This is a genomic window from Ructibacterium gallinarum, assembly GCF_014982785.1.
Classification (GTDB): domain Bacteria; phylum Bacillota; class Clostridia; order Monoglobales; family Monoglobaceae; genus Ructibacterium; species Ructibacterium gallinarum.
In genome coordinates this window covers 1-44,266 of record NZ_JADCKB010000024.1, presented here as the reverse complement: position 1 = coordinate 44,266, position 44,266 = coordinate 1, and the positions used below count along the sequence as shown (strand labels likewise).

45 protein-coding genes and 1 tRNA gene are annotated in these 44,266 nt (G+C 43.7%); 35 read left to right on the top strand and 11 right to left on the bottom strand.

Annotated elements, in window-relative coordinates:
* From INF28_RS10495 to INF28_RS10460, 8 genes are all read left to right on the top strand, one after another.
* On the top strand, positions 1 to 178 hold a 178-nt coding region (locus INF28_RS10495), incomplete at its 5' end, for an IS3 family transposase (protein WP_226393414.1).
* A gap of 145 nt (positions 179 to 323) precedes the next feature.
* Positions 324 to 2,639: a C40 family peptidase gene (locus INF28_RS10490; RefSeq protein WP_226393411.1), complete on the top strand. Its 2,316-nt coding sequence runs from the start codon at positions 324 to 326 to the stop codon at positions 2,637 to 2,639.
* Positions 2,640 to 2,663: 24 nt separating this feature from the next.
* On the top strand, positions 2,664 to 2,924 hold the full coding sequence (locus tag INF28_RS10485; protein ID WP_226393410.1) for a DUF4315 family protein: 261 nt from the start codon (positions 2,664 to 2,666) through the stop codon (positions 2,922 to 2,924).
* Positions 2,908 to 3,540 carry a DUF4366 domain-containing protein gene (locus INF28_RS10480; protein WP_226393409.1) on the top strand — a complete coding sequence of 211 codons (633 nt, stop codon included), beginning with the start codon at positions 2,908 to 2,910 and terminating at the stop codon, positions 3,538 to 3,540. The genes INF28_RS10485 and INF28_RS10480 overlap by 17 nt, the downstream gene beginning before the upstream one ends.
* Positions 3,537 to 5,342, top strand: a complete 1,806-nt coding sequence (locus INF28_RS10475) for a DNA topoisomerase 3 (RefSeq protein ID WP_226393408.1) — start codon at positions 3,537 to 3,539, stop codon at positions 5,340 to 5,342. The genes INF28_RS10480 and INF28_RS10475 overlap by 4 nt, the downstream gene beginning before the upstream one ends.
* Positions 5,339 to 6,268 carry an antirestriction protein ArdA gene (locus INF28_RS10470; RefSeq protein ID WP_226393407.1) on the top strand — a complete coding sequence of 310 codons (930 nt, stop codon included), beginning with the start codon at positions 5,339 to 5,341 and terminating at the stop codon, positions 6,266 to 6,268. Before INF28_RS10475 ends, INF28_RS10470 begins: the two co-directional genes overlap by 4 nt.
* A 3-nt stretch (positions 6,269 to 6,271) precedes the next feature.
* Positions 6,272 to 7,723, top strand: a complete 1,452-nt coding sequence (locus tag INF28_RS10465; protein ID WP_226393406.1) for a DUF3846 domain-containing protein — start codon at positions 6,272 to 6,274, stop codon at positions 7,721 to 7,723.
* Between the two features lie 76 nt (positions 7,724 to 7,799).
* Complete coding sequence (locus tag INF28_RS10460) at positions 7,800 to 8,159, top strand: cysteine-rich VLP domain-containing protein (RefSeq protein WP_226393405.1); 360 nt, start codon at positions 7,800 to 7,802, stop codon at positions 8,157 to 8,159.
* A gap of 172 nt (positions 8,160 to 8,331) precedes the next feature.
* Here the strand turns inward: INF28_RS10460 and INF28_RS10455 are convergent, their stop codons facing one another.
* The 6 genes from INF28_RS10455 to INF28_RS10430 form a co-directional block, all read right to left on the bottom strand.
* Complete coding sequence (locus tag INF28_RS10455) at positions 8,332 to 8,661, bottom strand: DUF6050 family protein (RefSeq protein ID WP_226393404.1); 330 nt, start codon at positions 8,659 to 8,661, stop codon at positions 8,332 to 8,334.
* On the bottom strand, positions 8,658 to 9,236 hold the full coding sequence (locus INF28_RS10450) for a hypothetical protein (RefSeq protein WP_226393403.1): 579 nt from the start codon (positions 9,234 to 9,236) through the stop codon (positions 8,658 to 8,660). The genes INF28_RS10455 and INF28_RS10450 overlap by 4 nt, the downstream gene beginning before the upstream one ends.
* 90 nt (positions 9,237 to 9,326) lie before the next feature.
* The gene (locus INF28_RS10445) at positions 9,327 to 10,643 is read right to left on the bottom strand and encodes a relaxase/mobilization nuclease domain-containing protein (RefSeq protein WP_226393402.1); all 1,317 of its coding nucleotides are present in this window, start codon (positions 10,641 to 10,643) and stop codon (positions 9,327 to 9,329) included.
* Positions 10,604 to 10,933, bottom strand: a complete 330-nt coding sequence (locus tag INF28_RS10440) for a plasmid mobilization protein (RefSeq protein ID WP_226393401.1) — start codon at positions 10,931 to 10,933, stop codon at positions 10,604 to 10,606. Before INF28_RS10440 ends, INF28_RS10445 begins: the two co-directional genes overlap by 40 nt.
* Before the next feature lie 351 nt (positions 10,934 to 11,284).
* Positions 11,285 to 12,907 (bottom strand): response regulator transcription factor, encoded by a 1,623-nt coding sequence (locus tag INF28_RS10435; RefSeq protein ID WP_226393400.1) that lies wholly within the window; start codon positions 12,905 to 12,907, stop codon positions 11,285 to 11,287.
* Between the two features lie 17 nt (positions 12,908 to 12,924).
* Positions 12,925 to 14,259 (bottom strand): ABC transporter substrate-binding protein, encoded by a 1,335-nt coding sequence (locus tag INF28_RS10430; protein WP_226393399.1) that lies wholly within the window; start codon positions 14,257 to 14,259, stop codon positions 12,925 to 12,927.
* 300 nt (positions 14,260 to 14,559) lie between these two features.
* Here INF28_RS10430 and INF28_RS10425 point away from each other — a divergent pair, with 300 nt between their 5' ends.
* The 17 genes from INF28_RS10425 (at position 14,560) to INF28_RS10345 (ending at position 29,709) form a co-directional block, all read left to right on the top strand.
* Complete coding sequence (locus INF28_RS10425; protein WP_154557438.1) at positions 14,560 to 14,955, top strand: hypothetical protein; 396 nt, start codon at positions 14,560 to 14,562, stop codon at positions 14,953 to 14,955.
* A gap of 186 nt (positions 14,956 to 15,141) precedes the next feature.
* Complete coding sequence (locus INF28_RS10420) at positions 15,142 to 16,221, top strand: hypothetical protein (RefSeq protein ID WP_154557439.1); 1,080 nt, start codon at positions 15,142 to 15,144, stop codon at positions 16,219 to 16,221.
* A 12-nt stretch (positions 16,222 to 16,233) separates the two neighbouring features.
* On the top strand, positions 16,234 to 17,013 hold the full coding sequence (locus INF28_RS10415; RefSeq protein WP_154557440.1) for a TPM domain-containing protein: 780 nt from the start codon (positions 16,234 to 16,236) through the stop codon (positions 17,011 to 17,013).
* Positions 17,014 to 17,043: 30 nt separating this feature from the next.
* Positions 17,044 to 17,745, top strand: a complete 702-nt coding sequence (locus INF28_RS10410; protein WP_154557441.1) for a hypothetical protein — start codon at positions 17,044 to 17,046, stop codon at positions 17,743 to 17,745.
* Positions 17,746 to 17,776: 31 nt separating this feature from the next.
* Positions 17,777 to 19,441: an S-layer homology domain-containing protein gene (locus INF28_RS10405; RefSeq protein ID WP_226393398.1), complete on the top strand. Its 1,665-nt coding sequence runs from the start codon at positions 17,777 to 17,779 to the stop codon at positions 19,439 to 19,441.
* Positions 19,442 to 19,498: 57 nt separating this feature from the next.
* A complete protein-coding gene (locus tag INF28_RS10400) occupies positions 19,499 to 20,341 on the top strand; it encodes a TMEM43 family protein (protein WP_226393397.1) in 843 nt (280 codons plus the stop codon).
* A gap of 2 nt (positions 20,342 to 20,343) precedes the next feature.
* Entirely contained in the window at positions 20,344 to 20,919 is a 576-nt protein-coding gene (locus INF28_RS10395; RefSeq protein ID WP_226393396.1) for a hypothetical protein, read from the top strand.
* 34 nt (positions 20,920 to 20,953) lie between these two features.
* Entirely contained in the window at positions 20,954 to 21,832 is an 879-nt protein-coding gene (locus tag INF28_RS10390) for a DUF4428 domain-containing protein (RefSeq protein ID WP_154557445.1), read from the top strand.
* Positions 21,833 to 21,857: 25 nt separating this feature from the next.
* Positions 21,858 to 22,874: a hypothetical protein gene (locus INF28_RS10385; RefSeq protein ID WP_226393395.1), complete on the top strand. Its 1,017-nt coding sequence runs from the start codon at positions 21,858 to 21,860 to the stop codon at positions 22,872 to 22,874.
* 17 nt (positions 22,875 to 22,891) lie between these two features.
* Positions 22,892 to 24,073, top strand: a complete 1,182-nt coding sequence (locus tag INF28_RS10380; protein ID WP_154557447.1) for a leucine-rich repeat protein — start codon at positions 22,892 to 22,894, stop codon at positions 24,071 to 24,073.
* A 4-nt stretch (positions 24,074 to 24,077) separates the two neighbouring features.
* Positions 24,078 to 24,602 (top strand): hypothetical protein, encoded by a 525-nt coding sequence (locus INF28_RS10375; protein WP_154557448.1) that lies wholly within the window; start codon positions 24,078 to 24,080, stop codon positions 24,600 to 24,602.
* A 21-nt stretch (positions 24,603 to 24,623) separates the two neighbouring features.
* On the top strand, positions 24,624 to 25,937 hold the full coding sequence (locus INF28_RS10370) for an SPFH domain-containing protein (RefSeq protein WP_154557449.1): 1,314 nt from the start codon (positions 24,624 to 24,626) through the stop codon (positions 25,935 to 25,937).
* A 382-nt stretch (positions 25,938 to 26,319) separates the two neighbouring features.
* On the top strand, positions 26,320 to 26,754 hold the full coding sequence (locus INF28_RS10365; protein WP_154557450.1) for an RNA polymerase sigma factor: 435 nt from the start codon (positions 26,320 to 26,322) through the stop codon (positions 26,752 to 26,754).
* A complete protein-coding gene (locus INF28_RS10360) occupies positions 26,739 to 26,984 on the top strand; it encodes a helix-turn-helix domain-containing protein (RefSeq protein WP_226393394.1) in 246 nt (81 codons plus the stop codon). The genes INF28_RS10365 and INF28_RS10360 overlap by 16 nt, the downstream gene beginning before the upstream one ends.
* 410 nt (positions 26,985 to 27,394) lie before the next feature.
* A complete protein-coding gene (locus INF28_RS10355; RefSeq protein ID WP_195840258.1) occupies positions 27,395 to 27,565 on the top strand; it encodes a hypothetical protein in 171 nt (56 codons plus the stop codon).
* 95 nt (positions 27,566 to 27,660) lie between these two features.
* Positions 27,661 to 29,364, top strand: coding sequence for a recombinase family protein (locus tag INF28_RS10350; RefSeq protein ID WP_154557452.1), 1,704 nt, complete (start codon positions 27,661 to 27,663; stop codon positions 29,362 to 29,364).
* 12 nt (positions 29,365 to 29,376) lie between these two features.
* Positions 29,377 to 29,709, top strand: coding sequence for a recombinase family protein (locus INF28_RS10345; protein WP_154557453.1), 333 nt, complete (start codon positions 29,377 to 29,379; stop codon positions 29,707 to 29,709).
* A 65-nt stretch (positions 29,710 to 29,774) separates the two neighbouring features.
* Here the strand turns inward: INF28_RS10345 and INF28_RS10340 are convergent.
* Positions 29,775 to 29,851, bottom strand: a tRNA-Pro gene (locus INF28_RS10340).
* Between the two features lie 115 nt (positions 29,852 to 29,966).
* Positions 29,967 to 30,227 carry a sporulation transcriptional regulator SpoIIID gene (gene spoIIID / locus INF28_RS10335; protein ID WP_226393393.1) on the bottom strand — a complete coding sequence of 87 codons (261 nt, stop codon included), beginning with the start codon at positions 30,225 to 30,227 and terminating at the stop codon, positions 29,967 to 29,969.
* Between the two features lie 223 nt (positions 30,228 to 30,450).
* On the opposite strand from spoIIID, the gene INF28_RS10330 reads away from it, so the two are divergent.
* The 9 genes from INF28_RS10330 to mscL all read left to right on the top strand — a co-directional run bounded on the left by INF28_RS10330 (position 30,451) and on the right by mscL (position 40,692).
* Positions 30,451 to 31,392, top strand: a complete 942-nt coding sequence (locus INF28_RS10330) for a DMT family transporter (protein ID WP_318961766.1) — start codon at positions 30,451 to 30,453, stop codon at positions 31,390 to 31,392.
* A gap of 167 nt (positions 31,393 to 31,559) precedes the next feature.
* Positions 31,560 to 33,641, top strand: a complete 2,082-nt coding sequence (gene feoB, locus INF28_RS10325) for a ferrous iron transport protein B (RefSeq protein ID WP_226393392.1) — start codon at positions 31,560 to 31,562, stop codon at positions 33,639 to 33,641.
* Positions 33,642 to 33,768: 127 nt separating this feature from the next.
* Complete coding sequence (gene rnhA, locus INF28_RS10320; RefSeq protein ID WP_226393391.1) at positions 33,769 to 34,221, top strand: ribonuclease HI; 453 nt, start codon at positions 33,769 to 33,771, stop codon at positions 34,219 to 34,221.
* A 60-nt stretch (positions 34,222 to 34,281) separates the two neighbouring features.
* Complete coding sequence (gene nifS / locus INF28_RS10315) at positions 34,282 to 35,469, top strand: cysteine desulfurase NifS (RefSeq protein ID WP_226393390.1); 1,188 nt, start codon at positions 34,282 to 34,284, stop codon at positions 35,467 to 35,469.
* Positions 35,470 to 35,546: 77 nt separating this feature from the next.
* Entirely contained in the window at positions 35,547 to 35,987 is a 441-nt protein-coding gene (gene nifU, locus INF28_RS10310; protein WP_226393389.1) for a Fe-S cluster assembly scaffold protein NifU, read from the top strand.
* A gap of 3 nt (positions 35,988 to 35,990) precedes the next feature.
* Entirely contained in the window at positions 35,991 to 37,064 is a 1,074-nt protein-coding gene (gene mnmA, locus INF28_RS10305; protein WP_226393388.1) for a tRNA 2-thiouridine(34) synthase MnmA, read from the top strand.
* On the top strand, positions 37,064 to 39,421 hold the full coding sequence (locus INF28_RS10300; protein WP_404815164.1) for an ATP-dependent helicase: 2,358 nt from the start codon (positions 37,064 to 37,066) through the stop codon (positions 39,419 to 39,421). The genes mnmA and INF28_RS10300 overlap by 1 nt, the downstream gene beginning before the upstream one ends.
* 7 nt (positions 39,422 to 39,428) lie before the next feature.
* On the top strand, positions 39,429 to 40,232 hold the full coding sequence (locus INF28_RS10295; RefSeq protein WP_226393386.1) for a class I SAM-dependent DNA methyltransferase: 804 nt from the start codon (positions 39,429 to 39,431) through the stop codon (positions 40,230 to 40,232).
* Positions 40,216 to 40,692, top strand: coding sequence for a large conductance mechanosensitive channel protein MscL (gene mscL / locus INF28_RS10290; protein WP_226393385.1), 477 nt, complete (start codon positions 40,216 to 40,218; stop codon positions 40,690 to 40,692). The genes INF28_RS10295 and mscL overlap by 17 nt, the downstream gene beginning before the upstream one ends.
* 55 nt (positions 40,693 to 40,747) lie before the next feature.
* Here mscL and argB read toward each other — a convergent pair whose 3' ends face one another.
* Positions 40,748 to 41,629, bottom strand: a complete 882-nt coding sequence (gene argB / locus INF28_RS10285) for an acetylglutamate kinase (protein ID WP_226393384.1) — start codon at positions 41,627 to 41,629, stop codon at positions 40,748 to 40,750.
* A gap of 26 nt (positions 41,630 to 41,655) precedes the next feature.
* Entirely contained in the window at positions 41,656 to 42,696 is a 1,041-nt protein-coding gene (gene argC / locus INF28_RS10280; protein WP_226393383.1) for an N-acetyl-gamma-glutamyl-phosphate reductase, read from the bottom strand.
* A gap of 271 nt (positions 42,697 to 42,967) precedes the next feature.
* On the opposite strand from argC, the gene INF28_RS10275 reads away from it, so the two are divergent.
* On the top strand, positions 42,968 to 44,014 hold the full coding sequence (locus tag INF28_RS10275) for a stalk domain-containing protein (protein WP_226393382.1): 1,047 nt from the start codon (positions 42,968 to 42,970) through the stop codon (positions 44,012 to 44,014).
* Between the two features lie 84 nt (positions 44,015 to 44,098).
* Here the strand turns inward: INF28_RS10275 and INF28_RS10270 are convergent, their stop codons facing one another.
* Positions 44,099 to 44,254, bottom strand: a complete 156-nt coding sequence (locus INF28_RS10270; RefSeq protein WP_404815163.1) for an IS3 family transposase — start codon at positions 44,252 to 44,254, stop codon at positions 44,099 to 44,101.
* Between the last annotated feature and the right edge of the window lie 12 nt (positions 44,255 to 44,266).

Genomic DNA, 44,266 nt, shown 5'->3' with positions numbered 1-44,266 from the left:
GGAAAATTTTTTTGGAAGATTAAAAGTCGAAATGTTTTATGGTGAAAAATTTGAAAGTGTTAACACTTTCATAGACGAATTAAAAAAGTATATTGATTACTATAACAACGAGAGAATTTCATTAAAATTAAAAGGAATGAGTCCTGTTCAGTTTAGAACTCAATCCTTAGCAAATTAATTTTAAAATTTGTCCAACTTTTGGGGTTCACTTCAAAAACCGTGATGAAAGCTATGTCAAGGACAAAAGGCCGGATATTCAGCTTGGCAGGCACGCGGAAAATCCGCAGGAAAAGCAGCCCCTTTCCCCGTCAAAGAAAAACCGGATGTATCAGGCGCGGCAGGAATACGCGGAACCTGTTACCGTAACAGCCGAAACGCCGGACAAGGCAGATTTGGGAATGGATTTTACCGAACAGAAATATTTACCGGAAAATCCGCAGGAGCAGCCGGATAATGACGCACAGCCGGAGCAAACACAAGAGGATTTTTCAGAGCTTGCAGACAGCGGCAAGCAGGATAGAAATGCGGATATTCCAAAGTCCGAACCACCAAAGCAAACAGCAACACAGAAAAACCGCTTGTATCAGAAACATACCAAAGCGGCGCAAAAGCCGGTTGATTTGGATATTTCACAAATTGAGACGGAACGGGAACCGGCTGGGACAAATGAGCCGCCGCAGACAAAAGCGGACGAGTATAATATCCGCGACGCGGTGCAGGACAACAAAACAGAGTTTGAAAGAAATACCGACGTTGATTTTTCCGAGATGTCAGCGGATAAGGACAGCAATATCCCCTTTGACCGGGTACAGACTTCCGGCAATGACAGCGCAGAACAAAAGTCTCAAGGCAAAGGAAAACGACAGCGGCTTGTCTATGATAAATCCGAAAAACAGCCGGACGGTTCCAGCGGTACAAAGGCAGAACAAGCCGGCACGGACGGCAACAATACCTTGTCCGGGCAACCGGAGGGAAAAGCGGAAAAATCCGAACAAGCCCCCTCCGGCGGCGTACCCTTTGACCGCGTTGCGAAGTTTGAACAGAAAGCCGAAAAAGCACGGGCGAAAGCGGATAAGGCGCAGCAGAATTTACCGAAAAAGATGAAAATCAAAAAACAGCGGCTTTATGACGAACAGAAGAAAAAAGCGAAAACGCGGCTGAAATTTGAAAAGGAAATCCGGCCGCAAAGCGATCTGTACCACCGTTCCCCGGCTGCGCCCATGAAAACAGCCGTTTCCTATGCCGGGCAGGACGCGAAAAGCAAGCTGCACAGCAAAATTGCGGAGGCCGAGCATGAAAACTCCGCTGTGGAAGCGGCACATAAGACCGAACAAAAGGCGGAAACGCTGGCGCGGTACAGCGTCCGAACAGCAAAATATATTGACGGGCAGCGAAAAGCCGCGCCGTATCAAAAGGCGGCAAAGCTCCGGCACCGCGCGGAAAAAGCGGAAGTAAAGGCAATCCATGAAAAGACGATTGCCGAAAACCCGCAGCTAAAAAAATCAGCGCTCAAAAAGTTTCAACAGAAACAGCGGATAAAAAAGCAGTATCAAAAGGCAAAACGGGCGGAGCAATCCGCAAAGGCGGCAAAGAAAACGGCGCAGAACACCGAACGTGCAACAAGGCGTTTTATTGCGTTTGTGTGGCGGCATAAAGCAATATTCGGTGTTATCCTTGCAATCGCGCTTTTGGTCGCGTGGCTTGGTACAATACTTTCTTCCTGCTCTGTTATGCTGACAACCGGGACAAATTCAATTATGGTGTCGTCCTACTTTGCCGAGGACGAGGACATCTATGCGGCGGAAGAATACTATACCGGGCTGGAACAGGATTTGCAGGATAAAATCAACCGCATTGAAAGCGACTATCCCGGCTATGACGAATACAAGTACAGCATGGCACAGGTCGGCCACAATCCATATGAGCTTGTCTCTTACCTGACGGCGGTGTATATGGATTTCAAATTCGATGATATTAAGGGCGCTCTTGACGAGCTTTTCAATTCGCAATACCATTTACGGATAACAGAAACCACCGAGCGGCGCACGGACGGGGACGGAAATACTTATGACTACAAAATACTGAACGTAACGCTTACCAACGACGGTTTTACACAGACGCTTACCGCAGATCAGCGGGAGTTGTATTACATTTACCTTGAAAGCAAGGGAAACCGGGACTATCTATTTGCCGATGATATTTACGCAAACGAGAGTGACGGGCCGGTCTACACCATACCGGGCGAAGCCTTGACGGACGAAACATTCCGGCGGCTGATAACCGAAGCGGAAAAATACTTAGGGTTCCCCTATGTCTGGGGCGGTTCCACGCCTGCCACAAGTTTTGATTGCAGCGGTTTTGTGTGCTGGGTGTTCAGCAATTCCGGCGTATATCCTCTTTCAAGGACGACCGCGCAGGGCATTTATAACCAATGCGCCAGAGTATCGCCGCAGGAGGCAAAGCCGGGCGACCTCATTTTCTTTAAGGGTACATATGCCACAAACGAAATATCTCATATCGGCATCTATGTGGGCGACGGAATGATGATACACGCGGGGAACCCGATCCAATATACAAGCGTCAATACGAGTTATTGGCAAAGCCATTTCTTTGCCTACGGCAGACTTGGCGGAAACTAAAAAAATTAAGGAGTTGATTTAACAATGGCAACGATTGAAAAAATTGAGAAAGATATTTTAAAAACAAAAGAAAAAATTGCGGAGCTTCAAAAGAAAGTCCGCAGTTTGGAAACGCAAAAGGTTGAAGCTGAAAACTTGCAGATTGTTCAGCTTGTGAAAACGGTCAATATTGACAACAAAACGCTCACGGCTTTGCTCAAAGCCTATTCCACGGGCAAATTTGAACTGCCGGAGGAATACAAAGCAGAATTACAGGAGGACACAGAACATGAAAAACAGGCTTAAACTTGCGGCGGCGGTACTTTCCGCCGCTTTTGCTTTATCGGGCATAACAGCGTTTGCGCAAAGCAGCGAACCGGCGGAGTCTACGGCAGTACCGGACGAAACCGTCATAGAGGACAACCACACTTTAACGCCGGCCGGGAACGCCCAGCTCATGGACGATGTGACGGACAATGAGAACTTACAGTTTATCACCGTGACCGCGCGGGACGGCAACGAATTTTATATCATTATCGACAAGGGCGCGCAGAGTGAAAACGTGTATTTCCTAAACACGGTTGACGAAAGCGACCTTGCGGCGCTGGTGGAGGACTACGCGCCGGAGCAGACAACAGAACAGCAGCAGCTGGAGCCGTCAGGTACGCCTGACGCGGAACAGGCACAGCCGGAACAAGAACAACCGGAGCAGCCAGAACCGGAGGCGGAACAGTCAAACAGCAGCTTTATGTTTCTGATTATCCTTGTTTTGGCAGGCGGCGCAGGGCTGGCGGTTTACTATTTCAAGGTGTTCCGTCCCAAAAAGAAGCTGGAACAGGCGGACGACATCGAGGACTTTGAATTTGAGGAAACCGAAAACGAGGAAGTTTCGGACGAAGAAACGGAGGATCATCAGAAATGAAGTTAATCATAGCAGAAAAGCCGTCGGTTGCCTTCTCTATCGCAAAAGCGCTGAACATTAAGGGCAGCAAGGACGGGTACATTGAAAACGGCGGCCGGAGCCCGGCTGGTGAATATATCATAAGCTGGTGCGTAGGGCATTTGGTAGCTCTTGCCGAGCCGTCCGTTTATGATGAAAAATACGCAAAGTGGAACTATGCGGATTTGCCGATTATTCCGGCTGAATTTCAGTACAAAATCTATGGTGACAAGCAAAAGCAATTTAAGGTTGTAAAAAGCCTGATGAACCGCAAAGATGTAACCGAGGTTGTCAACGCTTGCGACGCGGGACGCGAGGGGGAGCTCATCTTCCGTCTGGTATATAATCAGGCAAATTGCAGAAAGCCGGTCAAACGGCTATGGATTTCCTCAATGGAAGAAAGCGCAATCCGTGAGGGTTTTCAAAACCTCAAAGACGGCGCCGAATATGACAATCTCTATCAATCCGCATTATGCCGCTTGTGGGCGGATTGGCTGGTGGGAATCAACGCGACGAGGCTTTTTTCCCTGCTTTACCGAAAGACCTTAAATATCGGCAGAGTGCAGACGCCGACGCTGGCGCTGCTTTGCGACAGGCACAACAAAATATCCTTTTTCAAAAAGGAAAAATACTTTACCATTTCCCTTGATTTGGACGGTGTAAAGGCGGAAACGGAACGTATTGACAATGAAGATACGGCAAAAGAGATTATGGCGGCTTGTGCAGACGCGCAGGCCGTTTGTGTTTCAGTCAAAAAAGAGCAAAAGACGGAAAAACCGCCCAAACTCTTTGATTTGACCGCCCTGCAAAGGGCGGCAAACAGGCTGTACGGCTACACCGCAAAGCAGACGCTTGATTTGGCACAATCCCTTTACGAAAAGAAACTGATTACCTATCCCCGTACCGACAGCCGGTATTTAACGGAGGATATGGCGGGAACGGTGTTAGAGGTCATTGCTTGCAGCTTAAAGCTGCCGCCCTTTGACAGCATTTCGGATTTCCATGCAGATACCTTTTATCTGTTCAACAACGAAAAGGTATCTGACCACCACGCTATTATCCCGACTATGGAAATAGAGAAAGTGAATTTTTCCGAGCTTCCAAACGGCGAAAAGAATATTTTACGCCTCATTATCTGCCGTTTGCTTGCTTCATCGGCACAGCCGTATGTGTATGAAACGATAACAGCGGTGTTTGAGTGCGGCGGTCAAACCTTTACCGCAAAAGGAAAGCGCGTCCTTGCTTATGGATTTAAGAATCTGGAAAGACTGCTTACTTCTTCATCAGAGAACGAGGACGGCGGCGATCCGCCCGTAAACTTTACCGAGGGACAGGCTTTTTCAGATAGAAAACCGGAACTTTGCGAAAAATACACCGCGCCGCCGAAACCGTATACAGAAGATTCCCTGCTTTCTGCAATGGAAACAGCGGGGGCAAAAGAAACAACGGATGACGCAGAAAGAAAAGGACTTGGCACCCCAGCAACGAGGGCGGCCATCTTAGAAAAGCTGGTGCAAACGGGATTTGCCGAGCGCAAAGGCAAACAGATTTTACCCACCAAAAACGGGACACTGCTGATTTCCGTATTGCCCGATACCCTTATTTCCCCGTCCCTTACCGCTGAATGGGAAAACGCCCTTGCACTGATTTCCAAAGGACAGGAAAGCCCGAAAGCGTTTATGCAGGGGATTGAAGCCATGATTACCGAGCTTGTGGAGCGCTACAAAGCGTTTGACAGCAAGCAGAATAATCCATTTCAAAATGAAAGTGGTGCAGCAAAATGAGCACAGACACAATAACGGGCGCAGGCGTATTTGACGCATATATCACTAACCTTGGCAAGTACAACGAGGGTGAGCTCATCGGCGAATGGGTGGGTTTCCCAACCACGCCGGAGGAAATGCAAGACGTGTTCCGGCGTATCGGTATCGGTCAAAAGGACGAGTTCGGACAGCCCTATGAAGAATGGTTCATCACCGACTATGACTGCCCGATCCCCGGTCTGTATGATTGCTTAGGTGAGTATGAAAGCCTTGACGAGCTCAATTACCTTGCAAATAAAATTGAGGAAATGAGCGTCTCTGAACAGGAATGTTTCGAGGCTGCCGTTGAGCTTGGCGAGTATACGGGCAGCGTGCAGGATTTAATCAATCTTACCGAAAATCTGGACTGCTACGAACTATATTCTGACATTCACAGCGACAGCGACCTTGGCTACTACTATGCGGAGGACAGCGGTATTTATGATAAAAGCGCGATGGGCGCCCTGTCAAACTATATTGATTATGAGGGCTTCGGGCGGGATATTCGATTTGAGGAGGGCGGCACCTTTACCGACCACGGGTATATCGTGGGGAATCAGGACAGGTTTATAGAGCAGTACAACGGCGACCGGGAAGAAATACCGGAGGAATACCGGGTTTTCGCACCAAACGAGCCTGAGGAAGAACCATTACCGCCCATAGATGAACAGCTTGCCAATATGAGTGAAAATGAAAAACAGGGGCTTATAAACGGGATAGAAATGGCGCTTGACTATGGTATAGCGGATGATATTCCTCAATCCGATATGGATTTATATAACGCTGTCATACAGGAGCGTTCCGAACAAAAGCCCTCTATCCGAAAACAGCTTGCGGAAAACAAAGAAAAATGCACTACTGCACTGCAAGCTACTGAAAAGAATAAAAATCACGATTTGGAGGTGTGATAAATGGATAAAAATTCAGATTATATATTTAAGGCCTTTATCGTAAATTCAGCGGAATATGACAACGGAAACAAGGAAACAAGCGGTGCGTGGCTGTATTTTCCGACTACAAAAGAGGAAGTTTCGTCATTATTCAAGGAAATAGGGCTGCCGAACAGCGCAGACAGCGACCAATATTTTATTGATAAATACAAATGCGGCAATAATGACCTTGGAAAATTTCTGTCAATGGACGGCGATATTGACGAGTTAAATTATCTTGCTTCCCGTATATCGGAGTTAGAGGACGTAGAAATGACAGTTTTTCAGGCTGTAATTCAGACGAAAGAGTGTCAAAGTATTAAGGACGCAATCAATCTTACCTATAATACAGAATGTTTTGACATTATTTCCGATATGGGAAGCTGGGAAAATATCGGCGCATATATAGCCGAGCGTAATGGGCTTGGTCTTGAAGTGTTAGGTGCCCTTGCCGATTTTATTGATTATGCAACATACGGACGCGCTTATGCGAACGATAACGGCGGGTATTTTGTGGACGATATGTATTTAGAAAAGAACTCGACAAAAGCAACAGAAAAATATAATGGCAATATTGAGAATATACCACTTGAATATCTTGTTACCGAAAACGGCGAACATCTGCGGCGTAAACATCTTTTAGACATTGAAATTGAAGTGTCGCAGGACTTAGCATTTGATATTGACCGCTATATGCGCAGCATTGACGAGGAATATTCCGCAAAATATCCCAATGATTTTGCACAGATGAAATATTACTCGGATTGCCTTATAGAGGGCAAGACGGACGAATTAAAGGATATTTTAACCGCAATCGGCACGCATGAGGGCGACGAATTGGTTGACAGGATATGCGAATTTGAGCAGGAATACGTTATCAATAATGAACCGGCAAAAGAAAGCGAGGAACAGAATATGAGTGATAAGATGAAAGTATTGGTTGTAGAGCCAATGCAGGAACCCTATGTAAAAGAAATTGACGCGGGGCTGAAATCCCTGCAAAAAGAAGTGGGCGGCGGGATTCAAGCGCTTTATCCATTTGAGGAAGAAGCTGCCGTTGTTTGTAATGACGAGGGGAAAATAAACGGAATGGAATTAAACCGGGCGCTTCGGGACGACAACGGTAGGATTTATGATATTATAGCCGGGCCGTTCCTTATCTGCGGCCTTGACGGGGATCGCTTCGGCAGCTTGCCGGATGAGCTTATCAGTAAATTTTCCGAACAGTTCAAACAGCCGGAAATGTTTATACAGGTGGGCCGTAAAATGCTCGCCATTCCGGCAAAACCTCAAAAACCGCGTGATTTACATATAGAGAACAATAGCGGCATTATCAATTTGGGCGGCGGTACAAACACAATTATCCATACGCATACCCGGCAGACGGTGAGCAGCGTTACAATGAAAGGACCGGCAGGGGGAAACCCTCGGTGAGAAAGACGCTGGATCAGGCGAAAAAGGAGCAAGGCAAAGAGCATAAAAAGCCGCCGCAAAGACCGGGGCCGGAGCTATGACGATACCGCTTACCCCAAAACAAAGCCGGCGGGTAAACGCCCTTGTACGCCGTGAATGCTGTAATTACGATAACGGGATTTGTATTTTGCTGGACTGCGTATGCCCCCAGACAATCACTTATTCGCACATTATTTGCAAATGGTTCAAAACCGCCGTCCTGCCGCTGGATAAGGAATTGTATATCTTTCTTACAAAACCAAAAAATACGGCAAGGTGCGTGGTTTGCGGCAAGGACTTCATCAGGCGCAGCAACCGGGGCAAATATTGTGATACTTGCCGGAAAATAGTATGGAACAAACAAAAAGCCGCATACATACGAAAAAGGCGATATAACAGTAGAAAGTTAGACGACTGAAAACCGCATAAAATCAAGGGTTTTACAGCGTGAAAAACAAAGGGTAATATCTTTTCCCTTATACCCTCAAAAATGACGTTCTAACTTTCTACATTTTGACACAAAAAACCGTGATACGGTCTGCCTTACGGCGGATTGTATCACGGTTCTTTTTTTATGTTATTTTAGGGGGCTATGCACGAATCAGCTTTACCACGGTAACGGGCACATACCAAACGGCGACAAGCAATTTCCATATCAGAATAATACCGCCGATCAGCGCACCGATTGCGATATTGAAACAGCCAATTGCAATCCCTGTCCCTAAATGCCCAAAGAACATTGGCAGCAGAAACATAAACCGTATGCCAAAGGGGATTCCGCACAGCATTAAGAGGTACATATAGTTGACTGTACTATATTGTACGGTAAGCTGAAAAAACAGGTTGTAAAGAATGGCGGCAAGCAATATAGGACATATGCTCTTTTTCAGAAAATCAATTAAAATTTCTGTTCTTGTCATAATGCTTCACTTCTTTCCTCTGCTTCCAATAGGAGTTTCCGGGCAATGGTGAACATGGCGGAATCCACGGTCGGAATATCTAAATAGATATGGTCTGCCGCAATGTCGGTATTCGGCGTATAGCTGGGATTTATGGATTGGTATATCCTTGTGTATGCCTCTTTCCGTGCCGCTGCATAGTCCATACTTCCGTTTTCGACTGCTGTTATCAGGTCGGCAATCAGCGACGCAATAACGGGTTCCTGCTGCGCGTAATAGTCCGGTCGTAAATACATATCCCGGTATTGCAAAATTGCGTTCCTTGCGATTGCGGTTAAATCTGCATACCCGTAACCGTTTGTACTGCCCGCCAAAACTGCGGAATGGATTTCACGGCTTGCCTTGCCCCACGCCTCGCCGAAGCCCAAACCGTTCTGCACTTCTTCCAATATGGGGCTGATTAGGTTTTCTGTGATACAAACGCTTTCCCCGGTCAGGTATGCCGGGACAGCCTCTTGCGGGATTTCCGCCGCAAGGACAGGGGTGGATGATAAGACGGCGGCCAACGCAAGCGCCGTTATTTTTGTTTTCTTCATGATATAGAGCCTCCTTTATTTTTTTTATTCGCTGCCTATATTATATCACAAAGCCTGCGCCGCGCCCAGCTCTGTAAGGCTACAGTTGCTCTACAATTCCGGTTCCCTGTCCTTTTCATTCTCTTTGGATAGGTTCAAAAGCTGTTCCACATTGCGCCTGATAACGTCCATTTCTGCGGCCTGCTGTTTCAGCTTTTTATATTCGCCGTACAATTCTTTTTTCTGCTGTGCCAGCCCGTCGGCGGCCTGTCGAAGTTCATCAAACGGCTGCGTGCGTCTCCCTTTTAGTTTCTTTGCCGCTGATTCAAACAGTGTAAGCTCGCGGCGGTGCCGTTTCGCAAAGGTGGCCTTATCTTTTGCCTTTCGGTATTTGGAATAGACAGGCTTTAATTCATCATAAATAGCGGTATGCTTCATCAAAAGCGTCGTATCGCTCATCTGCTGTTCCGTCCCTTTGATTTGTTCCGAAACAGCGGCAAAATCAGCATGGATTTTTCCTGCTGCCTGTTCCAATTCCTCATAGGTGCTGATGTTGTGATCGGTTAGGAAATTCAGCGTCCGGCTTGCCTGTTTCAGGTTATACAGCTTCGCCCAATGCTCATAGCCCTTGCTTTCCTGCGCTTTGATATTGTTCTGAATGTCGATTAAAAGATTGATACGACGGTTTTCTTTTCTCGGCGCTCTTGTCCGGCGTTCAATCCGATCCCTTATGGATTCCTCGGTATAGCGCGAACCTAAGGTTTTACCGCGTGTAAAACGTTCCTTGCCTTTGGCGCGGAATGAAATGTACTTGCCCCGCTTCACTTCATAATCGGCAATTTCCATTCGCAATAAAAAATCCTCAAAATCCGTTGACCGTGATATTGCTTTGTCAATATCCGCTTTTAACTGCGCTTTCCAGCTTGTACCCTTTTTCTCTGCTGAATATTCAACATAACTCTTACCCTTATTCTCATTTGGCGGTATTACGGATAAGCCGTATTCCCTGCATAAATTATCACTAATGCGGCGGGTTTGATTGTTCCACCGTCTGTTGACGTGGCTGTGTTTATAGTCAACAAAGCTGACGTCGTTAAAAATGATATGATTATGGATATGGCTGCGGTCAATGTGCGTTGTGAGCACATATTCAAATTTACCGCCCAGCACTTCATCGGCAAGCCGCTTTCCGATTTCGTGCGCCTGTTCGGGTGTGGTTTCGCCCGGCGAAAAGGCTTGTATCAAATGCCGCGCTAAATGCGGCGTCGGTGATGTGGATTTTTCTCTCGTCCAATCAAATTCCATATCCGCCGTTTCGGAGCCGTAAGAATGTATCAATAATGCGCCGTCCGTTTTTTCGGGATTGCAGATATAGTCAATCGCTTTTTTCAGCGTAGCGTTGATAGTATGGTTCTTTGTATATGCCATATCTCTTGTAACCTTTCCCGAAGCTCGTCAATGTCCTCACGGTAAATACTGCTTGTCTGATTTATCCGTTTTGCAATTTGGTTGATGTTCCGCCCGATTGCGTGCAATTCCTTATTCATCTTTTTAATGTCGGTCGTATCGGTATAGATGATATATCCGTCAATCGCCATTTTCCGCAAGTACGCCCCGATTTGATTTGTCGGCACAAGCGACATTTTGTATTCAATCAGTTTCCGTTCTTCTTCCGTTACAGGGCAGCGAAGCACCATTTTTCTTTTTCGGTTTGCCATTATAAAATCCTCCGTTTTATTTGCTGGGTTTGGGATAAGTTCCCAAAATATTTTTTTAAGGTTTCTGCGGAGCAGAAGCAATTAAAAAATCGTGAGTGTAGCCACACTCGCTTTGCTTGCTGTTCTTTGAAAATTAGTTTTTTCCCTTATATATAGGTAACAATTATACAAATAATTTTACAACTGTTTTAGTAAATTTGTTTTTTGTGAAGCTAATGAATATAAAGAAGTTAAACGTTTTGGAGCAAATGAATAAAACAAAAAATCACCGTATATGCCGGACATAAGAAGAATAATAAAAGCAACAAAAATAGGGAGGTATTGTACACTCCCTATATTATTGAAAATATTTTATTCATTACGGTTTCTCTGTTTCAATATAACAGCGTATTGCATAAGTTCTTTTCTGGAGGTAACACCCAGCTTAGAATATATATTTTTATTATGGAATTTTAGCGCGTTATTTGTAAAACCGAGTTTTTCAACAATCTCTTTTCCCGAATATCCCTCAAGATATAAATTAAAAACGTCCTTTTCCCGCGGCGTTAAGGTGATTAAATTTTGCATAAAATGGTTGACGCCGTCATCGCTCAGTTCTTTTTTCCTTTTATCAATAATACGGTCAAGCTCGGATTGAATTCTTGCGGCTTCTTGTTCCGCCAACCGCTTTTGTTCTTCAAGGCTGCTCAGTTTTTGTTCGTAATCCCTATCATTTTGTTCAAGGAAATCAAGTAAATCAACAATTTCGGGAATACGCAGATTTTGTTTGTTAATTGTTCCCTGCTTCAAACCCTCAATATCATTGATTATCGGATTGATATACCGACGGCTTAAAACAGAACAGCAAACAATCGCCGCTGCCGTTATAAGCAGAAAAATTACAAAAATCAATAGCTGCGTCTTATATTTGGAATACCTGTAATACGAATACGGGAGCATAACAGCGGAATAATGATTGCTTTCTCCCACAGAAAAATTTTGCGTTTTACCAATATACTTTTCATCGTTGATACGGAAAAGATCAAAAGGGGTATTTGGAACATATTTGAAATTCCCCTCTGCCGATATAATACTGGCAGCCGTATATTCAGAGATAATACCGCTGTAAGAATCGTCCGTCTCATCAAAGACAGTCAGCACCATATGTTCGGTGTCGCTGACGGAATTCTTGTATATGTACTTAAAATATAAAGAATTTATTTCAAAGCCGCAAACGCCTATGATCTCTTTTTTATCGTTTACAATCGGAGCACACACGAAAAATGCGTGTTCCCAAGTGCCCGGAAGCTGATACAGCGAGGTCATAACCCCTTCTTGCGCCGTTTTCATGTTTTTCTGTTCCATCATCTCGTCAATTTCGCGAAACAATCCCTTTTCCGTTTCCAGTGTCCAAGTGCTGTTAAGGGAAATTTTGTTCTCTCTGGCAACAGAAGAAATACCGTGATACATACTGATATCCGTGTTAATGGTATTTTCGGTACTGAGATTTTTGAATTTAAGATATATACCGCTGTAACTGCCTTTTTCCGGTTTTGTCGTTGTATTAAGATAATAAAACGCGCCGCTTGCCGGAGTAAGTTGCATATAAGTGTATACCGTATTATATGTATTGCTTTGAACGGCTTTTAACGCTGTGGGATTATTGCCCAAATCATCAAAACTCATTGCATTTATCTGCAATGTCTTTTTTATATCGGTTGAGAGCTTTTGTGAAAAAGACACGGCATTTGCCGACAGCTTTGCTGTGTTGTGCTTTATATATGAAAGCGATACCTCAGATTGAGCAGAAAGCAGTCTTTGAAAGGTTTTGTTTGTCGGATTAAGAATACCTGCAAAATTTAATATAATAATCACAACGGCAAGAAAGCCGCAAATCAAAGAAGCAAAATAGAAAAACAGCTTTTTCTGCATAGAAATTCCTTGCTTTTTTACGGCTGCCAAAACAGCTTTCATCTGAGATAAACGATATGTCATTGTAATCCTCTTTTCAATTACCGCATTTGCTTTTTGAGCGAGCTAAGTGATACGGTAAGTAATTCGTTCATTACCGCTTCTTTATCCTCGCCGCCGTCAATACGTTTTATATATGTTTTGTGCGCCTCGCTTAATACTGTCTTAACGCTTTGTTCAAAATTTTTCTGCACATCCGCACTGTTATCAAGCAGCGGCAGCGCAATAAAGGAATAATTGTCATACATTTTTGAAACTGCTTCATAAACAAGCCGGTACTTTGGATTTTCCACTGTGTCAAGATTTGACATCAATTCGTCAAACGCCTCTTTTGTAACAGGCAGATAGCCCATTTCCGTTGCCAAATGAAGATTGTGCTCTTTTTCTGTAAGCCATTTTACAAACAGCGCAATCGCTTTGTTTTTCTTTTCATCGTCGCTTTTTACTCCGAATATACCTGTCCCGCGCTGGATGGCCGTAGGGTTTGTGCCGTTAAGCGTGGGATAGGTATATACCTTTGTTTCAATATTTTCATCGTCGCCGTTTTCGTATGTTACATAATCCCGCATATACATAATTCCGGCGGTAGAGCCGACAGAACTTATCAGTTCGGCCGTTTTCCATTTGTCGGACGCATAGCCGCCGTCTGTAGAAAGTCCGCCATAAATCGCCGCTTTTGCAAGAGGGGTAAACGCCGCTTCAAATTCCTTGCTGTCCGTGTTAATTTTATTATTTTCTATAAAATTTCCTCCCAAAGCATGTATTTGAGTGAAGAAAAAGTGATAATAATCATTTATTTGCAGCATTGCTTTTCCGTCCGAATAGTCGTAATATTTATCGCACAGAGCAAAAATATTATTGAAATCGGAAAAATCCGTATTATCGGAAAATCTTTCAAACAGCGTTTTATTCAAGAAAAATAATTCGGTTGATTTTGCAATCGGGAACATAAGAAACTTGTCGTCAAAATATCCCTCGCTTAAAAAATCCTCAACATATCCGCTTAATTCCTTTTCGGAAAAATAATCGTTCCAATTCAAAAGCATATCCTTATCAATTTTGTTTACAATTCTCGGATAGGCTGTAAAAATATCGGGGAGATTGCCGCTGTCCGCAGCATTTACAACAGCTTCGTCAATTGCTGCAGAGTCGCTTACGGAAGTAACCTCAACAACGATACCCTTGTCTTTTCCGACGCTTTGATTAAATTCATCTATTATATCGTTCATCGGCGATTCGGTTTGAGAACCGTAAACGTGCCATATTGAAAGCGTTGTAGTTTTATCGCCCAAAGATAAATTTCGAATATTGCAGCCGGACAGCGTAAGTGTTACAGCGACAGCTATGAATAAAATAGTTGTTATTGTTTTTTTCATATCAGTTCTCCTTTCAGTTCTCCTTGTTCATAGTAATATTTTTCATATACTACCCTTTTTCCTACCCCATTTGCCTAAAAATAAGAAATATCTGTCGTTTTCCTACCCCAATTACCGTTCAAGGGTAGCGACAGATAGTTAAGTATTATTTATAATCAAATTGTAGGTTGCATCATTTCTAAATATTGTTATCTATTATAGCATATCCGGCCAAAATAGTCAAGCAGTTTGGAAACAAAGTTTTGATGATAACCGAACAGTTGGGCAGAAGACGTAAAAAAGAAAGAGGAGGACAGGACAATGAAAGGAAGAAAATTTTTAAAGGTAACAGGTATTTTAATGATTATCGGCGGCAGTATTGGAATGATCGGCGGCATCATTGCGGTAATCGGTGTAGGCGCATTGGCGGCAATACTTGAAACAAGTTCGGGCGGTTTGATGTTTGCAAGCATTTTAACGCTGATTGGCGCTGTTATCCAATTTATTGCCGGAATTATGGGCGTAAAAAACAGTGCACGACCGGAAAAGGCGCAGTCTTGCATTGTAATGGGTGTTTTGGTTGCATTGTTCAGTATAGCTGGCAATATTATAAGCACTGTTTTAGGTAACTCTTTTAGTGTAATGAACCTAATTACAGGCTTGGCGCTTCCCGTATTATACATAATCGGCGCAGTATTAAACAAAAGGGAAGCCTGATAAATATTACATTATTACCAAACAGCAGTGTCGTTTGCTGATTGATATTGAAAAGCGGACAGTCATACGCCTAACTGATATGGTAGCCTTCCGCCGCAGCTTGAAAGCTGCGGCGGAAGGCTGCTTAAAAATTTTCCGTTTTATGATAGAAGCGAATCGGCAGAAGTTTGAAGAAAGGAACTTGTTATGGATACAATACAAAGCTATAAATGTCCCTGCTGTAGTGACGCGCTTATATTCATCGGTGAAACTCTGCATTGCGAATCGTGCGGAAACGACTTTACCCTTGACGCAATACAGCAGCTCAGTGAAGCAGAGGGCGAAACGCAAAACGCGTCAAAGTATGATTGGGAGCATTATGAACCCAGAAGCTATGAGGATAACAGTGAGATTAACCTTGCAAATTATAATTGCCCATCCTGCGGTGCGGAAATTACGGGCGATGATACGTTAGGCTCAACAGTCTGCCCGTATTGCGGTCAGTCAACCATTGTGAAGGGACAGTTTGAAGGAGCACTGCGGCCTGATTACATCATTCCTTTTAAGGTGGATAAAAAGACGGCGATGGCTGCTTTTGAAGGGGATTTCAAAAATGCCCCGTTTCTTCCGGACGCATTTAAAAACAAAAAGAAGATTGAAGAAATGGCGGGCGTGTATGTGCCGTTCTGGATGTTCGACTGCGACTGCAACGCCGCAATTTCCTACAATGCAGAACGCGTGACAACGTGGAGTGATTCAAATTACAATTACACAAAGACAGATTGTTTTAAACTGTTCAGAAGCGGCAGTGTCGGCTTTGCAAATATTCCGGTAGATGGCTCGAAAAAAGCAGACGACGCATATATGGAAGCGGTTGAACCGTTCCATTATGACGATGCCGAGGAGTTTAGCGGCGCTTATCTATCGGGTTATCTTGCGGATAAGTACGACGTTACGGCAGAGGAAAGCATAGAGCGAGCAAATGAGCGTGTGAAAAATTCCACTATTTCGGTATTTTCAGATACGACAAACGGGTACACCACTGTAATTCCCGAAAACAGCAGCGTCAGCTTTTCAAACGGTAAAATAAGGTATTCCCTTCTTCCTGTTTGGATGCTCAATATTAAATATATGAACAAAATATATCAATTTGCAATTAACGGGCAGACGGGAAAGGTTGTCGGCGAATATCCAATCGATAACGGAAAAAAATGGCGTTATTTTGCAAAGGTTGCAGGTATTGCATATGCAGCGGCAACGGTCGTTGCATACATACTGCTGCATTAAGGGGGTGATCATGTGAAAAAGATTATTTTAGCGATTACTGTTATGATTATTTGTGCAGCTTCGGCATTTCCGGCATTTGCGGTGTTTGAAAACCCTCCGATTACAGACGAGGCGGCGTATCTCACAGAAAACCAACTTGATGAGCTATCCGAGCAGCTTGAAGAAATTCGCAAACAATACAATTTTGATGTAGCGATATACACAGAGAATGTAATGTCCGGCGAAGATGCGATGAACACAGCGGACGATATATTCGATTATAACGGTTACGGCGCGGGCGGCGGTGCGGACGGAATACTCTTGTATGTGTCCGCAAATCCGAGAAAGTATTGGTTTACAATACACGGCAGCGGCGAGAGCTTCTTTAATGATAACGGGCTTGCTTATCTGGAAAATAAGGTTTTGCCGTATTTAACAGAAAATGATTATCATTCAGCGTTTAAAGCCTACGCCGAATATTCCGGTGAGCTTTTGGAAATGGCGGCGCAGGGAAAACCGTTTAACAAAAAGCAGTACGATATGAAATATCTACTGTGTGTAATCGGCGGCGCTCTGCTCCTGCCTTTGCTGCTTGCATTTGCTTTCATGAAACGTAAGCTTGAAAAGATGAAAACAGCGGTGAAACAGGATTATGCCGCAAATTATATGAAACCGGGCAGCATGAACCTTGCGCTTTCAAGGGACATATTTCTTTACAGCACTGTTATCAAAACGGAGAAACCAAAATCTAATTCCAGCAGTCATACGTCCTCTTCCGGCGAAAGCCACGGCGGACGGGGCGGAAGCTATTAAAAACAATTTAAAAATCAGGAGGAATTTGCCATGAAAAAATATTTGAATTTTGCGGGTATGATAGGCGTTTTGTGCGTAGTATTTATGCTCTCGGCCTGTGGCGGAAGCGGCAGAACGGATGCAGAGTATGAGGGAAAATACATATCGGTTTCGGGCGAAGCAATCGGAATGACCTTAACCGGCGAGGACATCAGCGGTTTTGGCTTGGAACTAAAAAGCGGCGGTAAGGGAACAATGACCGTTAATGGCGAAAGCGATACCATTAAGTGGACAAATGATGATAAAAATATCACGGTAAAGATAAGCGGCACAGACATTGTGGGTGCAATCGGACAAGACACCATAACCTTTGACAATATGCTGAATATGGGAATGAAGCTGACCTTTGCAAAAGAAGGCAGCGAGGCGGCAAAACTCGAAAACACTTTGCCTGAGTCAGATAAGAGAATGCTTGGAATATGGCAGTCGCATACGGTCACAGATGTTTTGGGCGACCCGATTGAAGGATTTTCGGGTGACGAACTGAAAATGGAGTTTGCCGCAGACCATACCGCAAAGGTTACCTTTAAGGGAAAGGATTTGGGAAGTCACAAATGGTCGCTTGTGGGTGATTGGGGCAGTCTTGACGGTGATGAACTGAATATAAACTGGGATATTACCGACAACGGAATTGATGTTAATTATTCCACAGACGATGACTACTTTGTTTTCGGGTGCACAAAGCAATCATAAAATCTGAAATTATTTGAAAGGACATGAAAAAATGAAAAAGACAATTGCACTTTTATTAAGTATTGTAATGTGCATAGGCATTATTCCAATGACCTTTGCCGCAGAAATGAATTTTGAGGACGTTAAGCCGGCAGCGTGGTACTACAATGATGTTAAAATTGCAGTAGAAAGCGGTTTGGTAAACGGAAAAAGTGAAACTTCTTATGCGCCGGAGGATAATCTCACCTATGCAGAGGCAATTAAACTGGCGGCTTGTATGAACCAGTTATATCTTGAGGGCACTGTTACCCTCAAAGCAGGCAATCCGTGGTATCGTCCGTATGTTGACTATTGCGAGGATAACCATATTATTTCAAAAAATTATAATTATAACGACAACGCAACAAGAGCGGGATATATGGGAATTTTCGCAAATGCGCTTCCCGCTGAAGGACTGAAAGCAATCAACAACGTCCCCAATGACGCAATCCCTGATGTGCCTTCTTCACGGTCTTATGCAGCGGCTGTCTACAAACTCTACCGCGCAGGTATTCTTACGGGTGTAGACGAAGCGCATAACTGCGATCCGCTTGCAAACATTAAACGCAGTGAGGTTGCAGCAATTCTTACCCGTATGATGAATGAGGATAAGCGAATTTTATTCAGTATGGGAGAAGAACCAGAACCAACAAAAGAGCCAGAGCCGACAAAAGAGCCAGAACCAACAAAAGAACCGGAACCGACAAAAGAGCCAGAGCCGACAAAAGAACCGTCCGGCGGAAATACGCCGACGGAACTTACCTCCAAGCAATTTTTAATGTACGCTGAGGACGTATTGACCATTACGGGCAAGGGGACAATTCTTACCGGAAAAGTGGTAAGCGGCTCCATTAAATTGGGAGATGCGCTGCAAATTGTACATAGCGACGGGACTGTTACAAAAGCCACAGCCGCAGGAATTGAAATGTACAGAAAAAATTTGGACAGTGCCGAAAAGGGCGATAATATTGGTTTGTTGCTCAATGCGGAGATAACAAAGGATATGGCTGCAAGAGGCGACGCCGTTATTGGCGCAGACGCTGATTTTACAATCGCAAACCGACTGAAAGGCACGCTAAAACTTCTATCTTCTGAGGAGGGTGGAAGAAAAACGCCGATTGCACAGGAGGATAAAGCACAGTTTTATTATACAAGCGATGTCACAGGGCGATTTGCCGATTTAAACGGTGAAGCGGTTGCTCCCGGCGAAACAAGAGAAAATGTGTCTGTTATTTTCCCCAAATCCGCAGGCGTATGGTATGTAGGGCAAGAGCTTACCGTGCGCGACAGTGGGAGAACATTGGGTACCTTTATTGTTACGGAGGTAATCGCGGGCGTTGCATTTGAAAAAGAGGAAACCACACCACTGTCTATTGTTACACAACCCGAAGATGTAACGGCAAGAGTCGGCAAAACCGTTTCCTTTACGGTAGTAGCGGCAGGCGGAAAGGCCCCGTACAGCTATCAATGGGAAGTCAGCAACGGAGAAACATGGAACAAACTCAGTAATACCGATGAAAACACCGTTACCGACGCTGATACGGATACGGTTAAACTGCTGAGTACCAAATCAGTTATTCGACTTCGCTGCGTCATTACCGATGCGGACGGGAACAGCGTTATCTCAAACGAAGCGATATTGAGATATATCGTCAGAAATATACATGGTAGGCTGTAAGGGTAAAGGGTAAATATTTTGAGTAAATATTCATTCAATATATAGGGAGGAATGACTATGAAAAAAATAATTGGCGTTATACTGATTATAGGAGGCTTGCTCTTTGCTTCGCTTGCCGTAAAAGCTCTTGTGTCAGCACCGCAGTCCTACGAGAGAATCAGAGCTGCGGTAACAATCAAGGACGGCAGAATTCTTCCCGACAATGAAGGAAAGCTTGTGGTTGTTTCGGGAACGCTTAAAGCCGCCGAACAGCTTCAAGATCCCATAACGGGTGTTCAGCTCCCGGGGGTAACGGCGAAAAGAACGGTTTGGACTTATAAACAGGATACCGGCAGCGATGATGAAAAAGTGTGGGACTGGCATCCGGAGAATACCGACTACAGCGAAAAGGCGAATTTCGGAATCAATGCCGAGATACTTACAACGACCGTGCTCGCCGCACCTACCGTGCTCGGTGAGTTTAAGGTGGAAAGCAAGCTGCTCAATCCCATTATAAGAAACACCGAATTTACGCAATATGACGAGGAGAGCCTTAATGCGGGTTGGAAGGTGCTTTCGGGCGGAAAAGAAAGCCGCTACTGCGTTTCAAAAGAACATTGGCTGCCGAAAAAAACAACAGGTATGTACTCATCAACGGGATACGGATCTCAAAAAATATCCTACGGCATCGTTTCGCCCGACGATCCGCTCGAATATACGATTATCGGCATACAAAAGGGCGATACGATCGTAAAAGCCGAGGACATTGATTCGGTAACGACCTTTAAGGGCATTATGACTGCGGAGGAATTGGCCGAGGAGAACAAAAAAGGAGTGCGCGGCGGCTCGATTTTCGGCATTGTGGCAGGAATATTGCTTGCAATAATCGGTGTTGGAATGATGGCATTCCGGAGGCAGTAAAAATGGGGACAAATAAAAAAATGTTTTCCGACGGCGGAACATATATTTCAAAAATTGCAATTGCAAGGCTTACAATAAAAAAGCACATACAAATAATCATAGGCGGATTCTTCACGGCGGTTTTTCTGTTTGGAATTATTTCGGGGGTTACAGGGTATAACGAAAATCTTCGCGATAACTTGATTACCAATGTAGTCATGATTGTTCCGTCCGCACTGCTCTTGTTAAACGGCATTAAAAATGGAAGAATGGCGGCGCGTGCATATCGTTACAACTCAATCTTTATGTGCGATGTCGATGGCACGGTGACAATCAATGAGCTTGCAAATCAATCCGGAAAACCGCCGTTCAAGGTGATTTCCGAGCTTGAGAAGCTTTTCGAAAAAGGGGTATTCTGTGAATGTACTTTGCAAAAGCAGGGATCGCCATGCGTTATTCTTTCGGGACGCGAGGGAAGCAAAACAGGCTTTGTCAACATTGTGTGTGAAAAATGCAACGGAACAACAAGAATCCGCGCCGGAAGCTCCGGCAAATGCGAGTATTGCGGAAATGCAATCTCAAGCCGAAATTCCGGTTGAATGTAAAATAACACATTAAAAGGAGGTATGAACAATGGGATTAGGAGGTTTTTTCAAAGATAAATTTGGGAAAAAGACCTGTGCGTTATGCGGGAATGAGTGCGGAGTGATGAGCCGCACAAAAATCAAAAACGGGGATTTTCTCTGCGATGGCTGCGGTGATAAATGTTCCAGATACATAAGGCTAAGTGAACTGACTTTAGACGAAATTAAAGGGCATATTGAATATATGAAACGACAGAACAGGCTTTTTGAAGAGGTCTACTCCAAAGAAGGAAAAAAGGAACCCTTTCCGTCTACACTTAAAGAGGCGGGCATTGAATTTTGCGATGATTTGGGAATGTTCAGAATTAAGTATAGAAGTTACACCGGCAGAGGTAAAATGAACGAGCTTTTCCGATATGACCAGGTGGCAAGCTATGAGGAATACTACGATGAATCGCCGGCAAGCGAACCGGGCAAGAATCCCGAATTTAAGGGCGGAGGTCTGAAAATCAAACTTTTGGGCGGAAATATGAACAATATAAACATGGACAACAAAAAGGGTTTGCGTCCGCATCCATACATCAAGCAGGAAATCAAGGTCTGCTTCAGCAAGAACAACAGAAGGGATGCCGAATATGCTCATAATGCAAAATGCCATTTTGATTATATTTTCGGCATTCACGACAGTTCAAAAGGATTGTTTGATTTTGGAATGAGCAAGGAAGAAAAAAGACAGCTTCAGGGAGCGGTTGGTATGGCGCAGACCTTCGGTACTGTATTTAAGGCAATTAAAAACGGAGAAGATTCTATTACGGACGAAGAAAAAGCGAAATTAGAGAAAAATATCAACGCTGTGGAGGACGCAAATACTGGCGGAATGGCGGTTTATACAAGGCGTGCAGACGAAGCAGAGGCAAAATTGTCGTAAATTTAATGTTTAGGAGGACGTATCAATGAAAAAATTATTAGCGCTTATTTTAGCGTTTGTATGTGTAATATCCCTTGCTGCCTGTGGCGGCAAAACAGATAACAATGATAAAACCGACACACAGGTGACATCGGATTCAAAACAAACACCGGAGCCTACACAAAAGGCAGTTTCCGAGCCGCTGAACCCCACCCCCGGCTCTGTAACTATTGGTGATGTTACACTGACAGCAGAACTTGTCAATCTTGATGAGCCGATGCAGGTTTCAAGCCAATCAAAACCGTGTATGGCGGTATCAGGCGATACCGTTTATATCGGAAACGGCGATAAAATTATCAAAAAATATACGCTTGCAGACAATGCCCTGACCTTAGAAAAAGAAATGAATATTTCCAATTCAAACGGGATTGCCGTTGACGGAAAAGGTCAGCTCTATGCAGACGGAGGCGTGTTCGCAGCGAAAATATATGACGGCGAAGGAAATCAGATAGGCGAAGCGGCAGAAAGCGGAAATATCAGTGTTTCGCAGACAGAGGATTTTGCTTTGACCTATTTTACGGGACGTGACGCTATCACAAAAATTTCCGGGGGTACAGCAACACCGTGGGTAATTTCCCGACTCAGATCAAGCGACCCCGCGCAGATAAAAGGGCCGTTCACCAAAGTCGCAGCAATTGAGGTGGTAGGAAATCATGCGCTTGTGGCAGGTTCAATCGAAAATGAACAGAAACTTGTTGCGTTTGATACTGCCGGAAACGAAATAGCAAGAAGCAGCGAGAAATTATTTGGTAATGGTATCAGCGCTATGACGGAAACGGAAAACGGATATATGACCGCCTCTGTTTCCACAATCCATCTTATCAAAAACGACGGAACTTTTATTGGAAAAAGCGATTCAACAAAATCACTGTTCGGTGTAGAAGAGGCTGTTTGGCTGAAAAAATTCGTTCCTATGGAAGACGGTTCTGTGCTGGCGCTTTGCGGCGCAAAAAGAGCAGATGACACTGCCGAGGCACTATTATACAGAATCAAGGGATTTTGATGCGGAGGTGAAGCAATATGAAGAAAATTGCGGCGATTTTGGCTTTGTTTGCTTTGTTAGTGAATACTACTGCTTTTGCAGAGCCTGATGTATTAAAATCATCGGACGGAGATTATGAATATACTGCTGCCGGCGTTATAACGTCATATTACGGCGGAGAAAATGTTGTTGTACCTACTGAAATTGACGGAACAAAAATCAAGGAAATTGGCGTAATGGCGTTTTTCGACATTGGAATTTCTTCAGTATATATAGAAGAAGGAATTGAGGAAATCAATACAAACGCTTTTGAGGGCTGCACTGCCGCATATGTCGATATTCCCGCAAGCGTGACTTCCATAGGCGAACATGCCTTTGCAAACTGCTCCGAACTTTCAGTGGTTACGTTAAACTCAGAACAGGTTCAATTTGATTATGATGTGTTTATAGGCACGGGTTATATACGGTTCGATATTCCGTGTGCGGTAAGTGAAGACGTTATGCGAGAAAAAATATCCAATGCGAAAGGCGACAATAATTTCGACTTTGGAAAAATTCATTCCTCGCTTGTGGAAAGTATGACCGAAAAGGATATTTTCGGTGAAAATATGATTTACTGCGAAGATTGCGGCTTTAAGGGAAGCAAGTACTTAGAGGACGTTTCTCTGCCGTTTGAAGACGTGAATAATGATGCGTGGTACTATCCGTATGTACAGACGGCATATAGTTTCGGAATCATAAATGGAAAAAGTCAAACTGTTTTTGATCCCGACGCTGGTCTTACCTGTGCGGAGACGGCCAAAATTGCGGCGTGTATTCACGCCTATAACAGCGGATTAGAAACGGAATTTCAAGGTTATGGCGAGCATTGGTATGATGTTTACGTAGATTACTGCTATTATAACAATATCATAGACGATCACATTTCCTTTGACTGGGATAAAAATGCAACGAGAGCGGAAATGGCATATATGTTCTCTCGTTGTGATACCGAGCCTTATGAAATCAATCCCGATGTTCCGCTGACAGATATTCCCGATGTATATGATACAACAGCTTTTGCATATGAAATTCTTGATCTCTATCGCAGGGGAATTGCGGTAGGAAGTGACGAATATATGACCTTTTATCCGAATGCACAGGTAAAACGCAGCGAAGCGGCGGCGTTTATTGCAAGAATTTTATGTAATGATATGCGGATTGGGTTGTCAAAAGGTTAAGAACATGGTGAAACTTGTGAAGTTTATTTCAATCATTACTATTTTTGCAAATCTGTTTGGGTGCAAAGCGCCGAAGCCGGATATTCTGGACGGCCCGGGTATGGTATATGTTGATGGTGATTATCGTACCGAATACGCAAATACCCTGCCGTTTGATGAATATGAGGGGTATCCGTTTTGGGCTGTTGTGTACTTAAGTGAGGAGAAAAACACTCAATATTATATTGACAAGCTGTTTTCGGGTCTATCCGAAGAAAGCAAGAAAAAAATAAAGCAGTATGATTTTGGCGGGAATAAAATGTATCTTATTATTCCGAGATATGCCGATGAAACCGAAATCAGCAAAATTGGCGATGCGGAAAACAGCTTGCAATTTTATGACGGTACGCCGTTTGTATTAAAATGCGGCGCAGATGTAAAGATTTGCATATACACTCACGGCGGACACGAATTTACGCCGCAAACAGATGAAAACGGTAAACTGATATGCACAGAAGATGTATGGGATATAACAGAGTATAAACAATAATTTTGAAAGGGAGTATTATATATGGGATTATTAAAGGCGGGAATAGGCGCGGCAGGCGGTGTGCTTGCCGATTCGTGGAGAGACTACTTCTATTGTGAGAGTTTGGACGCTGACGTTCTTGTGGCAAAAGGCGAAAAGAGAGCCGGAGACAGAAGCTCAAACAAAAAAGGAACGGATAATATTATTTCAAATGGTTCGATTATCAATGTCAACGATGGGCAGTGTATGATGATTGTGGAAAGCGGAAAGGTGGTTGATATCTGTGCGGAACCGGGCGAGTTCGTTTACGATACCGGAACGGAGCCCAGCATTTTCTATGGAAACCTGAGCGAGAACATCAAAAAAAGCTTTGGCGAGGTCGGAAAGCGTTTTACCTTCGGTGGCGAGCCGGGAAAAGACCAAAGAGTATATTTTTTCAATACAAAAGAGATTATAGGCAATAAATACGGAACCCCTTCACCGGTGCCTTTTCGTGTTGTAGACAATAATATAGGTCTTGATGTAGATATTGCAATCCGCTGTCACGGCGAGTATTCCTACAAAATTACAAATCCTTTGCTGTTTTACACAAACGTGTGCGGCAATGTTGACGAAATGTATCTACGGGAAACCATTGACAGCCAATTGAAAACGGAGTTACTCACAGCGCTTCAGCCGGCATTTGCAAAAATTTCGGATATGGGAATCCGATACAGTTCGCTTCCGGCGCACACAATGGAAATCGGCGATGCGTTAAACGACGTTCTTTCCGCAAAATGGAGAGATTTAAGAGGCATTGAAATTGTTGTGTTCGGTGTTTCCTCCGTAAACGCTTCGGAAGAAGACGAAAAAATGATTAAAGAAATTCAAAGAAACGCGGCATTCCGCAATCCGACAATGGCGGCGGCGCATATGGTGGGTGCGCAGGCTCAAGCTATGCAGGATGCGGCGAAAAACGAGGGCGGCATGGGCGCTATGGGCGGATTTTTCGGCATGAATATGGCGCAGAATGCAGGTGGTGCCAATGCGGCTAATCTCTTTGCTATGGGACAACAGCAGCAACAGCAACCTCAGCAGGTGGCACCTTCCGGCTGGAGTTGTGAATGTGGTCAGGGCGGCAATATGGGTAAATTCTGTATGAATTGCGGAAAACCACAGCCGTCAGCAGATGGCTGGACGTGTTCTTGCGGTACACTTAACAAAGGTAAGTTCTGCCAAAACTGCGGAAGTTCCAAGCCTGCGGGCACACCTTTGTACAAGTGCGATAAGTGTGGTTGGGAACCGGAAGATCCAGCAAATCCACCGAAATTCTGTCCAGAATGTGGTGATGTGTTTGATGAGAATGATAAGCAATAAAATTTTCGTAAAAGACAATATTTGAATAGAAAGATAAAAGGGATAATATTGCTTGTGACGGAATGATAGGCCTCCGAAACGGAAGCCGCGGAAAATGCGAATGTTGCAGCAACGCTCTATAATCCAAATAGCTTATTTCAAACAATCAATATTAGTGTATGATATAATCAGCAGAAAAATTGAAAATTATTGGTTAAGCTATATTCGGGTTATACAGAGAAATAGCACAAAACATCTATATGGAAAGGCGCGGAGCTTTTGAAAAAGCTTCTGCGCCTTTTTGCATTTTTTGAAAATCGAGGTTGTAAAATTTGCAATTTCTCTGTTACCTATATGAGAGGGAAAAGAAACACCTACTTTCGCAATGAAAGGAGGTGAGAAAATGACAGATAAGGACAATAAACGTATCTCCAATCAGTTTGGCTGCTTTTGTTCAAGGGTGCTGAAAAATGAAGCGCATAATATCCACTCGGAATATGCAAAGCAGCGTGAACACGAAACATCTCTTACAGAACTTTCAAGCGATGAATTGTTGGAATTGTCGGCAAATGATACCTATTTTGCAGATGAACACATTTTCAAAGTGCTTGATAAAGAAATCGTTGTTGTCGGAAACGAATTAGCGAAAGCTCTGATGAAACTACCCCCTGAAAAATTAGAGATTATTTTGCTTTCGTATTTTATGGATATGACCGACGCAGAGATAGGTCGAACACTCAATGCGATACAGCAAACGATATGTAAGAGACGGACAAGCACTTTGAAGCTGCTGCGAGATTACTTGGAAAAGGAGGGTATTCAATGGGACGACATATAAAAGCCTCAGACATACCGGTAACTGTAATTACTGCGACAATGAATGCGGAGCCTTCTGCAATCGCGTATATTTTGCAGCACTATCGTAATTACATACGAAAGCTGGCAACTCGAATATTGAAAGACGAATACGGCAACGAATATCTTTATGTTGACGCAGATATGGAAAACCGTCTGAAATCAAAATTGATATTCAGTATCATTTCCGATTTCAAAATTCTGCCTGCTTAAATTTATTGGAGCACACCCCTCTCTGTGCTCCACTCTTTTATTTGTCATTCCGTCAAAGCACATTTATAAAAGTGTGTTTTGACAGGCTGATAAATGCCGACAGCTCTTTGACAAAGAAAGCCCATTGCGGCAGAATAGGCAAACAAACACATTCCGTCCGTGCCGAGCTTTACGGGAAATGCGCGACGATACCTTTTAAGGCGGAGCGATAACCATTTTTACCGTAGTTGCAGATGTGGCAGTCTGCAAGCAATGACGCGCGGGCGCAATAATGATACTCCCGCCTTGAACGCTTCACAGCATTGGGCGGCTGGACGAGAACCGTGCAGGGGTGCAATTCCCGTGGAGCGCAGCCGGCGCCGTTTGGATTTGCTAAAAAATTAGGAATTTATGCTATGAGGTAAATTGCTATGGATAGTAAAACAAATAATATAAAAGAAGAAAAAAACAATGCTGAATTTGCAAAGCCCACAACCTACGATTTTGACAAAAATTCTTTTGTTGTGGAGCCTGTTTTTAAGGAACAGGCAAAGGAAACTTTGGGAACGGTTTTAATTCGATTGATAAAGTCGGATAAATAAATTTGAAGAATTATCATTTAACGGGCTGACAGTTTGGATAAAAAGCGGTATAATATAAGTATGCTGATTATTGACTGTCGGTGAAAGGAGGACGTATGAGACAGTCAAGCAATAAAAAAAGAGAGGTTACGGCCTCGTTATATCTACGGCTTTCTCGTGATGATAATTTAGACGGTGAAAGTTACAGTATCGGAAATCAGAAAAAGCTGCTCACGGCGGTTGCTAAGGAAAAGGGATATACAAACTTATTGATTTATATTGACGACGGTATTTCTGGCGTTACTATGAACAGACCTGATTATATCAGAATGATAGAAGATTTTGAAAACAATAAATCATCTGCATTGTTTGTAAAAGACCTTTCCCGTATCGGCAGGAATTATATTGAGGTCGGCAAACTGACCGAAGAATTTCTACCCGAACACGATATAAGGCTTGTTGCCGTTTCGGATAACATTGACACGCAGGAGGGTGAAAACGAGCTTGCTCCGATAAAAAATCTTTTTAATGAATGGTATGCGCGTGATATTTCCAAAAAGCGCCGTATCAGCAACAAGATTAAAGGAAATGCAGGCGAGCCTATGGGTATGCCGCCGTATGGATATATGAAAAATCCTGACGGAAGCAAAAGCTGGGTTGTTGATGAAGAAGCGGCAAATGTTGTAAGACGGATTTTTGATATGACATTAGAGGGCGTCGGTACACATCAGATTGCGGATATTCTTGCAAGCGAAAATGTACTGATACCGACAAGCTATTGGATAAGCAAGGGCATTGGTCGTCCGGGAAGTAAAACGGCTTTAAGCTGTGAATGGAAAAGCTCAACGATTGTATCAATACTTTCCAAACAGGAATATTGCGGTGATGTTCTGAACTTCAAAACCTATTCAAAGTCATACAAAAACAAAAAGCGTTATGCTAATGACCGTGAAAATTGGGTGATATTCAAAGATGTTCACGAACCAATCATTGACCGCGCTGTTTGGGAAACGATACAGGAACGCCGAAGCAGAAAAACGCGCAAGAAGCAAAAAGCCGACGGCGAGAAAAATATGTTTTCGGGATTGCTTGTATGTGCGGATTGCGGCAGTAATCTATGGTATCACTTCAATCAGGCAAACCACGATATACAATACTTCAACTGTTCGGGATATAACAAGGGTAATCGGAAAATCTGTAATTCTACCCATTACATACGGGTTGACTTTTTGGAAAAGGTTGTACTTGGTGAAATCAGAAGGCTGACAAAACTTGCAACGCAGTATGAAAGTGAATTTGCTAAAATTGTTATGGGACATTCCATAAAAGCCGCCGAACAGGAACGGCAGCTAAAACAAAAGGAATTAAATTCACTCACTGCAAGGGATAAGGAACTTGATAATCTGTTTGAACATCTGTATGAGGATAATGTCTGCGGCAAGATTAGTGATGATAGATTTGCAAAAATGTCTGTCAAATACGAGTCGGAGCAAAAAGAAGTTTCCTCACGCATTAAGGAATTGCAAACGGAGCTTGAAAGCGAAAAAAGCAAGGCCGTAACAAGCGATATGTTTATGGCGTCCGTCCGTAAATACACGCGGGCAAGAAAGCTGACGCCGAGAATGTTAAACGAACTGATTGAAAAAATCGAAGTACACCAATCCGAAAAGATTGACGGCAAAACCGTTCAAAGGCTTACCATTCATTATAACTGTATAGGCGCGATTGAAATACCCGACCTTGACAAGTTACCCGAAAACAATGTATCGGTACATACAAGGCAGGGCGTAGATGTTCATTATGCCGCCTGTGCAAGCTGAGGGAGTGAGCCTGTGAGCAAGAAAAAGCAGAAAGTTGTTTGCTATATGCGGGTTGCTACCCGTGAACAGCTAAACGACAGAGAACAGGAATTAAGGCAGTTTGCAAAGAAACACGATTATGAAATTACTGATTTTGTAATCGAACAGCGAAGCGGTTTAGCCGCTTACAGTGAAACGCTAAACGGGCTTTTGCAAAATCAATCTGTAAGAAATATTTTAATGCCAAACATAAGCGGTCTTTCAAGAAACATATCCGTACTGCAAGGGATTTTGAGAACCGCCGAAAAAAACAATAAAAATATCATCAGCACAGACGGAAGCTGTGAAAGCTACCCGATATACTGATGATTTAGACAATAAAAAACCGAGCGCTTGCCAGAACCGTTCAAGTTCTGTAAGAACACTCGGTATGGTCGAGGTGACAGGATTTGAACCTGCGACCCCTTCGTCCCGAACGAAGTACTCTACCAAACTGAGCCACACCTCGACAACATTCAATAGTATAGCATAAATAGCAGATAGTTGTCAAGTCTTTTTTTGATTTACAGATAATGTGGATACATAATTTTCAACTTCGGGACAAATGTATTAAAACTATCATTTCATCCGGCTTCACGTTGATGCCGATATTTTTCTCGAGTGGCATATCCACCGCGGATATGGCGTTCTTGTTTGTTTTCAAGTAAAATTGCTTTGACTTCGTCTGCCAAAAGCTGATTAATTTTAATTAGACGTTCTGTCATATCCTTATGTACAGTAGATTTACTAATGCCAAATTTTTTGGCGGCTTCTCGGACGGTGCATTTATTTTCGATAATGTACTTTGCGAGTTCAATTGTTCTTTCTTCGATATAACACCTCACATACAATGCCTCCCATTTCACGAATTGCTCTTGATAGAGCTTTTGAACCTGATTTAGTATATGCACTAAACAGACAGGGTATGACAAACAAGAGGTTTTATCTGCTTTTGTTGTGAGAAAAAGAAAGAAGACGCGCTTCTTTTGGGTACATCAGGTTGCTTTTTTTCTTACAATGTGCTATACTTCATGCGTTGTTTTTGTGAAGCAACAGAAAGGGAGAATTATGATGCAGCCAGATAAAAAAACGCAAATTTGTCGAAACTCTTTTTTTGTAACAGTAGCGGCGTTATTATGTTGTGCTTTATGGGGGAGTGCGACGCCTTTTATTAAGATTGGATATGGACTCCTTTTGCCGCAGAAAAATGTACCATCTATCATTTTGTTTGCCGGGATTCGGTTTGCTATAGCCGGGATATTGGCAATAGCGCTTTACAGTATTAGCAGGAGAAAATTTCTTTATCCTCAAAAGGAGAACTGGGGTCGCATTGTTAAAATTGCAGCTGTGCAAACGGTCATTCAATATTTATTTTTTTATATTGGTTTGGCAAATACATCGGGAGTAAAAGGTACTATTATTAGTGGGTCAAATGTATTTTTTGCAATTATAATTGCCGCCTTGTTGTATCGGCAGGAACGTTTGACGTGGAGAAAAATTTTTGGCTGTCTTCTGGGTTTTGCGGGAATTATTGCAGTGAATCTGAATGGACTGGATTGGAACATGAATTTTACCGGAGATGCTTTTGTGCTTTTTTCTACGATATCTTATGCTTTTTCATCGGTATTAATCAAAAGGTATTCTCAATATGAAGATCCGGTTATCATTAGCGGTTATCAGTTTTTGACAGGTGGTATTATAATGATAGCGATTGGCTTTGGCTTTGGTGGAAGTGTGGAGATAGCGACCAGCGCTGGAATGGGCGTGCTGATATACCTGGCTTTTTTGTCTGCTGTAGCCTACTCGCTCTGGGGTGTATTGTTACAGTATAATCCGGTATCTCGGATTACGGTATTTAGTTTTGTGATCCCGGTTTTTGGTGTACTCCTTTCGTCTCTGATGTTGGACGAGGCAAGTTCGGTCACTCCGGTGCAGTTGATAGTGACGTTGGTGTTAATTTGTGCTGGAATTTTGGTTTTAAATTTTGGCACTGGAAAGGAAAAAACATAATGGATAGAGAGGTTCCCTCTGTTACTGTTTCATCTTATTTAAGCATGGCTTTTGAAAACCGGACAGTCTAACATATATTTATGCGTATTTTTGAAGAAATCCTCTTGACACCTAGCAGTGGCTGTGATAAATTTATAATGGATAGTAATAGGAAAGGGGCAGGATATATGGCAGTTTCCATTGCTTTGGCAGGCAATCCTAACAGTGGGAAAACCACCATGTTTAATGTTCTGACCGGAAGCAGTCAGTATGTGGGCAACCGTCCTGGAGTCACGGTAGAGGGCAAAGTGGGACAGATGCGAAATTATCCTGATGTCAATGTGGTTGATTTACCGGGAATATATTCACTTTCTCCTTATACCATGGAAGAAGTCGTAACGCGGAATTATTTGATTGACGAGCATCCTGATGCCATTATTAATTTGGTGGACGCTTCTAATATTGAGCGAAACCTCTATCTGACAACGCAGCTATGCGAAGTGGGCTTTCCAGTTGTGATTGCGCTTAATATGATGGATGTGGCAGAAAAGAACGGAGATACCATACATATAGACAAGCTTAGTCAAATGTTGGGCTGTGATGTTATACCGACTTCGGCATTGAAGGAAAAAGGGTTAGATGAGTTGTGCGAAGCAGCGGTTCATGCGGCTAAAAAGGGACAGGCTGTTTTTGGTGGTTGTAGGTTTTCGCCGCGGATTGAAACAGCGCTTTCGCAGATTGAAGCTTTGATTTCGGATACGGCAGAGAAATTACATATGCGTTGGTTTGTAGTCAAAGTGTTTGAACGGGATCAGCGGGTTATGGAGAGCTTGAATCTGCCGGAAGATAGACAGAAGAAAATTGATAAAATAATTACCAAGTGTGAACAGGAATTTGATGATGAAAGTGATAGTATCATTATCAATGAACGTTATGAATATATCACTGCACTGGTAAAGCAGTGTGTGATTCGACATGAACTGGGGACAACGGTTTCTGACAAGGTCGATGATGTAATGACCAATCGCTATTTAGCGCTCCCGCTTTTTATTGTGATTATGTGCGGAGTATATTATATATCTATTCAGACTGTAGGTGGTTGGGCGGCTGGATGGATGGAGCAGTTGATTGCAGCTGCCTGTACAGCGGTTCGGGCTTTACTTGAACAAGCCAGTGCAGCAGATTGGATGACCGGTTTAGTGGTAGATGGATTGATCAGCGGCGTAGGTGCGGTTTTGTCTTTTGTCCCTCAGCTTTTGGTACTGTTTCTCTTTTTGGCACTTTTGGAAGATTGCGGCTATATGGCGCGGATTGCTTTTATTATGGATCAGGTGTTTCGGCGTTTTGGCCTTTCAGGGAAATCGTTTATTCCGCTACTGGTTGCTTCCGGATGCGGTGTTCCGGGAATTATGAGTTGTCGTACGATTGAGAGTGAAAAAGACAGAAAAATCACCATTATGGTGACTACTTTTGTCCCATGCGGTGCCAAATTACCATTGATTGCATTAATTGCAGGGTCTCTGTTTGGAAATTCTGCATGGATTGCCATTTCGGTGTATTTTGTGGGTGTATTAATGGTCTTTTTATCGGGTCTCATATTAAAAAAGAGTCGCGCTTTGTCCAGTGATCCGGCACCTTTTGTTATGGAGATGCCAAGTTACCATATACCCAGTGCAAAAAATGTGGCGAGGCATGTATGGGATGATATCCGAGCGTTTGTTATTAAAGCAGGAACCATTATTTTCCTCGCCTGCGGTATTATTTGGTTTTTATCAAACTTTGCGTGGAATTTGCGGATGACCGATGCATCGCATAGCATTTTGGCGGATATTGGTGGGTTGCTGGCTCCGCTGTTTCGGCCTTTGGGGTTTGGGCAATGGCAGCCTGCGGTGGCAACATTGACTGGAATTGCGGCAAAAGAAAACATTGTGAGCAGTTTGAATGTGCTTTATGGCTGGGAAGGTACTGAGAATATAAGCAGTGTCTTTACGCCGCTCAGTGGTTATGCATTTTTAATGTTTAATATGCTTTGTTCTCCGTGTGTGGCGGCGATAGGAGCGATTCGCCGGGAAATGGGTAGTTTGCGTTGGACTTTGTTCGCCTTGGGATATCAGACAGGTCTTGCTTATGTGGTAACCTTTATCCTTTATCAGACGGGAATTTTTATACAAACTGGTCAATTTCAGATTACTACTGCGGTGGCAGTGCTTTTGGCGGCTGGTGCGCTTTATTTGATTTTTCGGCGTGCGCCTCAGCCCAAAACTGTTTAGAGAAAATGATGTGCCGCAGGACTTTTTAAAGTCCTGCGGCCTTTTGCGGTATTTTGTCAAAAAAACTATGGCTTTTTTAGGGGGTTTGTGATACAATGCAATATAAGGCGTATAAGGAGGATAGGACATGGCAGAAAAAAAGCATGTAGAAATATTTACCGATGGCGCCTGCAGCGGAAATCCCGGCCCAGGCGGTTTTGGTGTCGTTTTGCGTTATAAACAATATGAGCGGGAGCTTTCCGGCGGAGAAGCGAATACGACAAATAACCGTATGGAACTTTCGGCTGTCATTGCTGGATTGGAAGCGTTGACAGAACCTTGCAAGGTGACATTATACAGTGATTCTAAGTATTTTGTGGATGCTGTACAGAATGGCTGGGCGGTTTCATGGAAACAGCGAGGCTGGATGCGTAATAAAAAAGAAAAAGCGCTGAACCCAGACCTGTGGGAACAGATCTTAAAACTTTTGGATTACCATGAGGTTACCTTGGTGTGGGTCAAAGGGCATGCCGGGCATCCGGAAAATGAACGTTGTGATCGTTTGGCGGTTGCAGAATCAAAAAAGTTTTTAAAAGGATAATATATTACAGAACTTCTACTTTTCATAGAATGCATTCTGTAAGGAAAGGCAGGAGAATTTATGGAAAAACGGATTTATGTAGATCATGCGGCTACAACAAAAACGGCGCCAGAGGTCTTACAGGCCATGTTGCCGTATTTTGAAACCGTATATGGAAATCCTTCCAGCATTTATCAGGAAGGAAGGGAAGCAAAAAAAGTAATAGAAACGGCAAGGGAAGAGGTGGCTGCGGCGATTGGAGCAACGGTGCAGGAAATTTTCTTTACCGGTTCGGGCAGCGAAGCGGATAACTGGGCGATTCGTTCTGCCGTTAAAGCGATGCGCCATAAAGGGAATCATATTATTACGACGGCAGTAGAGCATCATGCGGTATTGCATACTTGTCAACAGTTGGAAAAGGAAGGGTATGAGGTTACTTATCTGCCAGTGGATGAATATGGTATGGTATCGCCTTCGGCAGTGCAGGCAGCCATGCGCGATACTACCACACTGGTTACAGTAATGCTTGCGAATAACGAAATTGGAACTATTATGCCAGTGAAGGAAATTGCAGAGACGGTCCATAAAGCTGGAGCTTTGTTTCATACAGATGCAGTGCAGGCAATTGGAATGATTCCGGTAAACGTAAAAGACTTGCAGGTGGACATGCTGTCTCTTACGGGACATAAATTTCACGGACCAAAAGGAAGCGGTGCATTGTATGTGCGCCAAGGTCTCAAGCTGGAACCGTTTATTACGGGTGGTGCGCAGGAGCGAGGACGGCGTGCGGGTACGGAAAACGTACCGGGAATTGTAGGACTTGGCAAAGCGATTACCTTGGCCACTGCGAATATTCCCGAAAAAGCAGCTTATTTAACGGCACTGCGGGATAGCTATATCAAAAAGATACTTCAGACCGTGCCTTTTGCAAGGTTAAACGGCCATCCAGAGAAACGGCTGCCGGGTAACGCCAATATATCCTTTTCTTTTATTGAAGGGGAAGGTCTTTTGCTATTTTTGGATATGAAGGGGATCTCGGCTTCCAGCGGAAGCGCTTGTACTTCCGGGTCATTGGATCCGTCTCATGTTCTGCTGGCGATTGGATTAAAGCATGAGGAAGCACATGGATCTCTCCGGGTCACCTTTGATGTGGAAAATACCATGGAAGAGGTAGATTATATTGTAGAGGCTGTGCGGGAAACCGTGGAACGGCTGCGAAATATGTCCCCGCTTTACGAAAAATATTTAAAAGAACAGCAGGGTAGGTAAATGTTTGCTCAATCTGTGCGAAGCAGAGCAGAAAATTTGATTTGTGCCGGCGCACAGCGGCGGATAAGGAGAATTTTATGTATAGTGAAAAAGTAATGGATCATTTTAGTAATCCCCGCAATGTGGGAGAAATTGCAGATGCGAACGCCATAGGCGAGGTTGGAAACCCTCAGTGCGGTGATATTATGAAGATATATATGAAAATTAATGACGAAACTGGTGTGATTGAACAGGTAAGTTTTAAAACCTTTGGCTGTGGCGCTGCCATTGCGACCAGCTCTATGGCAACAGAACTGGTAAAAGGAAAAACCATTGAAGAAGCCCTTGCTTTGACAAATAAAGCAGTGGCAGAGGCGCTGGACGGGCTTCCTCCAGTAAAAATGCATTGTTCTGTTCTGGCAGAAGAGGCTGTACGGTCTGCCATCGCAGATTATTATGAACGCCGTGGTGAGGAAGTCCCGCAGGGACTGAAATGCAGCGGATGCTGTGGAAGTTGCAGCCACGGACATGAGGAATAGGCCATGGAAAAGGTTATTATCGGCATGTCTGGCGGGGTGGACAGCAGTGTTGCTGCCGCCGTGCTTTTGGAGCAGGGGTATGAGGTAATAGGAGTGACTTTGCGGCTTCGCGATGGAGTGGAAAGTGATGTAGCTGTACAAGATGCAGAAAGGGTAGCAAACCATTTGAAGATCCCGTTTCATACGCTGGATTTTTGCAAGTCCTTTTCCCGTTATGTTGTAGATTATTTTACACAGGAGTACGTTTCGGGCAGAACGCCGAATCCCTGTATTGCCTGCAATCGTTATATAAAGTTTGATGCCATGTTGGAGGCGGCAGACCAGTTGGGAGCGGATAAAATCGCAACAGGGCATTATGCCAGGGTGGTATATGATAAAAATTCTGGTCGGTATCTGCTCAAACGGTCTGCGGCATCTGTGAAGGATCAAACCTATGCTTTATATGCTTTGGGGCAGGAACAGCTTTCCAGGGTTTTGATGCCTTTGGGGGAATTTACAGATAAAGCCGCTGTGCGGCAGAAGGCAAAGGAGCTGTGTCTGCCGGTTGCAGAAAAGCCGGAGAGTATGGAAATTTGTTTTGTGCCAGATGGGGATTATGCTGGATTTATTGAACAGCGGACTGGAAATGTTTCACCTCGGGGTAAGTTTGTAGATGCAGAAGGCAATGTTTTGGGCGAACACCGGGGCATTGTACATTATACCATTGGGCAGCGTAAGGGGTTGGGTATTGCTTTTGGCAAACCCATGTTTGTTATTGATATTGATGCAAAAACCAATCAGGTGATGCTGGGCGAAAAAGGTTCGGAGTTTACTGATGTGCTTTTGGCTTCTCAGCCTAATTTTATTTCGTTTGCCCAGCTGAAAGATGCGATGCGGGTGGAAGCAAAGGTGCGTTATACCGCGGTACCTGCACTTGCCATGATAGAAAAAGAAGGAGAAAATTTGCTGGTTCGGTTTGATACGCCCCAGCGGGCGGTAACGCCTGGCCAGGCGGTGGTGTTTTATGAACCTGGCGGTGATACGGTGATTGGCGGTGCAGTGATTGAAAAATCATGGACAGAGAAGAATAGGGGTTGATTAACATAGAATATCAGGAGCTGCGCAGAAAAATTTTAGCCAAGGAATATCCGGATTTGAATTCTCGGCAGAAAGAAGCTGTACTGCAAACGGAAGGCCCTTTGTTAGTTTTGGCAGGAGCGGGATCTGGAAAGACTACAGTGATTGTTTATAAAATTGCGCATTTAATTCGGTTTGGGAAGACGGAAATTGGCAGTATGGCCATCCAGCCGCAGGGACTTTCAGAACAGGATATGGAAATCTTGCAGTGGTATGCAGACGGGGAACTGGATGAGCTTCCACCGCATTTGCTGTCATGCCTTGCGGAAGACCCGCCGGAGCCGTCGCGGATCATGGCGATTACTTTTACCAATAAAGCGGCAGGAGAACTGAAACAGCGTTTGGTACATCAACTGGGCGATGCTGGGGATCAGATACTGGCCAGCACCTTTCATTCAGCATGTGTACGATTTTTGCGGCGAGATTCGGAACGCATTGGATACGAACGAAGCTTTACCATTTATGATACAGCGGATCAACAGACGTTGATGAAGGATTGCCTGAAAGAGCTAGGGATAGATGATAAAAAATTTCCGCCCCGGGCTGTGCTGTCGGAAATCAGCAGGGCGAAGGATAAATTAATTGATCCGGTGGAATATAGCCAGATGAATGCGGGTGATTTTTATTTTTCACGCATCGCAAAGCTGTATGAATTATATCAAAAAAAATTAAAAACAAACAATGCCATGGATTTTGATGATTTAATTGCCAATACAGTTCGTTTGTTGGAAGACTGCCCCGATGTATTGGAATACTACCAGAACCGTTTTCGTTATATCTTGGTGGATGAATATCAGGATACCAACCGGGCACAGTATCGCTTGGTCAGTTTGTTAGCGGGAAAGTATCACAATTTGTGCGTTGTAGGCGATGATGATCAGAGTATCTATAAATTCCGTGGAGCGGATATTCGAAATATTTTAGATTTTGAGAAAGAATTTCCCAATTGCCGTGTGATTAAACTGGAAGAAAATTATCGTTCGACTCAGAATATTTTAGATGCTGCTAATGCAGTGATTTCCAATAATCAGGGAAGAAAGGGAAAGGCGCTTTGGACTGCCAATGGCGGTGGAGAGCACTTAGAGTTGTACACAGCCTTAAATGAACATAACGAAGCCTATCATATTGCAGATACAATTCGGAAACTGGGTGGTAATTTAAGCGATACCGTGATTTTATACCGTATGAATGCCATGTCGCGTATTATAGAAGATGCGCTTTTAAAATCTGCGCTTCCTTATAAAGTGGTCGGTGGACTGCGTTTTTATGACCGCAAGGAGATTAAAGATTTAACGGCATATCTTCGGTTGATACAGAATCATGGAGATAATATCGCTCTGCGGCGTGTCATCAATGAGCCCAAACGCGGAATCGGCGCAGCGACGGTGGAACGGGCGGAAGCGATTGCCATTGGAGAAGGACTTACCATTTTTGAGGTATGTCGGCGTGCAGGAAGTTTTGAGGAATTTCCTGCAAGAGCGGCAGGAAAACTGGAAGAATTTGCTCGGCTGATTGAAGGCCTCCGAAAGGAAATTGATGAGGACATGGGGCTTGAACTGTTTGTTAAGACGGTGATGGAGAGAACTGGGATGGTGGCTGCGCTTCAACAGGAAAAAACGGTGGAAAACCAGACACGGCTTGAAAACTTAGATGAGTTTATTTCCATGGTACAGGAGTCGGTGAAAAAAGATGCGGCGATTACACTGGAAGAACTTTTGGAGGATATTTCTCTGCTTTCTGATATTGACAATTATGATGAAGCGCAGGATGCAGTTACCTTAATGACGCTGCACAGCGCGAAGGGCCTGGAATTTCCAAATGTATTTTTAATTGGAATGGAAGAAGGAGTTTTCCCCGGACTACGCTCTATGGGTGATCCAGAGGAAATGGAGGAAGAACGCAGGCTTTGTTATGTAGGAATTACTCGGGCAAAAAAGAGATTGTTCTTTACCAATGCAAAAAGCCGAACCCTGTTTGGTTCGACTAAGTTTAATAAACCGTCCCGGTTTTTAAATGAAATTCCGGATACGCTTTTGGAAAAGAAAGAAGAGAGACCGCAAGCGGCATTTGTTTCTTCTGGGGCAGTGAAGCCACAGGGGTTTGGACGAAGCACATTTCTTGAAAATCGGGAAAAACCTGCAGCAGCAAGGGCAGCCGCGCAGGAGTTTGCGCCTGGCGACAAGGTGCGGCATCGTAAGTTTGGTGAAGGGACCATAGTTGCGGCACAGAAAATGGGTGCGGACACCTTGCTTAGGATTGCTTTTGCCGAAGGTGAGAAAAAATTGCTTGCCGCATATGCGCCGATCGAAAAAATTTGATGTCTGTATGGCGAATAATGGAGAAGGTGGAAACATGTATGATGTATTGGCTGAGGTTTATGACCAGCTTCAGGATGTGGATTATGAAGCCTTTGCGGATTATTATGAGGCGATATTTCAAAAGTTTAACTGTCAGCCGTCACTGGTGCTGGATTTGGGCTGTGGCACAGGAAATATGACCCTGGCTATGGCGCGCAGGGGTTATGAGATGATTGGCCTTGATTGTTCGGTGGAGATGCTGGAAATTGCTGCGCAAAAGGCACGGGATCAGCAGAAGGAGATATTGTTTTTGAATCAAGACATGACCACTTTTGAGTTGTATGGAACGGTAGGCGCTATGATCTGTGCGTTGGACGGAGTCAATTATTTAACCGGTGATGGTCAACTGGAAGAAATGCTTCAGCGACTGCATTGTTTTTTGGATCCGGGAGGTTTACTGATTTTTGATGTGAATACACCGTATAAATTCCAGAAAGTATTGGACGGTCAGACGTTCCTTTATGACCAGGATGATATTTATTGTGTATGGAACAATGAATATGATGCAGAAGAACAGATTTGTTATTTTGATTTGAATATTTTTTTGAGGGACGCAGACGGTATGTATATCAGGAGAGACGAATTCCAGGAGGAACGGGCGTATTCGGCCTTAGAACTACAAGAATGCATTGAGCGATGCGGTTTAGAATGTGCCGGTATTTTTGACCATTTGAGTTTTTTACCTCCGAAAACGGAATCGGAGCGGTTGTTTTTTGTAGTACGCAGGCCCTTGTCGGCGGCAGGAGGATATGCGGATGAAAAAATTTTTTAGGGAATTTAAAGAATTTGCCATGCGGGGTAATGTACTGGATTTGGCTGTGGGCGTGATCATTGGGGGTGCGTTTCAAAAGATCGTTTCTTCTTTGGTGGGAGATGTGATTTCTCCACTTTTGGGACTGTTTGGCGGTGTGAATTTTGATAGCTTGATTTTGCACATTGGTGATGTTGAGCTGCGTTATGGCGCATTCATTACAACGGTGATTGATTTTGTTATCATGGCGTTTGTTATTTTTTTGTTGGTTAAGGGGATCAATAAGATTACCTCATTTGGAAGAAAAAAAGAAGAGCCAAAAAAACCGGAGAAAAAGAAATGTCCCTTTTGCTGTAGTGAAATTAATAATGATGCAGTGCGTTGTCCTTTCTGTACCTCAATACTTATTACTGAAGAAGAGCCGGCTGCTGAAAAATCCAAACCTGTCCCTTCTGGAAACAGGAAAAAGCGCAAAAATTAAGACAATGATAAAAACACCAGACGAATTTTTGGTCTGGTGTTTTTTGTGTATCCTATTAGCGCGTAATCATCGTTCCGATGCCGTGATCGGTAAAAATCTCAAGCAGCAGACAGTGAGGAATACGGCCATCCACAATATGTACTGAATTTACCCCTGCCTCAATGGCGCGGATGGCTCCTTCTACTTTCGGAATCATTCCGCCTACAATTTTGCCTTCATCGATCATAGTATAGATCTGTTTGCGGGATAACACAGAAAACACTTCCGTACTGTCTGCGGATTCTTTAATTCCTTCTGTATCGGTCAAAAGCATAAGCTTTTCTGCTTCCAGCGCTTCTGCAATGGCACCGGCCACCGTATCTGCATTAATATTATAACTATTTCCGTTTTCGTCTACGCCGATGGGCGCAACCACAGGAATATAACCACGCTGTGTCAGGTCGGCGAGAACCTTTTCGTTAATATTGACAATTTCACCAACAAATCCAATATCTGTATCTTTGCCGTTGACCTGTGTGTAGCATTTGCGGCACTGAATCAAATTCCCGTCTATACCCGAAACCCCGAGTCCGTTGCCGCCTTTGGTTCCCAGCAACGAAACAATTTCCTTGTTGGTTTTTCCAATCAGTACCATTTGTGCTACCTGCATGGTCTGTGCATCCGTAACGCGCAGGCCGTTGATAAATTCGCTTTGAATACCGAACCGGGTCAGGGCCGCGGAAATATCCGGACCGCCGCCGTGCACCACAACAGGATTAATGCCAATGTATTTTAAAAGAGTAATATCTTCCATTACACGGTTTTTCAGGTCTTCATTGATCATAGCGTTGCCACCGTATTTGATGACTACAGTTTTTCCATTGAATTTTTGTATGTAAGGAAGGGCTTCAATTAATATACTGGCCTTCCCAATGAGTTGCTCCATGCTAAATTCCATAATAAAATTCTCCCAACTTGAATGGATTATAAATACATTCCTGCCTCAGTCAGCCCGGTATCTTCCGGTAAATGGAAGAGCAGATTCATATTTTGTACGGCTTGTCCTGCGGCACCTTTCATCAGATTGTCAATGCAAGAAATAACAATCACTCGATTGAGACGCGGGTCTACCGTAAGACCAATCCCGACATAATTGGATCCGGAAACGTGTTTTACTTCGGGCAGGCTGCCTTCAGGGTAGATCCGGACAAATTTTTCATCTTTGTAAAATGTACGGTAAAGTTCTAATAGTGCCCCGGTGGTATATGCCTTTTTAAGATTGGCATAGCATGTAGCGAAAATGCCACGTTTCATGGGCGCCAAATGCGGTGTAAAGGAAAGGATGATCTCCTCGCCAGCCAGCAGGGACAGTTCCTGTTCGATTTCTGAAGTGTGGCGATGGGTTGCTACCTTGTAAGCTTTCATGGTTTCGGTACATTCACAAAAGAGATTCGGAAGGTTCAGCCCACGTCCGGCGCCGGTGACGCCGGATTTGGCGTCAATGATCAAACTGCGATTATCTACTACGCCGGCTTTTACCAAAGGTGCCAATCCCATGATGGAACAAGTGGTATAACAGCCGGGATTGCCAATAAGTCTTGTATGGGGAATCTCATCTCGGTGCAGCTCACAAAGTCCATATACAGCCTTTTTTAGGAGCTCTGGGTCAGAATGTTCCTGACCATACCATTTTTCATAAACCTTAACATCGCGGTAACGAAAATCACCAGATAAATCAATAATCTTTAAATTTTTATCATATAAAGCCGGAATGACTTCTTTAGAAGCGCCGTGGGGCAATGCAGTAAAAACTACATCACAGCTTTTGGCAATATCATCAATGTCAAGCGCAGAGCAGGTAATATCACATATCCCCATTAAATTCGGATAGACCTCTGCAATTTTTTTTCCAGCATAGGACTGGGAAACAATTCTTTCTATTTTAACCTCCGGATGCCGGAGCAAAAGACGGACTGTTTCAATTCCTGCATATCCTGTTCCTCCTAATATCCCTGCTCGTATCATGACAATCACTCTCTTCCTGAAATTCCTTATTCTTAACTTGCAGATGCCTTTTTGCAGACATCAAATTACATTATACTCTTTTTTTAGAGGAAATGCAAGTGCTTTTTCTGGTTTTAAATCGGGGGTTGGAAAAAGAGAAAAAGGGAACTTTTTCTAATAGACAACGTCTAATTGGATAAAAGCAAACACATATAGATAGAATATGAATTCTTTTAAGAATTTAGTGTGGCCACACAGAATATATGTATTGATAAAAGAGGAGAGATGCTTTATGAATAGAAAGATTGTAGCTTTTATATTAGGTGGTGCCATGCTTTGTAGTATGTCGTTCCCTGTCATGGCGGAGGAGATAGAAAATATGCCGAATGCAGCAGAGGATACAGTACAGGCACCTGACAGTGTTCTTTACTATGGAAAAATTATGAAAATGAAAAGAGATGATACAGAGGCAATACAGCAAATTCGACTCAATTCAGAGCGATATGGCGAGTATATTATGAATGTTTCGGAAGAAACGGTATGGATTGACAGCGAAAACGTAACCGCTTTCAACCCTGCTGATTTGAAAGAAAACGAAAGGGTTTATGTATTTCACAGTCCGGCGGTGACAGCTTCTTTGCCGCCTCAGTCAGCGGCGATAGCAGTAGTTCGTAATATACCTCAGGATGCAGGCTGTGCCATGTATCATGTGGTGGATAAGGTAACGCAGGCAGAAGACGGAAGCCTTCAAATTTTGACGGATAATGGTGGTTTGATCCTTTCGGCAGATGAAAAAACGGACGTAGTTTCTTATCTTACCAAGAATATTGTAACATTAGAGGATATTCAAGAAGGAACCAGAATTATGGCGTGGTATTCGGCGGTTGCAGAATCTTATCCGGGGCAGGCATATGCCAATCATATTATGATTTTGCCTAATATAGAAGAAGAGGAAGAAGTTCTTCAGGAAGGGCAGCAGATTACGATGGAACTTGATGGCAAGGTGCCCAATATGACAGGAAGATATGAAAATGGTACTGTTATGGTTCCGGTTGCCGCAGTTGCCAGGGATCTTGGCTTTGAAGCCAAGTACACTGTGGATGAAGACGGTGAACTAGTCACTGTAGAAAGTGATAGCTTTTCGGTACATCTTAGAATTGGGCAGGATATGATTTTCGGTGTGACAAAAATTGAAGGAGCGGTTGGAATGACAGCACCGCAGAATTATGGTAAGGCGCCGTATATCGTAGATCCGGGTGTTACCTGGGCGCCTGCAGAGTTATTTACTATGCTTGGGAAAACAGTTACTTTGGAAGACTCAAATTTGGTAATTGAATGATAATAAACCCCCACAGCCAACTGGACTGCCCCAATTTGTGCGGACAGTACAAAAACGCCCTTGATGGTAGGATAAATTAAAGATTTAAGCAATATACTGACTTCGTTTTTCAAGCGGAGTCAGTATTGTTTTTATTTGTATTCTTTCGTTGTTGTAGAAATAGATATATTCATCTATGAGGAGGCGCGCCTCCTCATAGGTCTTGAGTTTGGTTCGGTAAATACACTCTGTTTTAAGTATAGAGAAGAAATT

Excerpts from the sequence above, each read along its gene's own strand:
- INF28_RS10490 (WP_226393411.1), top strand. The coding sequence starts at position 324 with ATGTATCAGGCGCGGCAGGAATACGCGGAACCTGTTACCGTAACAGCC.
- INF28_RS10485 (WP_226393410.1), top strand. The coding sequence starts at position 2,664 with ATGGCAACGATTGAAAAAATTGAGAAAGATATTTTAAAAACAAAAGAA.
- INF28_RS10480 (WP_226393409.1), top strand. The coding sequence starts at position 2,908 with ATGAAAAACAGGCTTAAACTTGCGGCGGCGGTACTTTCCGCCGCTTTT.
- INF28_RS10475 (WP_226393408.1), top strand. The coding sequence starts at position 3,537 with ATGAAGTTAATCATAGCAGAAAAGCCGTCGGTTGCCTTCTCTATCGCA.
- INF28_RS10470 (WP_226393407.1), top strand. The coding sequence starts at position 5,339 with ATGAGCACAGACACAATAACGGGCGCAGGCGTATTTGACGCATATATC.
- INF28_RS10465 (WP_226393406.1), top strand. The coding sequence starts at position 6,272 with ATGGATAAAAATTCAGATTATATATTTAAGGCCTTTATCGTAAATTCA.
- INF28_RS10460 (WP_226393405.1), top strand. The coding sequence starts at position 7,800 with ATGACGATACCGCTTACCCCAAAACAAAGCCGGCGGGTAAACGCCCTT.
- INF28_RS10455 (WP_226393404.1), bottom strand. The coding sequence starts at position 8,661 with ATGACAAGAACAGAAATTTTAATTGATTTTCTGAAAAAGAGCATATGT.
- INF28_RS10450 (WP_226393403.1), bottom strand. The coding sequence starts at position 9,236 with ATGAAGAAAACAAAAATAACGGCGCTTGCGTTGGCCGCCGTCTTATCA.
- INF28_RS10445 (WP_226393402.1), bottom strand. The coding sequence starts at position 10,643 with ATGGCATATACAAAGAACCATACTATCAACGCTACGCTGAAAAAAGCG.
- INF28_RS10440 (WP_226393401.1), bottom strand. The coding sequence starts at position 10,933 with ATGGCAAACCGAAAAAGAAAAATGGTGCTTCGCTGCCCTGTAACGGAA.
- INF28_RS10435 (WP_226393400.1), bottom strand. The coding sequence starts at position 12,907 with ATGACATATCGTTTATCTCAGATGAAAGCTGTTTTGGCAGCCGTAAAA.
- INF28_RS10430 (WP_226393399.1), bottom strand. The coding sequence starts at position 14,259 with ATGAAAAAAACAATAACAACTATTTTATTCATAGCTGTCGCTGTAACA.
- INF28_RS10425 (WP_154557438.1), top strand. The coding sequence starts at position 14,560 with ATGAAAGGAAGAAAATTTTTAAAGGTAACAGGTATTTTAATGATTATC.
- INF28_RS10420 (WP_154557439.1), top strand. The coding sequence starts at position 15,142 with ATGGATACAATACAAAGCTATAAATGTCCCTGCTGTAGTGACGCGCTT.
- INF28_RS10410 (WP_154557441.1), top strand. The coding sequence starts at position 17,044 with ATGAAAAAATATTTGAATTTTGCGGGTATGATAGGCGTTTTGTGCGTA.
- INF28_RS10405 (WP_226393398.1), top strand. The coding sequence starts at position 17,777 with ATGAAAAAGACAATTGCACTTTTATTAAGTATTGTAATGTGCATAGGC.
- INF28_RS10400 (WP_226393397.1), top strand. The coding sequence starts at position 19,499 with ATGAAAAAAATAATTGGCGTTATACTGATTATAGGAGGCTTGCTCTTT.
- INF28_RS10395 (WP_226393396.1), top strand. The coding sequence starts at position 20,344 with ATGGGGACAAATAAAAAAATGTTTTCCGACGGCGGAACATATATTTCA.
- INF28_RS10390 (WP_154557445.1), top strand. The coding sequence starts at position 20,954 with ATGGGATTAGGAGGTTTTTTCAAAGATAAATTTGGGAAAAAGACCTGT.
- INF28_RS10385 (WP_226393395.1), top strand. The coding sequence starts at position 21,858 with ATGAAAAAATTATTAGCGCTTATTTTAGCGTTTGTATGTGTAATATCC.
- INF28_RS10380 (WP_154557447.1), top strand. The coding sequence starts at position 22,892 with ATGAAGAAAATTGCGGCGATTTTGGCTTTGTTTGCTTTGTTAGTGAAT.
- INF28_RS10375 (WP_154557448.1), top strand. The coding sequence starts at position 24,078 with ATGGTGAAACTTGTGAAGTTTATTTCAATCATTACTATTTTTGCAAAT.
- INF28_RS10370 (WP_154557449.1), top strand. The coding sequence starts at position 24,624 with ATGGGATTATTAAAGGCGGGAATAGGCGCGGCAGGCGGTGTGCTTGCC.
- INF28_RS10365 (WP_154557450.1), top strand. The coding sequence starts at position 26,320 with ATGACAGATAAGGACAATAAACGTATCTCCAATCAGTTTGGCTGCTTT.
- INF28_RS10360 (WP_226393394.1), top strand. The coding sequence starts at position 26,739 with ATGGGACGACATATAAAAGCCTCAGACATACCGGTAACTGTAATTACT.
- INF28_RS10355 (WP_195840258.1), top strand. The coding sequence starts at position 27,395 with ATGGATAGTAAAACAAATAATATAAAAGAAGAAAAAAACAATGCTGAA.
- INF28_RS10350 (WP_154557452.1), top strand. The coding sequence starts at position 27,661 with ATGAGACAGTCAAGCAATAAAAAAAGAGAGGTTACGGCCTCGTTATAT.
- INF28_RS10330 (WP_318961766.1), top strand. The coding sequence starts at position 30,451 with ATGATGCAGCCAGATAAAAAAACGCAAATTTGTCGAAACTCTTTTTTT.
- feoB (WP_226393392.1), top strand. The coding sequence starts at position 31,560 with ATGGCAGTTTCCATTGCTTTGGCAGGCAATCCTAACAGTGGGAAAACC.
- rnhA (WP_226393391.1), top strand. The coding sequence starts at position 33,769 with ATGGCAGAAAAAAAGCATGTAGAAATATTTACCGATGGCGCCTGCAGC.
- nifS (WP_226393390.1), top strand. The coding sequence starts at position 34,282 with ATGGAAAAACGGATTTATGTAGATCATGCGGCTACAACAAAAACGGCG.
- nifU (WP_226393389.1), top strand. The coding sequence starts at position 35,547 with ATGTATAGTGAAAAAGTAATGGATCATTTTAGTAATCCCCGCAATGTG.
- mnmA (WP_226393388.1), top strand. The coding sequence starts at position 35,991 with ATGGAAAAGGTTATTATCGGCATGTCTGGCGGGGTGGACAGCAGTGTT.
- INF28_RS10295 (WP_226393386.1), top strand. The coding sequence starts at position 39,429 with ATGGCGAATAATGGAGAAGGTGGAAACATGTATGATGTATTGGCTGAG.
- mscL (WP_226393385.1), top strand. The coding sequence starts at position 40,216 with ATGAAAAAATTTTTTAGGGAATTTAAAGAATTTGCCATGCGGGGTAAT.
- argB (WP_226393384.1), bottom strand. The coding sequence starts at position 41,629 with ATGGAATTTAGCATGGAGCAACTCATTGGGAAGGCCAGTATATTAATT.
- argC (WP_226393383.1), bottom strand. The coding sequence starts at position 42,696 with ATGATACGAGCAGGGATATTAGGAGGAACAGGATATGCAGGAATTGAA.
- INF28_RS10275 (WP_226393382.1), top strand. The coding sequence starts at position 42,968 with ATGAATAGAAAGATTGTAGCTTTTATATTAGGTGGTGCCATGCTTTGT.